Source organism: Paenibacillus sp. FSL K6-2859 (assembly GCF_038008265.1).
GTDB lineage: Bacteria > Bacillota > Bacilli > Paenibacillales > Paenibacillaceae > Paenibacillus_AQ > Paenibacillus_AQ nitricinens.
The window spans coordinates 2244574-2302244 of the sequence record NZ_JBBOYU010000001.1 but is presented as its reverse complement, the minus strand read 5'-3'; the positions used below and the strand labels follow the sequence as shown (position 1 = coordinate 2302244).

Sequence of the window (57671 nt, the reverse complement as noted above, 5' to 3'; positions counted from 1 at the left end):
TAGATTCGTATAACCGCAACCATATCCGTCATTCGGTAAAATCCAGGCTCCTGGCATATCGTTTTCCCGATATTTTTTGGCAATAAGGTTAACGACATCGGAGGTCTTTTCTGGATCTCTGTTGTAACAATCCGCATCACCAAGTCCCATACCCCAACGAGGAATCAAGGACGGTTTACCTGTAAGATCTGTATAAGCGTTCAAAATATCTTTCATTGTCTCACCGTAGAAATAATAAGCATCAAACCGATTTTCGTTATGCGTCAGCTTGACGGTCGAATCAAAATCATAAGTACCGCTTTGAAAAGTGTTACGAAGCACTCCGTATCCTGCAGTACTCAAATAGAATGGTGCAGGATTCGAAACTGTACCGCTTCCCCAATCCCCATAGTTGTTAGCGATCGTAATTTTGCGATCACGATGGTTGAAGAATCCATTCTGCATACCGCCGCCGTAGAAATATTCATCCTCACCCCGGATAAGCTGTTGTGAGACTGACTGTCCGTTATAGTTCAATCCAGCAGATTCTTCCCACACCACCGTTTGGTTGTCACTTTTGTACATGGCGAACTTTAACGGATTCTTGTAGGCTCTCAGCACGAATTTCCCTGTTTCCATCTTGTAATACATGCCTTCATCAGACCACTTTACATTAACAGGTCCGAAATTATCCTTGATGACAATTGGCTCAATCGGCTTTTCCGCACTTTTTCCTGCCAATTCTTTGAATTGCCCATTCACACCAAGCCAAATCCGGAACATATCCTCCCGCTCAAAAATTACTCTAATCTTGTCAGAGCCTGACGTGATTTCAAAAGTCTTATTATCTTTCTTTACGAAGTCAGAAATGTTGCCAACGGAAGCCCCATGGGCGCTTTCCGGGCGAATCATGAGCCCTGTAATCACAAGGATCATGATTGCAAGCCTCCACATACCAAAGCGATTATAAATGGTTCTCAAACCATTCCCTCCATTCAAATGAAGCGGCAAGACAGGATACAGCATCAACTGTAGTTTGAATTCCTTGTCTTGCCGCTTAGATTCATGTTGCTATTGGTCTTCGTTTATTACTGCAATATTTTCTTTGCGATAAATGCTAGATCACTAATGTCTACCTTACCGTCCTTGTTCACATCAGATTTCTTGAACTTGTTCCAATCCGGATCAGCTGATGTTTTTCCGTAAGCAGCCGCTGCAATGGACAAGTCACCGATAGAGAATTTACCATCTCCATTAAGATCACCGATCTCTCCAGAAGGTTTAATGACAGATTCCAAGAATGTGTTCAGTGCAGTAGTCAGATCAAGGATCGACTGATCTACTTCGGATTGTTCAGCACCGGTATTATCAGCTATGCCTTGAGCTTTACGAATCACATCTTGAAGCACTGCCTTAGAACCAACCGGATATTGCCCTTCCTCGGTACCTTCTTCTGCCGCATCGAGTTTACTTTTCGCATTGGAAATAAGACTAATAAGAGCTTCTTTATTAACTGTTGAGCCTTTCTTGATCAGTACTTGATGTGAACCGCCAGACAGCTCTTTCTCTTCACCGAGACTATTTGCAATCTGCAATTTAGCAAGTGTAATCGTCGCAGCTCCTTCTTTCTCTGCTGCACTCGCACTAAATCGAAGTCTTAACATGTCTCCCTTAGCGTCGTTACCCTTCGGGTTCGCAAGAATGATACGAACTTGACCCGAAGTTGTTAATTCATTAACGATCATCGTATTCTCACCCGCTTTTTCGGCAGATATATACTCGAGCTGGGCTGGATCATATGTGAAGGTCAAATCCTGGGCGTATGCTTCCTGTGGTGTATTGCCGAGGCTGTAGACCAAGTCAAAGGTCTTACCAGCTGTAACTTCATCAGGGCCTGTAAGATGAGAATCCGGTTCTGGTTCTGCTTCATCTTCTTTGATCAACTTGGCGTCCGCCCAGTCACCATGGTCCTCCTCGTTACCGTCACCGTTATCTAGGACAACAAGCTTTAATTCCTTGACCTTACTAACGTCTAAGCGAACTTCTTTGGCTGGTGTAGCCGCTCTCATTAATCCACTGTCATAGGCTTTTTTCCCGTCAAGAAACACCTGGAATACGATCGTGTTCTTACCAGCAGCCGTGCTGCCGATTTCTTGGTCAACCCCGACAATAGTTTCGAAGGCTGTGAAATGTTTTCCGCTCAGATCGTAAATGATTTCTGAGTTCGCATGCGTACCCATACCTTTTTCGTAAGTGTCGACTCCAGAGGATCCCATGAGGCGGATCGGCTGGCCTTCCACGCTCTTATCCTTCTGTACAGTCATCCATCCTGACGTTGCACTTTTCCAATCCATATCGCTGAGGTAGTAATCCACCACATTAAACTTAATTTCATAGGTTTCAGTAGTCTTTCCGTCGGCAGAGGTTGCAGTAACTACAGTTGTTCCGGTTAGATCTTTAGCCGGTTTGATACCAATCACAACGCTTTCGCCTGCAGCATCAGCCGTAACTACAGGCACCTTCGTTGTGCCACGAAGCACATTGTAGGTATAACTGGTCTTCTCTGGATCAAATCCCGCTAAAGCTTTCCCGTCTATTTTAATCCCCCCAACAAGATGGACTGTGGAGACCCCCTTACTCAAGCTCATGAGATCGGTTGTGTTAGACGGAATAGGTCTAAGCGTATAGCTGTAGTTATACGTCTTATTAGCTAGAAGCATATACGGAGCATGAGGTTTAGCTCCCCAGCTGTTGTCTCCTCCGAGTCCCATCTGCTTATAATTCAGTCGAAGTGTAATATCTTCTCGATATGGCACTTCATGTGGATGCTTTGGACCGTCAAGGTCCTCTGGTGTATGATGCAAAGCATTGGCTTCGATGGTAGGACTTCCAATGGCCATAAGTCCTGCTCCATCGTTATTGGTCAATGCAACCCAGCGTACATCCGTTTTATTACCTGTTTCTGAAGGCTCAATATAAGGAAAAAACTGATCTTTAACTTTACCGCTATATTGACCAACATCCGAACCTGAATTACTGTCCTGATAATTCTCTTGTGGACCGCGTCCGTACCATGTCATCTGCTCAAATTGTCCCGGAATCGTCATGAGATTACCGACTTCAGGAATTTCAGGCAGGCTTGCACCACCCGGCTTCAGTTCGCTGGCTACCTTAATATCTCCATTCCCAAAAATTGTATAAGAGGTCTTATACGTAGATACGGTTGATGTAGGGAGTGTTTCTTCAACATCGATTCGCACAGCCTTTTCTCCGATTTTGAATACCTCAACACGGGTGACAGATCTATTCTTTCCTGCATTTTTCCATGTTGCCGTTCTGCCCGGATGGCCATTCCCTTTATCATTGTCGATAGGGGCTCTCCAAAAATTCGGCACAGGTCCATTATTAATCAGTTCAGTCCCGTCGTAGCGGAATGAATCAAGCGTGCCTGTTGTTTTATTAAATACAATCTCCATATCTTCCGCAGATACGCTTACACGTTCCGTAGTCTCATCCACTTTCAAATCTGACATTGTTGAAAGATCAAGTGCCGATGAATGGTCTGAATCCACTGGAAGTTTAAACTGCTGTTTAGCAATTTCATGCCCTTTTTTCGCCCAAAGTGTGTCCTTCTTCAATTTAAAGCTAATATTCATCCAGTACTCCACACCAGGCTTAGAGGAAGGCAGCTTATACGGAAGGGTCACCTGTTTCGAGGAAAGTCCCGGTACATTCAGGGATGACGCATCGATAACTCCCTGTTCAATCACCTGATTATCCGCTCTAACTTCCCAGGTTCCTTCGTACGCATTAAGATTTGTGAACAAGAACTCATTTTTAAGCTCGATCGTTCCAGCACTCAAATCAATGGCCTTTACCAAAATATCTTGATACACCTGCTTTACTTCCCATAGCTCAGGCTGAACAACCCGGTCAGCTGTAATCAGACCATTCGCCATGAAATTACCGTCATTAGGGGAATCTCCAAAGTCTCCCCCGTAGGCAAGATACTGCTTCGATTCAAGTGTCTCTGATTTAGCATCCTCCGGATTAAAATCCATCCAGAGAACCGTGCTGCTATCCGCAGTCCGTCCATTATTATTCAGCTCTTCAAGGGTTAGTCCCCTGTTGTAGATACGAACCTTGTCAAACATCATGTTAGAAGACCTGCCCATTTCCGTATCTTTACCAATTGCAAGCGGATAGGTGCTTGCTGCGATATTGCCTGTAAATGCCCTTGTAGCAACAATTTTTCCGTCTACAAAAAGCTTCAGATCTGTTCCGTTATACGTGCCAGCCACATGATGCCAATTGTTCAGCCAATTCGTGGGCAAATCCGCAGTAGCAGCTGTCCATACACCGTTTCGGTAAACAAAAAATTCGAGCTTGTTATTCCCGTTCATTTTTAATGCAAACTGTGTATCCCCTTTTGCCACAACCGGACTATTCGCAATGTTGGCAAGCGGCTTCACCCATGCTTCCAACGTTAACGGCCCTGTAAGATTAAACTTGGAGTCATTAGGTAGTGTCACAGAAGGCGCAGCACTTTTGCCAGGTTTTAATACACCAACTACATCACTCTCATTAGAGGCGACCACGCCGGTATAATCCGCTTCGTAAGAATGAGTAGCATCAGTTAGATAGGTTCGCTCAGATGGTGTACTTACCCGAACCGCTTGATCTACCCAGTCCCAAATATATCCACCTTGCAAGTTCGGATATTTGCGTATAAGATCCCAGTATTCTTGCAGATTTCCAACGCTGTTCCCCATTGCGTGAGCATATTCACACAAAATGTATGGTCGTGGATCACTGCCTTTCGCATACGTCTCTACCGTCGTAACCGGAGAGTACATCTGGCTGACCATATCGGTAACTCTCGGATCGTTATAACCCTCATAATGAATGGGCCGAGTGGGATCCAGACTGCGAATGTATTCAGATTGTGCGATAAAGTTAGATCCCGAACCAGATTCATTACCAAGTGACCAGATCAGAACGGATGGATGATTCTTATCGCGCTCTACCAGACTCGCAGAACGATCCTTGACATTCTCTAACCATTCCGGTCTATTCGTCGGAACTGAATTCCAGACCCCATGTGTTTCAAGGTTCACTTCGTTTAAAATATAAATGCCGTAACGGTTAGCAAGATCATACCAAAACGGATGGTTCGGGTAATGGGACGTCCGCACAGCATTCACATTGAACTGTTTCATTAATTCGATGTCTTTAATCATGAGATCCAGATCGAGCGTCCGCCCCGTGTCTGGACTTGTTTCATGACGATTCACACCTTTGAGCAAGATCGGCTTACCATTCAGCTTCATCTGCTGCTTACCGCTACCGCCTTCCTCAACCTCAATTTCAAACTCTCTAAACCCAACTTTTGTTCCAGCAGCTTCGATCACACGTCCACTTGAATCTTTTAGACTGAAGACAAGAGTATATAGATTCGGAGCTTCGGCGGACCATTTCAGCGGATTCTTCACTTGTTTCGATCCACTAACCTCCATCTCAGACATTCCATTCAATTTGGCATCCATTGTGATTGGCTCTTGAAACACAGGTTGTTCGTTCGAATCGTATAGCATTGCTTCAACGGTATGACTACCCGGTACTGCATTAATTAAATTACGAACATCTACCTTTACATTCAGAGAAGCGTCTTTATACTGTGCATCCAAATCAGTCACTACCGTAAAATCTCTGATCTGAACGGATGGAGTGCTATACATGAACACATCCCGAATGATACCGCTAAGACGAAGGAAATCCTGATCTTCAAGCCAACTTCCGTCTGACCAACGATACACCTCAACCGACAGTTTATTCTCTCCTGCCTTCAAATAAGGGGTAATGTTAAAGTCCTTGGCTGTAAAGCTATCCTCGCTGTAACCGACCTTTTGGCCATTTACCCAGACATAAAATGCACTTTCCACTCCCTGAAAGGAGAGGAATACCTGTCTGTCGTCCCAATGATCAGGCACTTTAAATGTCCGCTGATATGAACCTACCGGGTTGTATTCCGTTGGAGCATATGGCGGTTGAACATTTGTGCTATTGCCATTGCCCCAGAAAGGATAGGTAACGTTCGTATAAATCGGAAAATCGTATCCCTGGAGCTGCCAATCCCCAGGAACTTTTATTTCCTCCCATGCGCTTGTGTCATAAGTTTCTTTGTAAAAATCTACCGGCCTGGAAGCTGGATTCTTCGCCATGTTAAATTTCCATTGTCCATTCAAGGATTGGTAATACGGCGAAGGGTTCTCCAGCATAGCCGATATCATATCCGCGCCTTTCAGTGCGGAGCCGGCGTCACCATATGGAATAAATGAAGCATGAGCGGGTTCACGGTTGATCTGGAAGACATCCGGATTGTTATTCCATTCCGGATCATCTGCCGAGTCAGCCGCATTCGCTTGAAGTCCGGTAAAGCTCGTGGAAATCATGAATATGAATAATAAGCACAGCATAGCCCGCTTTAGCTTCATATGATTTTTCACCGTCCACTTCATTTAATAAGAGAGATAATACAACCTTTATTCAATAACAATGTCTTTAGCTATAAGCACCAGGTCCGTCAGATCGACCTTGCCGTCACTATTGATGTCTGCCCGTTTCGCCTTATCCCAATCTGGGTCGGCTGAAGTCTTACCGTAGTTAGCGGCGACAATAGCCAGATCGCCGATGCTGACTTTGCCATCACCATTCAAATCCTTAGAAAGCTCTGGCACTGTTGATGTGGTGAACTTCACCTGAACCGAGGAAGTGGCTGCGCTTATTTCCTGTCCTTCGCTATCCCCAAGCGTTGCACGCTTTACAGCAATCTGTCCGGTTTGGGGTTCTGTCAGATCCTTAGCCTTAAAGGTAATCTTTGCTACTTCAACATTCCCTTTAATCGCACTCCCTGGACCTTGACTAGCCAGAATCAGACGCACAATGCCTTCAGTATTCATCGTCTCAAGGATACCCATGCCGTCCACCAACGCATTAGCTGATACATAATCCATTAGTGAAGCATCGAATGCAATCGTGATGTCTTGGGCATACACCGCCTCTGTAACATTGTGTAGGCCTAACGTTATATCGAAATTCTGACCATAAGGAACGGTTTGCAGAGCAGCTAAGCTTGTTGCTGCTTCATCTAAAACCTCCCTTACCACTGTAATCTTGCTCACCGCTTTATATCCGCCGGATACAGTAGTTGCTGTAATATCAGCGGTTCCTGCCTTTAACGCGGTTATGACAGCTTTCCCGCCTTGAACTTGAACAGTCGCAGTTGCTTCATCGCTGCTGCTCCAAGTCACCTGTTTATTCGTTGCATTTCCCGGTTGAAGTGTCGCGCTTAACGTTTGTGTTTCTCCGATCTTCATCGAAAGCTCAGCTTTATCCAGCTTGATACCGGTTACCGGAACTTCAGGAACGTTATTGCTGTACATAAAATTATCAAACACGGTAACTGATGGACCAAATACTCTAGCTCCCATTTTCCCTGCATCTGTTGGGATCTGCGCAATTGATGCCTCAAAATAGGTCGTTCCATTGACAATCAGCGTTACATGTTTCCCTTCAAACTTCACTTTTACGGTCGATGTCTTACCTTTTTTCAATTGTGCGTCCTGGGCATTGGTTAATAAACCATAGGAATCCTGAGCGTTCACCCAATACCAAGCCCCTTGATCAAAGCCTATAGAAGCCCAAGCGTCATTATTGAGATAGCGTAAAATAACACCCGTTCGGATAACATCACTCTGCGGTGTAATCTTAAACTCGAGCTCACCATCTCCAATGATCGGAGATTGCTGATCGATAAACAGATTATTTACACTATTCGAGGTGAACTTAACGGCATGCTCACCTGCTTGATCAGGTGCTTCCACAAGCTCCATACGTCCAACACCTTTACCGATGACATGCTCCCAACCTTCGAGCGAGTTATTCTCAAAGCTTGCTGAATATCTCACAGGCGCTGGAACTTCTACAGGATCATCTGGGTTAGGAGCGTAGACTTCAAATTCATACATGGAGTAACCGTAGGTTCCCGCTCGCTTCGTACCTAACATTCGAACATATCTCGCTTGTTCAGTTGGGAATTTGACAATCTCTACTCCGCCAACGCCTGCGTTAGTCGTATAAACGTCCCGCCAATTCTCCGCATTATCGGATACTTGAACTTTATAGCCTTTGGCATAAGCACTTTCCCACTTGAAAATAACCTTGCTAATGTCTGTACTTTGGCCTAAATCAATATAGATCCACTCGTTGTCGGTATATTTAGAGGACCAGCGTGAAGCACCCGTATCAACCTCATCCACTACAAGACTAGCCGGAAATTGAGGTACCTCGACGGAAGAAGCTACTGCTGTTTTGTGCGCAGCTAAATTGATGGTCCAAGCGGGTGATCCTGCTTCCTCCGCAATTTCTTTACCGGACAGCACCCGATTAAAAATCTTAAATTCATCCAATCGTCCATTGAATGCTTTGGATGAGCTGCCGATTATAGCCGCAGGTAGCATGCTCGTTACAGCAACAGAACCTTTTAAATCCCCGTCGATATACAGGGAGGTTCCATTTAGATCTCCTCTGAAGGCAACATGAACCCACCGCCCAACAGGAATCGCTGCGTTAAAGCTGTAATCATAGCCCTCTCGGGTGAATCCGGCATTTGGTGTCCCTTTCTGCTTCAGCTTAAGTGCACCATATTCGGATTCCATCAGAATCTTCTCATCCGCTTCTTGTTGATCATCAAGCTTAACCCATGTGGAGACCGTCCAAGGGAAGCCCTTTATTGAGAGCGGTGTTTGAATATGATCTGTGGCCCCTGCAAACCGCACGCTTTTTCCTGTCTTTCCTTCAGCCACTCGAGTAACGCCATTTCCTAATGTAGCATCATAAGAATTTCCGGACTGATCAGAGACCGTCTGCGCGCCGTCTTCAAATGGATAATGAACAACAAGATCACCGACCGTATTCACTTCATGTAATAAATTCGTTCCAGGACCCTCGCCTAGCTTCACTGACAACTGCTGGAACTCGGTGAATGTGCTATCCGTGGACTGGCCTCTCCACATTTTTTCCGCAAGGACAGGCATCGCTTTCTTCACACGGTCGTGGACATCCGCCTCACTGACTTTCTTGCCCATCATATCGTTCCAAGTCCCGAACATCGCACCGAGCAGGTTCGGATCACCCTCCTGCAGCTTCGTGCTTCCACCAAAGTTCGTAGGGTCCCAGTTATTAAACAACCATTGTGAATCCAGATAATCATGGTAATATCCAGCCTTCGGTACAATATAGAGCGTGGAATCAACCGTATTAATAATTTTGAATCCATCTCTCACCGATGCCACTGGATCTTGCCATCCGTTATTCCAGGCGTTTACAGCAATATCCTTATCAACAACCGTTGTACCTGGGAATGCACTCAAGCTGCCCCACATTCTTGATTTCTTCCCCTTACTCTTCATGTGTTCATTCATCGTGTTCAGAAACTCGCGATACTTCTCAAAAGTAGTCCGGTCATTAGGTGCGAATTCATCGCCTCCAAAATGAACCGTTTTCGAATCAAACCAATCCCCATCTAAATATTCGTCCCATACATCCTTAATGAAATCGACCGTTTCCTGACGTGTAATATCCAGATGGTCGACAGGTAAATTATCCTTAACCAGATCTGGTCTAACCTTTGTAAATGAAAGAGCATGACTGGGGGTATCAATTTCCGGTGTGATGTTAAGTCCCCGTATTTTGGCGATGTCCTGCAATTCACGCATATCCTGTTTCGTGTAGTAACCATCCTTTGCCGTTAATTCCGGGTATTTGGTACTTTCTAAACGAAAAGCCGTATATTTGTTCCAATGCTCCCGGCTGTTATCCTTAAAAATTTCGTTATCGTTCAAATGAAGCTGGAAATCATTCATTTTGTAATAGGACATAAATTTAGCGTAATCCTTCAGGAAGTCTAACGTGAAAAACTTGCGTCCTACATCAAGCATAAAACCGCGTTCTCCATACTTAGGAAAATCCTTCGCTACCCCTTTTACAATGCTGGTCTTCTCAGGATCTTGCTCCAAAATCTGTAGTGCCGTTCTTGTTGCATAGAACACACCGGTCTCGGTGTTTGCATGTATTTCCACATAATCTCCTACTTCAAAGTAGTAGCCCTCCTTGCCAATCGATTCATCAGCTGTCTTATCGAGCCTAAGCAGGAAGTCCCCTTTAGAAGCAGGCTTATTTTGAACAATTGGTAAATCGTATCCAGTTAATTCTTTAAGATCCTCTTGAAAGACCTCTGCGGTAGCTGGTAGTTCACATAAACATTCACTCGTGGGGATTACGATTCTGGAATTGTCAGTCATCTTGAAGGAACCACTACCGCCAGTCCACTCTTGTAAACTTGGTATCACTTTTGGTTTAGCGTTCTCAGCTTCAGCCGCTGCTGCAAATTGTAGTGGAATAGAGTAAAGCACTAGACAAAAAACTGTAAAGCCGTACAACCATTTTTTCATCTTCATCCTCCTACGAGTCAAATCATCCCTTTTGAAAAAAACCAGGTACATCATGTTTAGTTACTCACACATGTACCTGGCCTATGATCTTGATTACTCTACAATTTTGCGAGCTACAATAACCAAATCTTCCAATCCGACTTTGCCGTCACCGTCCATATCTGCTTTCTTCGCTTTCTCCCAATCAGGGCTTGCTGTAGTCTTGCCATACTGCGCTGCAACCATTGCCAGATCCCCGATCGTTATTTTACCGTCACCGTTGATGTCTCCTTGCGTTCCTTTCTTACCAATCTCGATATTTACGGAAGAGTTCGCTGCCGAAATTTCTTTACCCTGATCATCTGAAATAATTGCACTCTTAACAGCAATTGCCCCATTCACCGTTTGGCTAACTTCCTTCGCTTTAAAGATTAATTCGAGGACGTCTGCACTGTTACTAACTCCATGGGTCGTACCTTCACTTGCTACAATAAAGCGAAGTTTACCTGGAGTGCTGTTGACTGAATCAATAACGCTTACCCCACTAATTAACGAACGCGCCTCAACGAAATCCATAACATCCGCGGCATATTCTAGGGCGATGTCCTGCGCAAAAATCTTATCAGACAGATTCCGTAGTCCATATTGGACTTTGAACACTTCTCCCGGCTGAACTCGACTTGGCGCTGTCAAAGTGGAGGAAGATTTTAACTCGCCGTCTGTTTCAGATACGATAACCCGGCTGGTTGCAGCGAAGCCCCCATCCATTGTTGTTGCCGTAATTACGGCTTCGCCTGCTTTCAATCCCCTAACAAGTGCATGATCGTCTTGCTGTTCAACGGTTGCTACAGCTTCATCACTGCTGCTCCAGAGCACTTTTTTATTCGAAGCATTCAGAGGCTTTATCGCAGCGTTCAATTCGCCCGTGCTGCCTACTTTAATCTCCAGCCGTTCTTTATCCATAACGACGCCTGTGACTTTTACTGCCTCTGCCTCATCCTCCGTCTTGAACACATTGAGTTCTGCAGCAGATGCGAAGGTACCCACGCCTTCTATAGCCTCAAGTCTCAAATGTGTTGCTTCTACAGCTGTAAAGCGAACAATTTTTGTGGTCTGATCGAGTGACCATGATCCTTCTGCCATTTTTGTGAAATTCGTTCCGTCAACACTCGTGTACAGGCTATAGCTTGTAATCGTTCCATTGGTTCCAGATACTCTAGGTGAATAATTGAATTGATTAATGTTATATTTGCCTCCAAGGTCCAAAGTAATGGATTCCGGTAAGTGTGCCGGGGTCCATTTCGTATGCCAGATTGTAGACATATCTCCATCGAGTGCAAGACTCGCTTCACCTCCAGGCTGGAAGCTACTTGCCGTTGCAGTCATTTGTGATTGTGGAATTTGCGTGTTAGGCATATACACATTAATCGTCGAGGTTGCACTTTTTTTACTTCCATCTTTTGCGGTAGCAGTAATGACCGCCGTACCGGCTTGAAGTGCAGTAACTTTTCCGGCCTGATCCACGGATACAATTTCCGGGTGGTCAGAAGTCCAGAGCAGTGTCCGGTCATGCGCATTTGCTGGTTTAACCAGAGCGCTAACGGAACTAGACTCTCCTTTGTTCAGATCCATCTTATTTGGCGTTAATGTAATAGTCGAAACAAGTACACCTTCCTCCGGAATGATCGCACCCTCATCATCGACGCGAATGTTATCGACCACCAGCGTACCGGTTAACTCCTTCTGACTATTCAGCTTGTTTTTGATAATAGCCAGATAGGCATCTTTCACCCCTTCGGTTGTAAAAGATAGATCCAGCGTGTCGCGTCCTTCTTTCAAATTCTCACTAACCAGATCACGAACTACCCCATTCTCCTTCACTCGAACAGCCACTGTGTACATATCCGTCTCATCTGAATTGTAGTCCATCGTCAGATGGTAGCGGTTATCCTCCTTCATTCGGAGCGTGTGAGGCAATGTACGTAGCCATTCACCTGTTGCATCTTCATTCGTTTTAAGCGACCAATTACCATCCAGAACATAAGTCATGATCTGATTGTCGCCTTTTTCAACTAAATGCGTACGAACTGGACCTATTTTAGAATAAACGAAGGGACCCCAGCCCTCATCAACGTTCTCGAAATCCTCGAACAATATAGAATTACCTGCGTCAGTTTTGGTTGGATTCTCCCATACTCTCACATCGTCAAAGGTTACAGTCGAACTTCCATCTTCTACATTTAAATAGAGATTGGCGGTCTCACTTACCGCATCAAAGGTAACCTTAATCCGCTGGAAATTCGTGCTCACATATTTATGCTGCTGGGCTAAAAAGCCATGCTCCGTGTTATCCAGTGTATTGACAACCTTGTCAGCCCCTTGCTTCACAGCGATTTCCACAGTGCGTTTTCCATCTACTTTCACCCATACTGATGCAGAATACGTCTTGCCCGGTGTAAGTCCGGTCATCTCCTGCTGAATTACTGCATCACCAGGACCCTTCACTTGAAGCTGGTCATCGGCGTTACTGTTCTTCACAAATTTAATGTGATCATCACTTGCAGCTGTGGAAGATTTCTTCCAGTTTCCGAACGTTTGGCTGTCAAAGCCCGGATCTTTAACCGAACTCCCTTCGCCCCATACCATTTCCGGCTCTTCAGCAGCTGTTGTCTTATACAGGGCATAACCAATCCCCGGCTGCGCTGTAAGTGTGACCTTACCTCCAGTTACTTCTACACTGCCAACATGCTCACGTCCCAAATCTGTCAGCTTATATAACTGTGCCGTCGTTACGTTACTCCATGATTCTGGAAGACTCCAAGTCGTTTGGCCACCTGCTGGATTCCAGTGATAGATTTTATCCTCTGTCTCAGGACTCCATGGAATAAAGACCGTACTGTCACTAATGTTGCTGCTATCTGTCATGATAGCGATTTCACGTCCATCCTTACTTAAATGGATCTTACCGTCCTGCTTACGTTCAACTACAACCTTCTCTGCAAAGTCAATGCGGTTATCGGTCATCTTGATAATCGGGAAATGCTGCATATATTTTGTTGGTAGATTGTGATTGAAGAATGCCGCACTTGTTGATTGGTAGCTGTAGAATGGAGCACTGTTTTGCCAGTAACCCACGCCTACCTGCTTATTCCCTTTCAGTAAAGGGGTTGTTAAGAAGCCATCCAGCGATTGATTCCGCAGGAAACGGGTAACTTTACTATCGTCACCTTGGTTCGGGTACCCCGGATCTGTTCCCCAGTGAACCCAAGAGGCCTGCTCAAACAGAGGTCCTGCAAATTCTGTACCGAGCATCCAGCCGTTACCGTTGATATAATCTGCGAGTTTCTTCGCATTATAATCGGCACCGTCATATACATCCACATATACAAAGGAAAGGTTGTCGCCTGTGTCGCTTTTCAGCATATCCAGACGTCTTTTTAATTCACCGGATTCCACATCTTTGGTTTTGTTAACATAGAATGTTTGATCCAGCCAGCCCCAGCCTTTACTCAAAGGCTGATTCATATTTTCCATTTTGGTGCCGAAAGCATCCAGCGCGTATTCTGTTGCGTTAATGTGTACACCGCCGCGGATATTGTATTTCTTTCCTTCACTCAAAATATAATTAAAATCCTTCTCTCCACCCTGACGAATACCGATATGACCGCCGTAATCCGGGTGAGAGTCATCATGACCTTCCGCTTGATATCCTTTGAATAGAATCAGCTGTCCAAAGCCATCCGTGAGATTAGATATCTTCTTCGCATTATCAAAAGCACGCAAGAACGGTGAAGTTGTAGTAGATCCGATATTCATGCTGATATAAGAGATATTGTCCCTTATCATTTCACTGCCGGTTGGAGCATCCGTATTCTGACGATATACAATGGCCCCATCTTGCCAGTCCACAACGTTGTCTCCATTCGCATCTGGTGTCAGTACAACTTTAGCCCAAGGCAGAGGTTCCGGATCGAGCACTGCACTTCCACGATAAACCCATGATCCTCCCGATATTGTTGCTTTTTTCGTATGGAGCGCCGTATCATCGCCTACCTTAATACGCACCTTATCATAGCCGTTTACTACATTCGTAATTACACTCGCAGCTAAGACGTCGGAGTTAACGAATGCATAGGTACGGCTCCCACTAACGTCTGCTACTTGCGTCTTAATGTTGTTAAATTCGTCCTGTACAATGTTCCAGCCACCAGTTATGCGAACGGCCGTTTCCTGCGCTGTAGGCTGAGTTCCAATGACAGAAACAAGGTCATGATTCGGGAAGCCAATGGTCTTCACTTTTTCGGTACCATTCTCTTCGATGCTGGCCACTTTGAACTGAAGAATGTTATCCTGAACCTCCATTTCAACTTTGAGGTTCACTTTAATTTCTGGAATCTGAATTGTGTAGGCTGCAATCTCACCATGTGTGGCATCTGCTGCTTTTTTACTAAAATCAGAAGCGACAACGAAATAAGACTTCTCGTTGATTTTTATTTCATTAAATCCATTTAACTGTCCATACATTTCCGCGCCGCTGTCTAACCATGTGTATTGTTTAACCCGTGGGAATTCTTTATCGATTTCGACCTTCATCGTATCCGAGCTTAAAGTTTCTGTAATCGTAATCGGCCTTGGTACTGGATCCGTGGATACAATTGGAGTTACCTTCACATCGTCAATCCATAGGGTCTTGTTATTAAACCAGCTGCGAAGTCCAATCTTTCCTGCACTTGTCGATAAAGAGGGAAGACTCGTCGTAAGCACGTTGTTACCATCGATTGATAAACTTACGCTATCCTTCTCATATCGCAATTTGAGGGTATACTGTTGGTCCGCAGCAAAAGTAAAACTAGGAGCCGTAATATTTCCATACGATTCCGTCCCTCCTTTCATTGCATCCCAGCCCCAAGTACCCGCATCATATTGGATAACATTGTAGTTATTGCTATCGACGAATCGGTAGACCAGTCCAAATCGAGTGGCAGGCTGGCTAAACTTTAACTTCACCTCATATTCAGCGTTAGCTACCTGAGGTGAATCTTGGTCTGCTATAATAACAACCCCTGTTGTCACCGCCTTAACAGCACCTTGATCCGCCGAAAAAGTAGTTGTCCCCTTAGCTGGAGTCCATCCGCTGATGTTGCCATCATTATAATCTCTGAAATACACATCCGATTCTTGAGCTGCAAATACGGCTGCCGATGGCAAGCCAATCTGTACCCCTAGCAACAACGTCAATAGTAAGCTAAACGCTTTGTAACGTTTTCTCATCTCTACGACCTCTTTTCACTTAAATATAAGTAGAATGAACATTATAAATTCACATATTTCCTTTAATTGTATGTTTTTAACATCGAAAGGCCATAATGAGCCCTCCTTCCATAAGAAGGTGCGTCATTATATGTTTTTTTGTATTACTTGGAATTTAACAATCGCTTGATAACTGCGGCTGATTCCGCTCTTGTAGCAGATTCTTTTGGTGCAAATGTAGTCTGAGTCCTACCTTTCATTAATCCAGATTTCAAGGCAAACCCCACCGACGCTTTAGCCCACGGGCTTATTTTACTATCATCTTTAAATGTAGTAGTGGAATCTGAGACCATACTTTCGACCTTTACGCCGGAAGCATAAGCTTTCGCTCGCATCAGCATCGTTGTCATTTCTTCACGAGTAATGCTTTTTTCCGGAGCAAATTTCGTCTTGGACAAACCACTAATAATTCCGGCCGCATAAGCTTTCTTTACCGTATCTTCGTACCAAACCCCTGATTTCACATCCGTAAACGGATTACTTCCAGAACCTTCTGTAAGATCTAATGCTCTAGCTATAAGAGCTGCAAATTGTGCACGAGTGATGTTATTATTCGGAGCAAAGCTGTCGGCATCCATGCCTTCAACAATTCCTTTAGTGACCATTTCCATGATATCTTGCTTCGCCCAATGTGAGACAATGTCGCTGAAAATCTTGGTAAAGGTTGAGGATTGATTCGGGGTGAATTCCTGATCTTTCAAATTACGATCAAGAACTTTTAATGCGGTCCATTTTACTGCAGTTGTACCAGCCCTTTTAGCTTTAAAGGTAATCGTGGCAATGTCCAAATTACCCTTATCACCATTCACATTTCCAATTTTGGTATGGGCAATCGTAATTTCATTGTTTTTAACGATTGGAGATACAGAAAAGCCTTTGATCTTCGTTTCTGCTTTTACAATCTCAAGCACTTTCGGGTCAAAATTAAATTTAGCTTCATATGCGTATAAGTCTTGAATATCTTTACCCTTTAATGTAACGGTGAACGTAGAATTAGCAGATTCAGTAGCTGATGTCTGCATCTCGAAGTCAGAGACTTTTTCAGCATGGACTGTACTTAACCACATGGAAGAACATAACGTACAGATTAGTGCGAACGTGAATCGTTTGCGTCTCATAAGAACATCCCTTCACCCGTGAATTTTAACTCCCCCCTATCATATGGATTTTGAAACCGGATACACATGATTTATTTTGTTCAAAAATGATTATTTTTGTTATTCTTTCTCTCTGCGATAAGCTAAGGGGCTAATTCCTGTGATTTTTTTAAAAATACGACTGAAATGTTCCGGATTCACGTATCCTACTTGCTCAGAAACCTCATATATTTTCATTCCGCTCTCCAGCGCCTTTTTAGCCTTTTCGATTCGCAGATTCGTCAGAAATTGAATGAAATTAACACCTATTTCTTTGGAGAATTGTTTGCTTAAATAGCTCTCGCTTACACCGACGATCTGACTAATATTTGACAAATGGACATCTTCGTTAAAGTTTTTCTCTAATAGCTCTTTCGTTTTAGCAACAACAGGGCTGAGAAAGCATTCCTTAGGTTGGTCTTTCGGATGCAGCTTTTGATGCAGATGTTCCAAGAACAGTCGGCACCAATGCACCGTAGTCTCCCAGGTTTCCTGCTTATAAATATGATCCGTGATGGGATATGGCAGCTTATCATGAAGCTTTTCCCAAGAAACGCCTTTTTGATAAATTAATGCGCTTGCCTCCCAAGTCATATCGACTACATCTGATTTAATAAGCTCAGGTGAACAAGGGTATCGCTGAATCAACAAGTTACAGCAGTGTTCATAGACCTCCTGCCATTTCATTAAATCCGGATCACTTAATGACTTCAGCATTTCGGTTCTAGCCAAATACCATACTTCTTTCCAGTCACTTTCCTTAATAGATGGACGCCTTTCAGCTTCCGGATAATATAATCGATTGTACCCTTGGTAGAAACTCAAGCCTGCTAATCGTTCCGCTTGGCGGAATAATCGGTTCCACTGGTGAAGACCATCTACAATGTCACTGATGCCCATAGACAGCTTCAAATTAATAAATTGCTTTAATCTCATGCTCACTTCTGACAAGATGATGTCTGTCAATCTACGAACGGCAATAATGCTGCATTGCTCTGGAAAAGAGAAGAACAATACGTAATGCCTGTCATCATATCTGCATACTTTGCAGATCCCTTCACTTCTACTCCGATTCGTTACTGTTCGTATCGTCTGCATGATCATACGGTGTGAATCTTCAAATTGAACGGTATCTGATAGCCTAAGAAGTGCAACCTCCAGATTTTTTTCCCCCATATGCTTTCGAACAAGCTCCAACGAAGACGTTATATCATCGTCTGTCACTTCTAAAGAATCCGATAGGCACAGTCGATGCAGAACAGAACAGATCGAGGCTTCTACGTCCTCTAAGTTTGATGCTGACTTTGAGGAGCTTTGCCGCCGCTTCAATTCATCCACAGTCTTAGTCAGTACCGGTGCAATATAAGTTTCATCTAACTTGGCTTTAACAATGTAATCAAAGGCACCGAGCACAAAGGAATCTCTTACAAAAGAATAATCTCCGTATGCGCTAAGCATGATGGTTAACGGTTGATTCGAAAAAGTAGTGTTATTCAGTGCTTCGAGTAGTTCTACTCCATTCATATTTGGCATTTGAATATCCGCCAGAACTAGATCCACATCCTGATGGATTTTCAGCATATTTAATGCCTCCTTACCATCTCCTGCTTCCCCTGCAATCTCAAAATCGGTCGAAGCAATGGATATATACTCCCGAAGAGCTAATCTAGCTAATGGTTCATCATCAACAATGAGAGCTTTAAATTTCATCATAAATCCCTCCATAATTGATCTATAGGATTACCTCAAAGCCTCAACCGCTATCTCCCAATCATCATTCAATTTTTCTTGAATATCGGACACCTCAGCACCTGAAAAAATTTCTTGTGCAGCCTTCTTCTCATCGAACTGTATAGCATTTTTTACTTTTTCAAATTTCTCATCGATTCCCAGGTACATAAACGGCTCAAAGGGGTGCTTTTCTTGAACATTGTTGAAGAACGGCAGGAATGATTCAATATTGATCACTGTCGATGAATTTTGCGAATAGTTAATATACACTTGGTAAACGTCTCGGCTAAATACCCATTCCAAAAATGCTTTAACCTCTTCCGTATTTTTGGAATTTTTATTGATCGCCATATATTGATCTGGCATAGTGATTGCCTGCAAACGTTCTGAAGCAGTCTCTCTCCAGGGTAAGGTGAACGCATCTAAATCTTTATCATCCTTCATTTTGGACAAATGATCTCTAAGGTACCACTGGCCGAGTGCAAGCATGGCCGCTTCATTATTTTGAAACAGCTGCGTTGCCTGATCCACACCAATGTTGAGTGCATCGGGCCCAGCTAGTTCATTCTCTGCTATTTTCTTGATCATCACTGCTGCTTTCTCAAAGGGAGAACCTTTTCCGAAAGGACGTTTCGTTTGTGCAATTGAGGATAAATAATTCTCATCCTTGGATAGTAGAGGCGGCCCGAACTCAGTGAAAGGATAAAATGTCCAATTCTCTTTCCCGCCAATCGCAATCGGAATATATTTACCATCCGCTTTGATCTTCATCATCACATCCATAAATTCATCCATCGTTTGCGGTATCTCTACGCCGACCTCTTGAAAGATACTTGGATGGTAATAGACATATTCAGAGAAGGATACAAGCGGCAAACCAAGAATGGAATGATCTATTCTAGCGGGATATTTATTGTTTTTTGCTGCGGTTAATCCATCCAGTGGAAGAAGTACTGCTTTGTAAGTGATTAGGTCATCTGGCTTCAGGTAAAAAATATCCGGCAAATCATTGGCTGCTAATCGAACCTTTAAATACTGACCGCTATTATCAGGAATCGTCTCTACTTCAACTGTTACATTAGGCTTAATTTTAGAGTAGTCTCTTACCTTCTCCGTCCAAAATTTGATATCTGTTTTCGCTTCCCACATGCCAAATTTTATTTTAATCGGTTGATCCAGATTCACCTTTCCCTGTTGTTGCTCTATTGCCCCTCCTTTGGAACTGAACTTACTTAAAGAGAAGAAGCCACCTACAAAAATAAGAGAAATGATCCCTATTAAGGACAAACGGAGTATTATTTTCACTTCTATTAATCACAGCCTTCGAAAAAAAGTTTATACCATCATACCTCCTCTGAGATTACACATGAATGATGTTTTCCCTCTGGACTATGATCTTTTATGCTCCTCCGCAGCGTTCTTCATCCTCCCTCCCCTAACAACTGATCCTGCATCTCTTCCTCCGGCGTGTCGATCAACGGTAGTCTTATCGATACTATCGTTCCCTGAGGTTTATTCTTTTCGTACTTTAAGCCGAAACGCCTCCCGTAATGTAGCTGAATTCGCTTATTAACGTTACTGTTTCCCATACCACTGAAAGAATGCTGATGGCGAATACCATCGCTATCATATTCCTGAGCATCCATATCCAACATACCTACCCCATTATCAGCTATGGTTATAAGAAGATCTTCCGCTTGTTTGCTCACTATGATTTCGATGATACCAGGATAGTCAACATTCTTTAGTCCATGAATAATGCTATTTTCTAAAATAGGTTGTAGTAGCAATTTCAATATATAATAACCTGCTAAATCCTCATCGACTTCCCATCTCGTTTGAATCGGTCTACCAAAACGAATCTCCATGATATACAAATAATTCTTTAAATGATCTATTTCCTCATCAATCGTAGTCAGAATTCCACCTCGATTAAAAGAAGAAGCCAGCAGACGAGTTAGGGCATGTGTCATATTCCGTATGTTATCTGCTTTACTGATTAAAGCCATAAACTTGATTGAATTGAGCGTATTTATTAAAAAGTGTGGATTAATCTGCGACTGAAGTGCCGCAAACTCCGCCTTTCGCTTCTCCACCTCTTGCCTTTCATGATGATAGAGTAAATCCTGAATACGCTCCGTCATATGATTAAAAGAATGCCCAAGCTTAATTAGCTCCAGGCTGCCTGTTCTCATAAATTTAGCGTTTAAATCACCTTCAGTCACCAGATCCATTTGCCGGAGAAGCTCATTTAACGGCTTAGTAACATTAGATACAAAGTAAAATGAAACAAGAATAAACGCTAAGATGATCATCAATGCAAACACCCAGACGATATAATTCACACTAAGGTAATTGGCTGTTAGATCAGCATATGGAATAGACTGTACTAGCCACCATCCGGTCTGATCAATCTTGGCGTAGGTTATCAGATTTCTATCATCACCATGAACATCCACAACGTACCCTTTTTCCTCCGGCCCACGATTTGCGAACCAGTGCATTTGGAATTCCCCCCCTCTAGAGGCAAGGGTATTGGATGAGATAATTTGACCTTCCTCTGTGACGATGAAAAGGCTGGATTCCGTATTATCACGTGACTGCAAAATATGATCAAAGGCACTACTCTCAAACGTAAAAAGAATCATTTCTAGCTGGGATAAAGGATTGATTACACTTGGAGATAGGGCAGCAACCATATTGTAAGGATTGTAGTTACCATATAAAATATTGGGCATCATCCCCAGAAAATGAACGCTATCGGGATTATTCAGCACCTGCCCATACCACGTTTTTTGGCGAAAATAAGAATCATCCAAATTCAAATTCTTTAAGTACGAATAGGATTTATGGTCTTTAAATAGGAAGTTCACCGACAGTACTCGTCCTGAGATAGAGGCCGTGTACTTCTCTATTAAGACCTTTAGTTCATAGTAAGCCTGCTGTTTCTCGACTCCACGCTTACGATTAATTTCATAAAGTTTTGCCATCACATCCCTGTCCATACCGATGGAAGCAAATAGACCCGTCAACCTCCTTATTTCCTGACTAACGGAATAGGAGATCGCTTGAGCTGTTTGTAGAGATCGTGATGTATTTTGCTGAAGAATATCTCGCTTATAAATATTTAGAATAATGATGGAGAATAAGATGATCGGCAGAATGACTACAAGTATAAAAAAAATCCTTAAAGTGCTAGACATCCGCCAATTTTTTCTCATAAGTTCACTCCCCTTAAAAAGATAACTTATAAACGCTCACTTCCACCTCACCATGAATATTGAAGAAACATATTCCCTTAAATTTGTTCTACTTCCTGCATGGTGACAAAAGTACTCAGAATATTACACACATCCATTCACTTAATCTTTAAATCCGAGTTTTTTCCCAGTTTTCGACAACGTTACGAGTTGATTCAAAACGAAAAAGAGCCGACACTAATGTAGAAAGTTCTACTTTAGGATCAGCTCCTTTTGTCATTGAGTTATCTGATGTATTACTAATCGCGTATCATTCCATAATTCATTTTCCATTTTCTTATCTCCACCTGGATGTACGGGCACTATTGGATTGCCTGTTCCAACATTAAAATATCCCCCTGTGGTCTCCTGATATTTTGGATCGATCATTAAACGAATAATGATATCAGCTCCCTTACGTGGATTCCCAATATGAAGAAATTTCAATACCCGTTTAAGTATAGGTGCAAACCATAACTCACGCCCCAAACCCGTTACATTAAAACCAGGATTTAATGCGTGAACAATAACTCCGGTTCCTTTGAATTGGCGAGCAAGTTCAGCGGTAAACATGATATTAAGCAGCTTAGTTTTTCCATATATCTCTGACGAACCTCTAGCCGAAAAATCAGATGTATTTATCAAATCCTCCGGAAGCTTAAGTTCTCCATGATTGCGTGAAGCTTCAGAAGCTACATTTATAATTCTTGCACTTCCCGCTGCCTTCAAAGAAAGCTGTAAAGTATGAGTCAATATCCATGGGGCAAAATAGTTCACGGCCATCATTTCTGATATTCCTTCAGAAGTGATCCGCTGTTCAAACGCATGAAGTCCTGCGTTATTTAATAACACGTCTATCTTCGGATATGCGTCAGATATTTCTTGCCCCAAACGACTGACATCCTTCATTAAGGATAAGTCCCCATAGAAAAAATTTATTTCGGCAGCAGGTACGCTCTCTGTAATCATTTTCTGAGTAGCTTCTGCGCGACTTTCACTCCTAGCAGTCAGAACAAGATGAGAACCACGCTTTGCCATTTCAATGGCAACGAGTTGTCCCAAACCACTTGTAGCTCCAGTAATTACAATAATCGGTTTTGTCGTCATCTTCATTCTCCTTTATATAGGACTAAAACAGCTGCAAGTTCATTTTGACAGGATGTTATCGAAAACATATAATTGATATATGTCAACTATATTCAAGTGATTGATATATGTCAACTAATTAAAAGTATAAAATTTTTGAATAATAATCTACGTTAGGTGGTTCAACCAATGAATGTCGAACGCAAAGATACGTTAAGAGGACAACTCGAGCTAAAGCTCGGCGAACAAATTAATGCGCTTATTAGCGCCTCACATGCACTGAATGTCAGAACTGCCGCCGCTTTCGATTCTTCTATACAACCTGCTGCTTTCCATATCGTCCGTTGGCTGTATTCCTATGGTCCGACTAGCGCCTCTGCTTTGGCGGAAGCAACAGCTATGGATCGTAGTTCGGTTAGTCGTCTTCTCAAACAGCTTGAGAATTTAGGGTATGTTAAAAGGGAAGACTCTCCACATGATCGTCGAGCTGTACTTCTTGCGCTCACAGAGCTTGGACGACAACAAACCTTTGCTGCGCTGCAGGATAAGGAGTTCGTATTTTACGAGCGTATTGCTCAATGGGATAACCAGCAGCTTGAGACCTTTACCGAAATGCTTAAGGAATTCAATGGATTTTAGCCATACTATGCATTGTGGAGTTAATTTTCATTTGCATAAAATAATTTAATTTGATAGTATAACTGACGAACGTTCGTTAATATTGAGGTGAATTTTTTTGAAAAGTAAAGAGATTAAAGACATTGCTTTGAAATGCTTCACAACTCACGGGTATGAAGGTGCTTCTTTGTCTCAAATTGCTGAGCAAGTCGGGATGAAAAAACAATCACTTTATGCCCATTTTAAAGGGAAAGATGATCTCTTTCTACAAGTCTTACAAGATGCTAAAGAGACAGAAATTTCATCCAAACTACAATATTTGAGTAAGGTGGGGACTCAAAATCCTAAAACGGATTTATTAGGATATCTGCAGTTGGTCATTGATATGTTTCAAAAGAACGAGCAGTTAAAGTTTTGGCTGCGTATCTCTTTTTTTCCACCGCCCCATCTTGCTAAAGCGATTGATGAAGAAGTCATCGACACAGAGAAAAAGATTCAACCCGTACTTGAAAGTAAATTCCAAGCTTGGATCGATGCCAAAGTCATCATGGAAGATGCAGCCTCCATCCCAACGCTTGCCTTTTTAGGTGTAGTTGATTCGATTATGCTTGAGCTTGTGTATGGCAATAATGAGATCCGTTTAAATGAAAAACTGAATGCCTCATGGACCGTATTTTGGAGAGGTATTTCACAGCTGTGATTCTACAAAGAGAGGTATTTACTTCATGAAGAAACCATTGAAAGAACAAAAAACAGTCTTACTCATTTTGCTAAGTAATATATTCATTGTTTTTCTAGGTGTTGGACTGATTGTCCCTGTTATGCCATCCTTTATGAACATTATGCATTTGTCAGGTAAAACGATGGGGTATCTTGTAGCAGCATTTGCGTTCGCGCAATTACTCATGTCTCCTCTGGCTGGGCGATGGATTGACACTTACGGCAGAAAAAAAATGATCGTAATCGGCTTAGTACTCTTCAGCACGTCGGAATTAATCTTTGGTTTAGGCACACATGTATCCGTTCTTTATTTTGCCAGAATTCTTGGAGGGATTGCTGGTGCATTCATTATGCCTGCCGTCACTGCTTATGTTGCGGACATCACCTCAGTAGAGGAAAGACCTAAGGCAATGGGTTATGTTTCTGCCGCCATTAGTATTGGTTTTATTATTGGCCCAGGAATCGGAGGATTTATTACTGAACTAGGTATACGTGCTCCATTCTATTTTGCTGCTGGCTTCGCCTTAATCACTTGTATTTCGTCGATATTTATTCTGAAAGAGCCACTATCCAAAGAGCAGCTTTTGGAAATCAGTAATCTTAAAAAAGACACCAACTTTATCAGTGATCTGAAACGCTCGTTTCACCCAGCATATATTATTGCGTTTATTATTGTGTTTGTCCTCGCCTTTGGTTTATCGGCATATGAAACTGTGTTTAGCCTGTTTTCTGATCATAAATTTGGCTTCACTCCACGGGATATTGCAACCATCATTACAATAAGCTCAATCTTCGGGGTGGTTGTGCAGGTCTTTTTATTCGGTAAAATGGTAGATAAGCTCGGTGAAAAAAAACTCATTCAAATCTGCTTAATTGCTGGCGTAGCCTTAGCAGTAGCCTCCACCATGATCAATAACTATTTAACTGTTCTGCTAGTTACCTGCTTCATCTTTCTCGCTTTTGACCTACTCCGTCCAGCATTAACGACCTATTTATCAAAAACGGCTGAAAAAGAGCAAGGCTTTGTCGCTGGCATGAACTCAACCTATACTAGCCTTGGTAATATCATCGGACCTGCATTAGGCGGAGTATTATTTGATGTAAACATCAACTATCCGTATCTCTTTGCGGCTGTCATTATGTTTATTGGACTTCTAATCACAATGGTATGGAAAGAAAAACAAGCTACTAGTGGGTTGGTAAACTAAGCGGTGGATCACTCACAAGAACAAATAAATATGTGACAAAATATTTTTTTGTATATTTTAAATCAGCAAAAAGACACCCGATCAAACAAAACCGGGTGTCTTTTATTTTGACAAATCTCTATCGAATAATCCTCGCAACAGAATAATGCTGCCTGTAATACCTGAAAGCCACCGCCCTTAAAAGTGCCTATTGCATCGGGAGCCCTGTTTCGCGAACTCCACATGTGTGGAGTATTCAGTGGGAACAACTTTATACGATGTGCCCCCATTAAATAAAATGCCAGACTACAGAAAACTGTGGTCTGGCAACTTGTTTATACCTATTCTTAGTTTGTTAGGTTTACGTATTACGTTTAAATCATACCTTAAAGTTCCTGTATTGCGAATTCAGTTTCGATACGATTTCATAATTCCTCAACCTAGAATGGATTGATCACATGGAAAAAGACGTTAGGCGACGCCATGCGGTAATAATAACTACACCAGCCTGCACCTTTGTCGGTGAAACGGTTCGTCGTGCTATACAGCAGTCGTTCCTGCTCCAGCTCCTCAATCCGCTCGAGCTTTCCGTCCGCATATTCTAGCAGCCTCATGCTCGCTGTATCCAACCGGCTTATGACGCCGCCGTAACGAATATCGAGCACCTCCCAGCCAAACGGCTTGAACATCGATAGCCATTGCTTCCGGTGTGCGACCCTAAGCTTTTGCACAGCCTGTGAGATTTCAGGCAAAATGTCCTCAGCAATCCGCCTAAGCAATGCCTTGTCGCCACTGTCATAAGCCCTCTTCAGCTCAAGCCCGATTTCACTCTTCTGCTTCAGCACCGCACACAGCTTTTGCGGCACCTCGAACAAGTAATCCAGCTCTGCCTCAGGCTTTCTGCGGCTAGCAATTTCACTTTCTGTCCATGCATAATGTGCCGTCATATCTAACCCATCAATCTGTTTGTCGAACAGCCCCAGCAGTACATCCTGATACAACAGAAACTTAGACGGATTGCTCTGCTTCTGATTATTTGGTGCAGCTCCTGGTGTCTCGTCCAAATACTTCAGCCCCATGTAAGCATCTGCCTCGATGCCGGTGCAGAACCGAACGCGCTCGGCCAGTACCTCGTCAGACGGCGTGGAAGAAGAATAGGCATGCTCCGCATAAAACTGCAAGCCGAGCAAAGCGATGTACGGATTGCTCTCCATTCCATCGTCACCCCACATCGTCGCATAAACTTCGCGAATGCCTTCCTTCTTGCATACCGTCAGCGCTGCATCGGTCGCCGGCAAGGATAGCCCGTAATTGACACCGAACGTATTGAATACCCACACCGCACCCGCAAAAATAAGATTATTGCCGAGCGGCCGGTGTTTGGCGATCAATGTTTCGTAGTCCCTCTCCTCGACGTGGTTATAGTCCCAGTAAACCATATCTATGTCCTTCGGAATGCGGCTCGACATGTCCTCTGATATTTGCGTCTCATGGCCGTAATAATCTTCACCGTTCGCCGAAGCCAGCTTCAGGAACATATCGCTCCACATCATCGCTTTCAGCCCTAAGGGTCGAGTTACTGCGAGCACCCGTTCCAAATGGCCTGTCATAATATCAAAACGGCTCATATGTCCATTGCGATCCAAAAATTTACCCCGTCCAAGTTCTTCCGCTTCATCCATGCCGATGTGGATTTTCCGGCTGCGGAACGGTGCGCTAATGCTGACAATCATATTTTCGACCAGACGATCAGTCTTCTCCGCTCCAACTAGCAACGCGCCTTTTGTATCTTTATATTCCTTTACCGGCTCCCATTTCAGAAACTCCTCCAAATGAGCCAGTGTCTGAATGCTCGGGAACGCTTCAATGCCGAATTGATCGGCGTAATCGTCGATTTCCTTCAACTCCGCAGCAGAGTAGCGGCCGCGCATATAGCCGAAATAAGGCTCATCTTCGATCTCGTAAGTGTCTTCCAAATAGAGCATGACGCTATTCAAGCCCATCAGCGCCATTTTGCGCAGCATAAACTTGAAGCTTTCAACGGTCAGCACTCCATTGCGCGACAAATCAAACATCGGACCAATCGCATCGAATTGTTGTTGCTCTATAATTTGAAACTTCTCTCCACCACTAAACTTCTGAATCAACAATCCCAAGCCGCGGAAAAATTGATGTTTAGCGCCGTAACGAATATATGCGCTTTTACCATCATAGCCAACTTCCAGTTTTCCTGAAGACGATTCTATCCACACGGGAATTCCGTCCTCCGACGATTCTGACTTAAGTTCGGCAAGCAGCAACTGAAGCCCTGCTTGAAGCTCGCTCAATTCTCCTATAAAATGTAACTTCACTGTCAATCCCTCCACAAGAATGAAATATGTATAAAATTACACTAAAAACTCGATCAAGGGTGTTAACCTTTGACCGAGCCTGCAACCATGCCTTTCATAATTTGCTCTTGGAAGATCAAAAAGATGACGATGGTTGGTATTGCAGCAATAAACATCGCTCCCATTGTTAAGCTGTAGTCCGTTCCGAATCCGTCGGAGAAGAGCGACAAGCTGAGGGGCAGCGTCTTCAGCGCTTGAGAATTAATAAAGACGAGCGCGAAGGAGAAGTCATTCCAAAACCTTAAAAATGCAAGAATTGTAATCGTAGCCACGATTGGCAGAGACAGCGGGAAAATGATGCGTCCGAAGATTCCCCACCAGCCATTGCCGTCGATCATCGCCGCTTCCTCTACTTCTCTTGGAATAGATACGATGTAGGCCATTCCGAGGAAGATTGCAATTGGTAATTCAAATGCCGTATAAGGCAGAATGAGTGACCAGTACGTATTCAGCATCCCGAGCTTGTTCATGAAAATAAACAATGGAACGAGTGTGCTATGAATTGGAATGAGCATGCCGAGCAAGAACAATCCTTTTACAGCTCCACTCCACTTGAATGGGAATCGGGCAAGCACATAAGCAGCAAGCATGCCGAGCACAATAGTTAGCAGTAGCGCTGACATAGTAACTACTGTGGAGTTGAGCACCGCCCGGCCCATATTTCCGAGATCCCATGCCCGGGTTATGTTGTCGAGCTGCCAATGCTGCGGCCAGGAATAAGGACGATTGAAAAATTCCTGATTCGACTTGAATGCGCTTATTCCTAACCAGTATAGCGGATACAATGTAATTATGGCATAAAATAACAGAATGATTTTCGCAATTCCGGAAATCGGCTTACGTAACAGCGAGCCTCTCATCTTCTCCGACCGAGCGTTTATCATTACTTGCATAGCGATTCACTCCTTCATCGGCCGGGCTAACATTAGCCGACCGCCCATTACCCGCGTCTCTTCGTGATGATGTGATTTAGGCCAATGAGCACGGCGCTAATCAGAATAATCATTGTGGATACCGCAGAGCCGTAGCCGTAACGGTATACCGTAAAGGTGTTATTGTACATATATGTGGCGAGCAATTCTGTAGATTGTGCAGGTCCGCCACGCGTCATGACGATAACATGGTCGAATGCCTTTAAGCTCCCAGATATGCACAGTACGATGGTTACAACAACCGTTCCCCAAATCATCGGGAGCGTTACGAAAAATAGCTTCCTCCAACCAATCGCCCCATCGATCTTCGAAGCATCATTAATTTCCGAAGAAATATTTTGGAGTGCAGCGATGAAAATGATAAGATATGGCCCGATATTTGCCCAGTTAATCGGAATCGATACGGCAAACATATTGATTTTAGGGTCGTCTAGCCAAGTTCGAGTCCAAGATTCCAGTCCCAGCGTCTCCAATAATTGATTCAGTAAACCAATTTGCGGGTGATAAATATAACCCCAGATAAGACCGACGACGACTGTAGACAGCACCATCGGGAGAAATACGGCGGAGCGCATCAAGCGATTGAACATCGTGTTCTTAAGCAGGAGCAATGACAGCAGCAATGCGACCGATACTTGACCTATTACTGCCGAGACAACAAGGATCAGATTGTTTTTCAGCGCTCTCCAGAATACAGGGTCCTCTAATATCATTCGATAATTATCCAACCCGATAAGCTTGGCAGCACCGAGTCCCTTCCACTCAAAGAACCCGTAGTACGCTGACCAAAAAATCGGGACGATCGCAAAGATGATAAAAATGAGTAGTGCAGGAAGCAGCGCCATGATGACGAAGCTTCTGCTGCGCAATGATGCAGGCATGGCGGCAGCCTCCTTTACTTGCTTTTGTCTGATTACTTTTTAGTCGAACGCGCTTGCGCATCTTGCAGTTTTTTAGCAACATCCTCCGGCTTACCACCCATCATAAGCTCTTGAAGACCGTTGTTAATCACCTCGCCTGCTTCAGCAGATAAATAGGCGTCATATACCGGTGTAATTTCAGAATTCACAGCCAATTCGTAAGCTTTGAAGTAAAGCGGGCTTACTTTCGACTTATCCAGTTCTACTTTGTACATAACCATCGAGTTGCTTTCTGCAATCGCCTTTTGGCCGTCCGGTCCGCTTACTGCGTAGATCAGATCAAGTGCTGCCTGCTTTTGTGCACCTTTTGTATTTTTGTTAAGCGCGAAGCCAGCGCCAGCGCCGCCCGAAAGTGTATTCGCTTTGCCTGCTCCACCTTCGATGCCAGGCATAGTTGTGACTTCGATAGGTGCTAATTGCTCAGGTGTTGAGGATGCTGCAAGATTCGTAAGTGACCATGCACCGTTAATCATCATGGCTGCCTTGCCTTGAATGAAGTATTGCTCTGCCTGTGTGTTGTCGATGCTGTTTGCGCCATCTTGAAACGCTTTATTGTCAACGAGTTCTTTGTACTTACCCAATGCATCAATGAACACAGAATCTGTAAAAGACGCTCCATCTTGAGCTGCAGCTTTCAAAAACCATTCCGTGCCTGTCACGCGGTCAGCCAACGAACCGATAATCGTCGATTGTGCAACCCATGGCGCTTTATTGCCGAGGGCAATCGGCGTAATGCCGTTGTCGTTGAACGTTTTGATCGCAGTCATCATCTCTTCCCAAGTCGTCGGCACTTTTACACTATGCTTCTCGAAAAGATCTTTGTTGTAATACATGAACGAAGTTGCTGACATCCCGAGCGGCGCTGTGAAAATTTGTCCTTTTTCAAACTCATAGCGGTCGAATGCCCCTGCCAAGAAATTATTCTTCCATTCAGGGTATTTATCCATCAACTCTGTAATCGGTTGAAGCTTCCCGGCATCATAGAACTCTTGGGATTGGCTGCCCGCATAGACGAAAAATACGTCTGGCATTTCATTTGCTGCAGCCACTGTGCTTAGGCGTTGACGATAACCGTCAACCGGGATCGCTTGCGCGTCTACCTCAACATCTGGATGTTCCGCTTTATACTTGTCGATCAGGTCTCTAACCGCTTTGGCACGAAGGTCATCACCCGCGAAGTTATGCCATATTGAAATTTTCGTCTTTTCTACAGAGCCTTTGTTGCCTTCATTGCCCTGCTCCGTTTTTCCGCCATTGTTGCAAGCGGTTGCCAAAAGGGCAATCATCAAGATAATTGTCGTTACAAACGCAAATCTCTTCTTCATTCGAATATTCCCCCTTTAGTGATAACCCTAGTATAGATAAGACAGACGATAAGTCGTAGGGGGGATAATTAAGCGCTTACGGGGGATATTTTCACCTTCGGCCATTCATCTTGATCGATATTGCGAAGGTGTTTCACCACTGTACCGCTTAAAAAGCTGGTTAAAATGCTTCATATCCTCGTAACCTACCCGCCTAGCGATCTCGCTTACCTTCGCCGGCGTTTCCTTCAACAAACGGCTAGCCCATTCCATTCTCGCTTCCGTTACATACTCAATATAGTTTTTACCTGTTTCCTGTTTAAACAGCTTGCTAAAATAGTTTGGATTCATATGTACGCTTGCCGCTACCTGTGCCAAAGACAAGCTGTCAGCAAGATGCTCGCGTATATAAGCCACAGTTCGGTTTATGGCTTCATTTCTGCTCCCATTTAATCGTTCATACTGCGCATGGATTGCAAGCAGCATCTGCTGCAGTATTTCTTCTGGATTCGTTGAAAGCAGCTTCATATCCAGCTGTTCAAGCTGCGGAAGCTTCGGCATCGATTGACCCACGGATGCCGCTGCACGCTCTAACCAGCGGTATCCCCCAACGATCAACGAATGCAAATACGCTTGAACCGAACTAGGCGTCGCTTCCGTATCCTGCCTAATGCTCGCCAGTTCACCTTTAATCCACTGCTGTACGACTTCTCGGCTTCCGCTTCTCAGAACGGCGGTTAACTTACTCTCCACTTCTTCCGTACAAACGGTCCGCATTCCTTTCCGGTCTTTAATATCCTCATAAACCAGCAGCCTTGCTTCCTCTGCTAACCATCGGAAAGAGGTGGTATGTTCGGCGGTACGAAGGGACTCCCTCAATTCTGCCACATTGCTGGCCCATACACCGCATGCTGCAAAAAAAGGCTGGCGATAAACGCGCTCCGCCCGCTCCATCGACGCCTTAACCAATCGCTTCGCGCCCGGCTGCCCCCTGCGGAAAATAAGCAGCCATCCATATTCCCAATCCAGAATGACACAGCCAAGTGAATCCCTAATCATCGCAGCCGCCTCATTCATTTCACTTTCCGTCTCCTCCTTCATGGTCAGTGGAGACGCTGATGTCACTAGCCATAGCTCTAGCTTCTCCATATCCGATCCGAGCCTCAGCTCAGGATAATAGATCAACAGTTCCTCACTTTCACGCTCCGTCAGGAGATTGTCCCCGCGAAGAAACCGATCTAGCTGCTTCCAACGGAATGCCGTTTGATGGATGGCGCCTTGATGATCAGCCTCCCTTCTGCTGACGATACGCTGCTTCACGCGCATAACCGCAGTCATGATATCGCCAGGACGGCTATTTTTAAGCAAATAATCACTTATGCCTTCCCGCATCGCTTGCTGTGCATATGCGAAATCATCGAATCCAGACAATATAACAATTTCAATGTAAGGAAAATTCCGCTTAACCTCACGAGATAATTCCAATCCCGTCATTCCCGTCATCCGAATATCGGTTAGAATGATGTCAGGACACTCAACCGGAATGCGCATCAAAGCTTCCTCTGCGGAAGCAGCCGGCACAAGCAGCTCAATGCCATTCTCTTCCCATTTAATAACCGTGCTAATGCCGGTCCTAATAATGACTTCGTCATCTACAATTAAAAGCTTCATATGCAGACTCTCCTTCTTCCCCACAAAGGTTGCAATCTATTTGATTTCTGATTGGAGCGGAATAATCGTAAAGCTAACTTTAGTGCCGCTACCTTCTGCACTTTCAATCCGCAAGCCAGCTTCGTGCCCATAATGAAGCTGTAGCCGATTATGCACATTACGCAATCCGTAGCTGCTGCCTGCCGAGTCATTATTCTTCAGCGGATCAATGCCCAAATTTGCGCTTATCTTCTCCCTTAGCAGCTCCACTCTTTCCTTACTCATGCCGACACCATCATCCTGAACAATAAATGTTATACGCTCTCCCGCAGACAACGCTTTAACAATAATGCTTCCTTTACCCTCTCTTTTCAAAATGCCATGAAGCATCGCATTTTCAATTAGCGGCTGGAGCAGCAGCTTCAGCATTCTCAGATCCAGCAGCTCCGCCGGAATATCCGCCTCGTAATCGAATTTATCTGGATATCGAATGGACTGAATCTTCACATAATGATCTACATGCAGAATTTCTTGGCTGATTGCACAATATTCCTGTCCCTTATTTAAACTGAACCGAAGAAAATCACTCAATGAGCCAACCATATCCGCGATTCTTTCTTCTCCCTTCATTAGCGCCATCCAGTGGACTGACGACAACGTATTATATAGAAAATGCGGATTGATCTGCGCTTGAAGCGCCGACATATCTGCTTCCTTCTTCAACGCTTCGCTCAGCTTCACCTCATCGGTTAAATTAATAATTCGCGAGCTCATCCGATTATAGCTAATAATCAGTTGTCCAACCTCATCGATCGATGTGACGGGCAGTGTCGGCAACGGCTCGTCCGGGCTGGAATTCCTAAGAAACTTCGTTAATGCAGACAATGGTTTCGTTACCTTTTGAATAAGTACAAGTACGAACGCGATGACAAAGAGCATCGAAATGCTGACTGCAATTGCAGTTAACGTTAAAAAATACTGGTTCTGCGCTCTGTAAGCTTTTGCCGGAATGATCCCTACGAGCCTCCAGTTAACATTCGGCATCTGATAGTACAGTACTGTACTCCGTTCCTCCGCTTCCCGGTAATCGAACGAACCCGATTTCCCCTTGAAATCAACTATTCCGGGGAAATACTCGTTTAAGTTCTTGTTAGTCGAATATCCTTCTGGCCCAGCCAATATCTGATTTTGTCCGTCCAACAGCAGGGCGACGCCTTCCCCCTCTAGTCCAGCTTGCTTTAAATGGTTAGAGATAACCGATTGCGTCAAGCTAATTTTAAGCATGCCGATACTGTAATATTTGGATGTGCTGCGAATCGGCCGCGACATCGTAATGACATCCTCCTTACCGTCCGACGTAACGAAATGATGCACCGGAGACCACCACTTGGGATATTCCTCATAATAACCGGGATATTCGCTCTGAATATCGGCCCATTCTGATTCAAGGACGGATCTGAAGGAAACCGACGGCTTATTATCTTCATTCGATTCGATCATGACATTGGCGATATATGGTTTGGAAATCGATAATGTTGTAAGTAAATTAACGATCGAGGTTTGCTTTAACAAATCATGTTCCGGTGTTTTCAAATAGCTTTGGACATCCGGGTGGCCGATGAGGAATAGTGATAGATTCTCAACATCGCTCACCATATTTTCCAAATAGGCCCCAATTTGCCGAAGCGTGTTCATGCCTGAACTTTTCGCTTTCTCCTCCGTTAAACTTTCAGCAATATAATAGGAGAACAGTCCCAGAGACAACACCGGTACCAATACCGAAATAATAATCAACAAACTCAGCTTCTGCTTTAACGATTTACCCAACCAGTTTTCCATCGTATCCTCCGTTCATTACCTTTATGCTCTGTAGCCAAATTGTAGCTTTCATAACTTCTCAGAAAATATGTTTGCGCTTTCATAATACCCTAAGTCACACGTCCCGACTAGAGTCTATTGTTGGCTTGATGAAGCAATGCCTGGTCTTGAGGTCGTCGATGTACCGGGAGAGAGCACTGGATCTTACCTCAGCGCAAAAAAATAGACCGCCCTCTCACAAAGGAATACGGTCTATTTCCTGACTGATCATGCGAAAGCCGCTTCCCTTAAAAGCGGCTTTTGCACCGGGAGCTATGTTTCCGCACGGCTCTCCTTGCAATGAACGTTTTTTCTACCCAAAGTATAAAAAGCCACTCCGTCCCTAAACAACAAAAAAACGGCATTTCTGCCGTTTCTTTTAGGATGGACTCTCAGGGGCTCGAACCCTGGACAAATAGATTAAGAGTCTACTGCTCTACCAACTGAGCTAAGAGTCCATATGAAGTTTGGTGGAGCCAAGGGGGATCGAACCCCTGACCTCATCGCTGCCAGCGATGCGCTCTCCCAGCTGAGCTATGGCCCCGCGAATTACTCCGTTATGTCAACGGTCAGTCAACGTACAATCCGCTCGTATCAACGGTTTTTAGCGTTCAGTCAATCCGCTCGTATTCTTTCCGCCTAAATAATATATCACACGGGAGCGCATCGCTGCAACTATTTTTTACGCATATCTGTCGAATTGTGCGCGGAGTAATTTCACGCCTTCCTATACGCCCTCCCCCGCGCCTTAATCTCCGCTAAGACATCCGCTATCGGCCGCCCATATTTCCGCGCGTGTTCCTTCGTGATCGCGCCATTATCCACCGTCGGATAACGTTTGCCTACGAGAGGCAACGCGTCTGCTACGAATGGCGCTTCGTACTCTCCCTCACGTAGCCAACACGCGATAAACTGGTACTGCCGCGTAGCCTCGAACGCTTGCTGCGGATCGTCGAACGTTTTCGATAAATACGGCATCAAGCGCTTATACGTATCGACGTGAGTATTGCGAAATAAATGCCAGTTGACCGACGCGGCGAGTAACGTGTCTACGAATCCCGGATACGAGTGGAACGCGCTGAAATCGTGAAACGCGATGATCGGCGCTAGTTTATACTTCGGACCCTCGCGCAGCATCCGCTTAGTAAAGTGAACGAGTCCGCGCGACATAAATTGATGCGGCTCATTAAGTACGAGAAACGTTCCGGCACCGCGTCCATCTTGCGCTAGTTTAATAAGAAACGTTAGCATAACGATCCAGTATCCGAGTATCTCCTTTATGCGCTCGGGCATCGGTATTCCATCCGGCATCCTGCAGCGTATGATTACGACTTTACCCTCCGCGATCCAGCGGTATAAATCCATTGCGGGATTGTGCGCCTGGCAGAACATCGGCTTTAAAAACTCGCTGCTCGTTACCTGCGAAATCCTGCGCATGACCGGTCCGAATATCTGCCCCTGCTTGCCTTCGCTCATCTTATCGAAATCGCGCCACGTATCCATATCGAAAACGTCGTCCAACTCCGCTATCTTCTTCTTACGGAATGCCGCGCCAGTAAACATCGCCTTCATATCCGTTAGATCCCCGTTACACACTTTCGCCGCATCACGCGTAAACTCTGCCGTCTGAAACTTATCTTCGTCACCATCCGCGAGTAAAAAGTCCGTTAGATACTCCGCAATCACATCCGCCGCTATCCGTTTATCGCTTACGTTATTAAGTATCGTCTGCAGTCCGAGATATGGCGCGTATGCTGTATCCGCTAAGTTAATGTCGATCACGTCCTCCGGCGCTAAATGGTCACGTATCGCATCCGCCATGCCGCGCCGAGCTCCGCCCTTATCGCGATTACGTTCGTCTATGAAGTCCGGTATAACCGCGCCTATTCCGTGCTTACGTTTCGCCTCGACTACGAGATTGATCACGTGTTGATCCTTGCCCATGCGCGGCGATCCGTTGACCACGCGCGGCATAAACAGCTTATCCGGTCGATTCGTCGGAATGTAAACGGAATGCTCAACGCCGCGGTCCGTAGCTGTTCCCGCCAGTATCCCGCGTTCATCCAGGAAAGCGCGCGGCAACTCGATCTCAACGCGCCGATTAGACGCAAGCACATCCGCAAACTCCGCCTGTATATCCGCGGTTGGTAGCTGCGTTAATTTGCCGAGCTCATCTACGCTCATTATATTCGGAGCAATTTCGCGGACTTTCCACTCGCGTAGCTCCTCCGTAGCCTGGCGCGCTCTTACGTTAACCTTTACGCATTCCAAGCGATTATCACCGGAAAGACCCCCGTAGGCACCTGCGACTGACCGCGCCAGCATCTCGCGCTTAACGGGATCGGACGAAGTGACTGCGCACCTTATCGACGTCTTAAACACGGGCAGATTGCGCTTATTCTTTGTCTGCGTAGATAAGTCGCCATTAACGAGTAGCTCCGCGCGATCGGGATTAGGCAGCGCAGCTTTTACGGATTTCGGTGCGCGATTAGCTCCGTGAAATAGCGATTTCTCAACGCCGCTCATTACGTCTTCAAGCAACGTTTTAACTTCGAAAAAGATATGCGCTGCGCCCATCGCTAGTGATCGGAGTAACCGCATCGGATCGAATCCAGGTCGATATAAAAGACCGCCGCCCTCCCACGTTTCCCACGCATAGTCCGCGAGTTTCTTCCATTTAGCACGCGCTACGGTTTCAGTTCGGATAAACACGCTGACCGATTCGCCGGCGCTTAATTCGTTTGTAACGCCGAGTAATTCGCGGATAGGCGTTGTCTGCTCGTTATACCGGAAGTCCAGCGAGAACATGTCGTGTCGGCGGTATTTAAGCGCATATAAATCCGTATTGTCCTCCGCAGGTAATTCGAAGTCATCCGCTATCTCCAGCGTAGACTTGCGCCATTGCTCGTGGTTGCGAAACTTAACGCGGAACGCTTCGGCAAACTCGGCGGGCACCGCGCAATAGAACGAAATGGAATCTGCGCTCATTTGCGTAATCCACCAAAAGTCCGGAGCCGGCTTCGTAACAATACGATAGCCCTCGCGTCGTGCCGGAGTTCGCGCGGAGAATAATTCGTAGAGTGACCGCTGTAGATTACGTGAGGCAGAGTTCAGCGTTGTTACATGCGGAATAATTCGGAATACCGTGTACATCGCGCTCGCCTCCCCTACGTTAATACGCGCCATATCACGCCCACCCAAAACGTCAGAAACATGCGCCCCATCCATTTACCGTTGTTGCCGACGATCGGCCCGACCATCATTCCTAGCGCACATATGACGATGCCGAACGTTATGATTTCCGGAGAGTATGCGTTCATCGCCGCTATAATTCCGTGCGCTGTATCGCCGAGTACGCGCGACACAATTCCCGTCACTGTTTCCGTTATGTTATCGACTACGCCTCCGCCAATGTCCGGCAACGCTACGCCATTTAATCGGAGTATCATAGCACGCGCAACCAATTCCGAATATCTACCGCGTGGCGCACGATAATATATCCGATGCTGCCGCCCATTAGAAATTCGATCGCCTTCGTACGGTTGCCGAACATCCACGTAATGCCGGCGTATACAATAATACCGACGCAGAGCCAATCGGATATTCCGAGTACAGTCGTAAACACGGTCGCCCAAGTTGCGGAGCCTGCCGCTACTGATGACGCGAAAACGGTCTTAGGGATTAACGCGAGGTGAACGGTGGCGGCCGTTTTAGTTAACGCAGTCGGTACGTGAGGTCCACGAACTTTCGGCGATATAATACCGGATTGGAATGCGCCCCAATCGAGCGCAACGGTTTTAGTCATACGTATCATTCCTTTCGGTTTGGGTATACTAGGCGTAAATTTAACGCAGAGGAGTTGTTAATCATGGCGTTTGTTATCGGATTAATCGTCGGCGGTACTGTCGGAGCGATCACGCTTCTGTTCTAACTCTGCGGTCATTGCCGCGTACAGTAGCGCCTTTACGAATCCGCTAAAGTTCTTCGGACTCTTCTTCTTAGCCCATGCGAAGACTTTACGCTGGTGCTCGTTCTCAACGTTGAAATTAACGCCCTTGCGTACGTACTTACTCACGGTGGCTACCGTTTCCTATTGGGCGCATAGTTACCGGTTGAGTATTCGTTTGACTCGGCAGATCGTCGGCGGGCTTAGATTCCGCTACTACTGCGGCAGTCTTCTTACGCTTCGACCGATCAACTTTAGGCGCTCCATTACGGCTCTTAATCTCCGCCGTCAACGTTTCAATCGCGCTAACTACTTCAAGCACGCCGTCATCAACGTCTTCGGCTTCCGTGATTCCTTGCGCATAATCTGCGATCATCTCAGCGAGTATACCAACGGATACTTCTCCGGCCATACGTTTCAATAACGCTTTGTTTACCACCGCTATCGCCTCCTACGTTTTACGTATGTTTGATGTTATGCGGCAAAGCTCGGTCATTATGTCGTCAAATTTTACGACATTTTAGCGTGTGGACATGAAAAAGGAGCGCAGGTATCCACCGTCGCTCCCAAAGCGCGGATCGCGTAGGCGACCGCTTTACCCCTAGCGTATGACGGCGGGCTTGTACGTTATGCCGGACAGACTCGCGTAATTAACGCAAAAAAGGCGCAGCCCCTACGGATATTACTCCGTAAAGACTGCGCCTAATATTATGTGTTTACTTCGTTATTAATTCGCCGCTCGATGTCCGCACAATTAGCGTTTTACACTTCGGACATTTCGCGCTTCCGCCCGGTAACAGAGTCGTACGTCCGCACGTAGGGCAATCGACTTTCTCCGCAGTTGCGGTCTGTTTAATTGCGATAACTACCGCGATGATTATGCCGACTACAACTCCGAATACGATTACGCCTAAGAACATATTCGCCCAACCTCCGTTTATTTACTTTATATCTTATTATCGGAGAGTTTCCGCATTTTGTAAATATGCGTAACCTATTCCGTCTTATCTTTATTCGCTGCGTCGGAAATGCCTTCCGCCAACATATACGCAACACACGCGCCGACCGCACCAATTACGCCTGTTACGTGCAGCACCGTATTATCGCCTGCACCACCTGCCGTAAGTACCGACGTAGCTAGCGCGGCCAATAGCGCCCAAAACTTCCGCGAGGATAATTTACGTAAGATATCGTTTTTGCTCATCGTATTATTTCGCCTCCTTCGTAATAGTTGCGGTCTTTGTTACGTTATCCCACGCAATTACAGCGCCAAACTGATCGGACATCTCGCGCAATGGAACGTACACTGCTCCGTCAATCAATACGCCGTCCTTTGCCTTACATCCGTTAACTACCACATTAGCTTTATACACGATCATATCGTTGACCTCCTGTTTAATCGGATTTAACTTCGCCTCTACTAGCGCTTTAAACGCCGCCCATCCGGTCCATTTGCCGTTGTCGTACATTAAGCGCGGACATATTTTACCGGACCAATCGTAATGTCGGCGCAATCTATCTACGCCCCATCCGCGTTCCTTTAGCATCGAGGCTACAAGACTCGCCGCGTTATCAAGCGTCTTTACGTAGTTACCACTTTCGCATATCTCTACGCCGATCGACGTACGGTTGCCGGATTTCGCTGCGCTACCGTCTCCGCTATGCCATGCGTTCTCGGTCAGCGGTAGACATTCGATAGCCTCACGTTCGTCGATTACGATATGGAATGACGCTTGGCGATCGTTAGTGGGATTCGTTAGCCATGCGCGCTCATTTGCCGCAGTCGACGACGGATTGCCTGTATTGTGAATCGTAATAGTAGTCGCAGACATAACGTATCCCGGCCGCCGATTACACGCGGTCCCTTTCGGAATATAGTCCTTGCGGTAGTTAAACTCGCCCATATCTAAGCCGCATCCTTTCCGTTAATACTCGATTTAATTTCGTGTACATCTTGCGCCAGCCCTTCGTATTGACCCGCGAGCGCTTCGAACCGCGCCGTTAAACCTTCCGCTAAGCGCATCAACCGGTCTTCGCGCGCTAATGCTTCGCTGTGCATCCGTTCGCGCTCCGTCTTGGCTTCGCTACTAATCCGCTGCTCCCGTTCTTTTGCTTCGTCGGATATGCGGTTCATCTGCTTCCATAGCGCGTAGGCAATGACCGCAGCGGCTAGCGCAAATATTCCGTTCTTGGCGACCTCCGCCCATAGCGTTTCCACTAAGCGACCGCCTCCGTTTCAGGCGCGAGATAATCCGCTAATGCGCAGCCGATTTCGTCGTCTAGCGTACGAAGTACGGATAGGCGTGCTTCTGCGTTTGGCAGAACGGCTAAGACTGCGCTAATAGTTGCGGCGAGTTCAGCGGCGGGATTTGCGGTGTCTATCGTACATTCGAGTAGTGCGCGTGCTTTCATATAACGTCTCCTCTACGTAAAAAGAGCCCCGCCGGGAATGGCGAGACTCTTCGTTATTTATTCGTTTGTTATTCGGCAAGCTTAGCGTCAAGTTCGGCCAGTTGTGTTTTTAATCCGAGTAATTCCGTTCTCTGCTTAAGAACGACGCTTCGATACTCATCAGCGGTCTTCTTTGCCGTTTCTGCAAGTGCTCCGTTGGTGCTCATCTCTTTCGCTTGCGCTTCAAACATAGGGATCACGTTAGTTTCTAAATCTACTATGTTAGTTTCTAGTTTTGTTATTTCAGCGGCAACTTTAGCGCGGTCAGCCTGCATTTCCGCCGCAGTTTTTGTAGTAGGGGTTGATACTTCCTCCATAATTATTTTCTTCCCTTCCACCGTCAATTTAGCGCCCGATGCCTTCGCAACTGAACGAACGGGCGCATATGCTGTGCCGTTGATAATTATGGCGTCGTCTACCTTCGTACCGCTCTTTTCTATCGTAAATAACCCTTGGACTTTTTGACCAATTAGGCTAGCTGAATCAGCAAAGACAGACACGCCCGAAAATAGTAACGCGCCACCTATGACACCAGAAATAAATTTCTTCATCTAATAACCTCCGTAATAGTATTTACCTAATAGTACCATTACGCAGCAGATGTCGTAAACGTTCCACCGCCACTAGTTGCGTTAGCAGGGTTTCCGTGATTATGATTCGGTACGTTAACTGTATGTGTATGCCCGCGATCAGCTTTTGCGTCAATAGCTTGATAGAGTGAATTAATTACTTCTTGCAGAGTCGTACCTGATCCGTTCATTAGCGTCCCCCACGATCCGATCCGTACATATCCGCTAGAAGGGTTTAGGTAGACGTTAGACCCTGATATTGTCGCATTACCGTAGCCTTGCATAATAAAACCAGATGTTGGCGAGTTAAATAACACTGATTGATTACCGTTAGCATTAAAGATAATCTTACTTACTCCGCCATCAAACGCAGGTATTTGAATCCCGTTATTCGAGTCCGCATAAACGCCGAACGCGACGCTAGTAGGGTCGATCACTACGCGTGGATAAACGGAGTCCGACGTCTGTATCTTAGCGCCCGTTATCGTGCCGCCGCTAATTGTAGACGCGCTAATGTGTCCGCTAAAGTTACCGGAAACTGCGCTCATGATTCCGCCGCTCGTTACGGTAAACATCCCGTTGCCGACGTTAATTGACGAACCGACAATCGCGCCGTCCGTAAAGTTGGACGATAGGATATTCGCTCTATTCGCGGTCAGACTGTTCGCGATTAAGTTGCCCGCCATATCCAAACGGAAGGGCGCGCTGTTGAAATCGTTATGACCGGCGCTAATTCCGTTCGTATTGATCTTAACTACGTTATTATCCGCGCCAATCACCATTGATACGAAGCTTCCGAGTTGCCCTACGATTGTTTCCGCCACTACCCGTCCGGCCACGATTGCTGCGCGTGCTGTAGCGCCACCGTCCGTAGTTATAATGATCCCGTTTGACGTGAGTATGACTTGATCGCGCGCCTCCGTTTTACTCTGCAGTACGATTCCGCGCTCATCGTATTTAATCTCCGTTTTACTCGCGTTGATCTCATTAACTGCCAACCGCGCGAACTCCTCGAACACTTCCGCACGAATGCGCCCGCCGCTGAACACGTTATCGATTGTACGGCGCGACGATTCCAAGTCCGCAAGTATCTGCGTAAAGTCACGTTTCATAACGTTGGCGACCTTGAGGGACGTGTGCTTATCGGCGGCATACGGATATTCCGTCATTTCCGTGATGCGCGCGGTTATTCCGTCGAGTCCGAGTTCCGGATCAACTAGCGTAACGGTATCGCCGAGCTCCGGTCGCGCTTCGTTTTTGTCGAGCTTGAATAAGTCCGCAGCGCTAACGGATACTTCAAGCGCCGGCACTTCACGCTCAGCCAACCGTAGACGCGCCGCCGCCAGCAGTTTCAGCGGATCGGTAACGTCTTGCTCCGTAATCACATCGTCATAATACGGAACGCTGTCGGATGTCCAAAGCGCCGCGTATTGGCTGACGAGATAGTTAACGCGGAGAATGCCGTCTGTAATTGCGCCAGGTATTGCGGAGAGTCGCGCGCGCTCATCCGCAGTTAAGATGTCCGCAGATTGACCGACCCACGTCCGCGAGTCTTTCATTTCGCTGTACAGGCGCGTACACAGCGAATTTACATCATCCGCTAATGAGGCGCTGATCAAATTGCGGGTAAGCTGTACGCGATAATCCGCGTTTGCGTCGCCGATCTTCTTACGCAGATGTAGCGTAAAGTTATCTGGCACAACTTCCGCGCCGTACAGCGTAAGGACTGCGTTGAGCGCTTCAAGACAGTTACCGCCGCCGAAGTCTTTTACGTCAACGAGATCGAACGTATCGTCGACCGCAATAGAAAAGCGACCGTTCGTGGCGGCCGCTATTAGCGTAGTGAGTTGCGATATTTGAATACCGTAGGCCTCGCGGATGTACGAAGTGTACGGAACTTTATAATCCGCGAGCTTAAACATAACGTGCGAACACGTAACCTGCGCGGTTAGTTTGCGGTCTTCGCGCGATCGTTTCCGCGAGTTGATTACGTAATATTGACCGCGCTCATCCTTAACGTGACCTTTCAGCGGCAGCTTATCGCGGAAGTCATCCGACGTCATAGGAACCGCGAAGGTCATCGTATAGTCTGCGTTGATCCGCCGCGTTCGCGTAATATCGTATGCGCTGTTTAATATGCCGATCCGCTGGAAATGGCGGTCATACGATTGCAAGTAGCGTGACATATGCGCGCTCCTTTCGTGTTAATAGAGATAACGGTCGCGATGCGTAATCCGCGTAAGGACTGACCGTGTGGCTTCGTTATCTGCGTAGGTAACTTCGTTAAGTCCGAGGCCAAGCTCGAAGAAGTCGCCGTCGAGCATGTGAATCGCGTTGACTCCGTTCAGCGTTATCGTCTGTTTCTTCGTATCGATTACGAGTTTATCGCCAGGCGCGAAGTTTCCGGTAAAGCCGAGTTTATCAACGTGCATATAGCGGACTTTCGCGTTAAATTGCGTTGCCGACCGAATGCTCGCGGAGTTTAGGCGTTCGCGAATCATTTGCGTCAACATTTCCGTAGCCGAGGTGAAGGTTGCGGCGGACGGGATATCGCGCGTTGGTGCTCCGTCGAACTTTGTCGCGGTGTCAAATACGATACCGACCGCGAAGTCAGCGTTAAGGCGTGCGCGTGGTTCCGTTGCGGATTCTATAGTTACGTTGAAGTACGTTCGGATTACGTAAGGGCGATTAAAAGGTGCGCGGTTGAACGACATAGGCAGCGTCTCCTTTCGTGTGGGATATGTAAAAAAGCCCCGCGCGTGGATGCGAAGGGCTTGCGTTTAGTGCGTAGTATGGTCCGAATGTGTATTAAGAAATCTTTTTTCCGGTTTCCAAGTCAAACGTACATTTTTAACAGTCAGTTTTCTACCTATTGCTATGGAAGGTTTTTCAATGTATCTGTGCGTAATCCATGCTACGGGCAATGATACAACAGGAGTCAAAAAAATTGCATACCCAATTCCAATCGAGTTTCCTAGAAGTATAGCAAGTAACATTAAAACTAAAATATGTGTCAAATAAAGACTGTAAGATATCTTCCCTAACCATTTAAATGGGTATAGCATTAATAACTTCTGAGCTAAACTACTAGATAACACAACGGAAAACAATAACACAATTCCCACCCCTACAGTTAATTCATGTATATATCTAGGAAAGACGGGGATTACCTCACGTATTGCACGTGAATTTATAATAAATAGAGATAGAATAAATACAGCGCCTCTAAATACCGAAGACTTGTTAGATAAATAACTAACTATAATTACCTTGTATTTCGATAAGATAGCACCAAAAACAAAAAACATTGTGTAAAATGATGTAAGGGAGAAATCATATGTTAAATTGGACATAAACCCCTTTGTATAATTCGAAATAATAAAAAACACCACAAACGAAGATCCGATTAAAAATCCGATTATTACAAATGACTTTAACGCATTCCATTTGACAATGACCCATAATAAAAATGGGAAAAATAGAGAAATTCTTAATTCGTGGTAAAGCGTCCAAACAACTCCGTTCACATTTGGGGTATCGTAATTTATCATGAAGATATATGCTAACATCGCTTTCCACGAAACAGAATGATCCCAACGATTATCAAATGTGGCGCTCATTTCCTCAATGTTTTTTACACCCATTAGCGCTGAAGCGAGTAAGGTTGAAACAATCATAATTAAAATATAAGGTATATAGATACGAGAGAAACGTTTTAGTAAATAGGGATAATAATTAAATTCGTTGCCTTCATAAAAAGATATAGACAAAACAAAACCACTAAGCACAAAAAACAACAAAACAGGCTCCGTCCCTGCCCATAACAATTTTAAGGGGCTTTCAGTAATAAACTTAATGATGTCACTCTCATATACATTAGAATAATTGGCAGAGTGGAAGATTTTAAAAGAAATCATGCAGTGAAATATAACTACAGACATTGCAGATATACCACGCAATGAATCCAAATACTCTATTCTATTTTTGTTCAAATTTGAACCTCCTAATCCACAAATTGGTATCGATGCTTCACATATAATACCACGGAATTGAAATTAGGAGGCTGTAATCAAGATAAATTATTCAAGGCTTAGCCTATAGATTTTCTTTTTTTTTGATTACATCCCTTCAGGTATGGAGATTCGAGCTAGCAGATTATAGCTGTCCCACCCATTAGTAAAATAAAGTGCTCCGATGAGTAGTCGGGTTCTATCATCATTAGTCGGTATATTTAAGGACATATCCGCATTCAACACTTAATCATATGTGTTCTCTTCAGTAGGATACTAACAGTGTGGCTTATTTACTTCCACTTCCGGCCCATAGAGATGAAATTAATATATCGACTTTTTCAGTAAATGAAAATTCCAAGATGTGTTAGGTACTTCTTGTTCCGTGGCACTTACATTTTTAAATCGAATCGTTATCATATCATTTTTAACGACATAGAGAGTATAAATAATAGCAGGGGATAATAAAGTTGTAGGAGATCCAACAATAGTATCAGTAACAGCAGCGCCAACGAACGGGACGTCTATGTCCGTATGACCGTTTGCTAATACCACAAAGGAACTTACATTCCGAGAACCGGAACTCTTCACGGAATTCAGAGCCCAAGAGCTCCACTGATTGGTCGATAACCAAGAGCGTGTGTATTCATTATGCGAATCATAGACTCGATACTTCTGTGTTATGAAACTACCCAAAGTAGATTCAATGTAATCAGTAATTAATATACCCGCCTTGCTTTCCGGGAATATATTAGCGGTAGCATGTGGCGCCAATATTTTCGTATACGTTATACAATCCTTTTTAAACGCGCTTGGTCCATCAATTGGTGTATAAGCGTTTGTCGGAGTGTTAATGATTCGAGAGGAACTTAATGCAAAATCCCCCCAATCATCCGAATCTGCCCTGACCGAACGAGTATAGAAATCATTACTTCCGTGTACGAAAAAGTGTTGTCTCTGCCTACCCCTTTCTGGTATTGAGTTGTCTGTTATAAGTGTCCCAACCTGCGCAGGAAATCCATTGCCTTGAAATATTTTTGTGATCGTAATTTGATTTTTTGGGAAACGATTAATCTTGTCGGAAGCAAAGTAAAAATTCGACGGGCTTGTAAAGGTCTTGACCTCCGTCTTACTACCTCTTAGTCCTAATGTTAATGGAGAGTATCCAGTAGTAAGCCCGACCTTATACTCGTTATTTTGGCTTATCGAACCGTAGTAGACGTACCACATATCTCCTACTTTTACACATGACGCTTTATACACTTGGCCGCTATCATGAAGGCCTTGGCCGAAAGTGGGCTCAATAATCTTGATAGCGCGAGAGTAATTTACATTGTCAAGTGAACTGCTGTAAAATACTGCGGTGTTCCCTCCAACTTTGGTGTAACAGTGCAGTGTAAGTTCATACTTTCCGTTTGTTACGATGGCGTCAACATGCCAAAAGTAGTAAGACGAATCAAGTGGGATATTAATCTGCCGTCTTCCCGTCCAATTCTTACCGTCGATGCTTTCGGCGTATATTATTTTATAGTCTGAACCGCTATTTGTGTCATACCACATTCGGTACTTGCCATCAAAGTACCGAATTGCGGGACTTCTAACAAGGTCAAAAGTTTGGTTTGTAAAGAGGAGCTCTCTAGCTGTCCAGTTCACCCCGTCGGTCGTTGTCCTGCGAAAAATATGCACGTTTGATTCGGACGTGGCGGCGCGATACCATAATTCCATAGTGTTCCCCCGCATGAAAATATGACCATCCGAGTTAAAAGTGCCTTCTCCAATGGTTATTAATGCACCAATTGGATTCGGCGCAGGCTCAGTCCAGGTAACATTATCGTTTGAAGCTACAATGCTGGGATTTTCTAGTTGGTTATCTCCAAAAGCATAAGGAGTGTGGCACATCCAAAACTTATACCCGTTCCATCCCTCAGGGAAATACAGGACACTTGGGTGAGTCGTCTGTCCGCTGCCTTCATACGTAGGTATATTGAGCGGTAATACCGCATTTGGTATTTTATTATATGCATTGTCCTCTGCGATGACCTGAAAGGGAGTTGTTGCGCCTGACGCAGCTTCCACCAACTGCGCATTAACCATCACCAGTTCTGCGCTATGCCCCGTCACATTCTCCCGCAGTGCATCCACATCGTACGCCGTAAAGTACCGCGCAACTCCTACGCCGATCGCCCACGCCTTCGCCGCTGTCCCGTTAAATCCGCGCGTTACTCCCGTCAGCGTATTTCCGCTTTTCCCTTCGTACCGCACCGTCTCTGCGCTCTCATCTACGCCGATTGTCGCAATATTCGGAGCGTCCGGTAGCTTCGACGCATCGAGCAACGTAATTGTCGTTTGAATATCCGTAATTGCTGCCGATAGTTCCGTCGCCGGACTGTTCGCGACCGCCGGAAACATTTCTTGTAGCGCCATCTATTTGTTCCCCTCTCCGTTATTATTGCGTGAATTTAACCGACGTACTTGATACCGCGAATCTCGGACGGTCGCCGACGAGTAATGTACGCGGATTATCCAGCGGTTTCGTCCACAGTAAAGACCCGCCAGTCGCCGCCGTACGTAATCCGATATGTGTTACGAGTCCCCAATCCGCAGTAGCAACGGGGAATACTACTTCCGCGGTATTCGCTACGGATTGTTGTCCGCTAACGAGCGCCGGCGCTCCGAATGTTACCACCTGGCGCGCGTATGAACCGCCGCTTACTTCCGTTCCGGTATCCGCCGCGGTTGGGTCCGACGTGTATAGCGCGATATAAATCGTTGATGGCCCGGTATAGGGAACATTACGTAGAGCCGCGTTAAGAAAAGCCGCTGATAGTGCGTTCGAAATTTGCATCGCCATTTATTCGATCTCCTCCGTTAGATCAACGCAAAAAGACGCCGGTTTCCCGACGCCTCTCGCGTTGTCTTTTTATTCGAGCGTATATTCGTTCGTTATCGTAAATCCGCGGACTATATTTCCGCCCGTATTCGTCAGCGTAATAACTGGCTGCGCATTAACGTCCGCATTCGATTCGATATCTACCGCTGTCGTCGACGTTGTTATCGTGTACTCCGTTACGGACTCGTTACCGGTCGGCCACGGATCATTCATGCGCAACTCTACGTCAATCAGCCGCGAACCGGTCGCACCAAGCGCCAGTGTTCCGGAATAAACTGCGCGATAGTACTTGTCCGGCATGTCCGCAAACTGTAGCGTAATCTCGCCGCGCTTCGCATTGAATGTTCGCGCCAAGTACGCCAGCGTCCGGTGAAACTCCGCAGCCGATGACGTTATCTCAAACGTTAAGCCGATCGTTCGCGCACCGTATGAGCCGCCGAAATCGACTACGCCATCTGTTCCCGCGAGCTTAACGGTGTTATCGTCCATTTCCGGCAGAACCGGCAAGCGCCGCTCAAATAACGAAGCGCCCACCGTTGATAGCCATACGCCATTTACCGCTACATCGTACGTAATCATCCGCCCTTCACTCCCATCGTTTGCAGGCGTTCTATGGCGCGTGCTCTTTCGTCGTAAACCGTTCGCATGTCCGCTTTATCCGCGATCTCTACGTCATTGACGCTCATGTCGATATGATTCGTAATATTCGTAGGAGCCGCTGGTGCAGATGGCGCTATATTAGGACGCTCGATCATTCCGAATAGCGTCGCCTGTTGCTGCGCGTTAAGCACGATCTCTCCCGCATGTGCTACGATCGGAACCGCTGAGCCCGCCGCGCCTTGAACAATGCCGCCCGTTGCGAAAGCCTGTAATGCGCCAGTATCCGCCGATACTCCGTAGAGTTTACGTAGCTCTTCGTTACGTGCGTTTAGTCGCGCCATTTCCGCCGTGTTGCCGCTCGTTTTAGCCGCTGTCCACGCGGTTTTATTCGCGTTGTACTCCGCAAGATCGGACGCCTTCTTCGATTCCGCATTTATTTGCGTAACTTGCGCCATCTTTGCGTTATACTGCGCAACGAACGAATCGAGCTCCGTAAGAATCGCGCTATTCGCGGAACCACTTACGCTAACACGATACGCCGCGATTCCGTCCTCTATCGACTTGATGTCGCCTGAGTACGCATCAAATGCCGCCGTGAGTACGTCATATTGCGCTTCGGCTGCGGTCTTCTCCGCTTCATACGCTTTCGTCTGCGCATCCTTTTCGTCCTTGAGCGCGTCTTGTTGATCTGCGAGCGTACGGTCGGTTAATTCGCGGTCGTGTTCGAGTTGCATGCGCGCGATCTCTTTAAGAAGCGCGTCACGTTCCGCAATTCCTTCCGGACCGACTGCGCTTGCCAATTCCGCCAATCGCGCTTGCTTCTCCGCTAATTGAGTCGCGTAATCGGCGTCAACATTGAGCTCTTTATTGGCGTCACGTAAGCGCTGAATCGCGTCAATCCGCGCGTCATAATCGTCGAGGGCAGCCTGCTTGCGCGCTTCGATCGCTTTGAGTTCCGCATCCTTCGCGTCCTTAATCGCGGCTTTCTGTTTTTTTACGAGATCGTCCGCTAGATCCTTCGTCAGCTTCGTTAGTGACTTGCGGAGATTGTAAAGTTGCTCGTCAGCCTGCGCATAATACTCCGAGTCCTTGGCGTATCGATCCCGTACGCGAGTCCACGCGTCGATCTTCATTTGCGCGATCTCCGTTTCCGATTTGCCTGCGTCAGACATGCGGCGTTCCTCTGCGCTAACCCACTTGGACGATGCGCTATACTGAGCACGTGCTTCCGCTTCGGTTGCGGTGGCTACGTTCTTACGCGATTGGCGGACTTGATCGTCGGCGGCGATATACTCTGCGCTATCCTTCGCGTAACGATTACGTAGCCGTGTCCAGCTTGCTAGCTTCATTTCCGCAATCTTTAGCTCCGACTTGCCGCTGTCCTCCATCCGTTTAGACTCCGCATCAATCCACGTAGTCGAAAAGTCATAGCGTGATTGGGCGCTGTCCTCCGATAACCGCTTAAGCTGCAACTGCAACGTACGCGCGTCGTCGATGGATTCCGCTAGAAACTTTGCGTGTTTCGCCTTAAGCGCGTCATACTTTTTAATCTGCGCGTCGGCGGTCATATCGTAAAAGTCAGCTTGAAACTGGACGGTCTTAAGATCGGCATCGTACGCAGCCTTACGCGCTTCGGCGGCAAGTTCCGCGGCTGTCTTACCCTTCGCTTTCTTTTCCTTCTTAGCTTTCGGACCATCCTGCGGAATAATATCCTTCGTAAACGTCTGAGCTCCGGCTTCCACTTCCGCCGCTAACTTCTCCATCTCGCGTGCTGCGTCCGAATATTTCTGCTGTTGTGCGAGCGCTAGATCCCGTCCCTGCTTCGCTTCCTCCGTAACTTTATTCGTTAGGTAATCGTTGTTTACGATATCCATAACGTTAGGCGTCTTACCGTTCATGCGCGCCTCGCCTTGCGCTACGGACTCCGCAAATGTTGCCGCTTTTGCTCCGGATACTTTCGCCATAGCTTCGATCAACAGCGTATAGTTCTTAATCTGTGTCTTGACCGATTCCTCTTGCGCCTTATTTTCCTTCGCGAAGTTACGAATCCGTGCCGCAGCTTGATCGGCTGCTAAGTCCGTAAATTTCTTATCCGCGGCGATCTGCGCGATAATCACGTCGATATTGTCCGCACGAATACGGCCATCCTCGCCTTGGCGCGCGTTCAGCTCCGGGTACTGTTCGATCAACTTCTCCGTTACGTCAACGAGGCGTCCTTTTTGCGAGGCGTCCAGCGTTTGGGAACCGGATAACTCCTTAAACTGCGTCGCTAATGCGCTCATTTGTACGAGCGTTGCCTTCTTCGTTGCGAGTGCGGTTGCTTCCGCTTTGTCTTGCGCGGATATTGAGTCTACCGAATACTTGAGCGCTTTGTTCATATCTTCGAGCTTTGACGTTGCGGCTTCAACACCGTCGAATCCCATATTGCGCAGCTTGTCGTCCATCTCACCGAGTGCTTCGTTAATGTCCAGTGCTTCCGACATCATCGCGGGATTCCCTAAACCTTTTTCACCAGCCGCTTGGATTTCGTTGAGGCGCCTTTCCATCGTTGCACGTTCGTTGAGTGCGTCCGTAAGTTCCTTCGTCTTAGCCGTGAGCGTTTCGATGTCTGCGGCTGATTGATCGACGGGCGCTTTATCGAGCAGCGTATTAAGTTCCTTCTGCGCCTTAAGCATGTCCTGCGTTGCTCTCACGTCTTCTCCCTTTTTCGCAACCAACGCGCCGATTCCGCCCGCCAATGCTCCGATAGCAACGATTGCTAATCCGATCGGCCCTGCGGAAGCTCCTAGCGCGACGATTCCCGCTTTAATAAGCGCCAAGGCAGGAGGTACAGTAGCTAGCACGGTAACAAACGCAAGCATTCCGGCTGTTCCCGTTGCAAGTCCGGCTACAAGCGCTTTATGTTCCGTTACAAAGTCCGCGAGTGCGATTATCGTTGGAGTCAGCGACTCAAGCGTTTTTTGCACAACGGGAGTAAACGACTCCCCGAGTGCGACACGTGCCTCGTTCGTAGCTTGCGCGAAACGGTTCTGTGTACCGGTGAATCCTTGCATCGCCTCATCCGCGTTCCCAGTAAAGATCGCGCCCTCACGCATAAATCCGTAGTACGCCGCTTGAATCTTTTCAGCGTCCGTTAATCTGCCCGCTGTTGTTCCAATAGACGCAGCGTATTCCGCTTGCATAACGGATAGATTCTTTGTTACGCCGACTGCGTCAGATAGTACGGAGTTACCGTTCTTGATACCATCGAGTGACGCTTGGATAGCGCCGCCCATCGTATAAAAGGACTGGCGGTTATATGCGGCCGAGTCCGCGAGCGAGTTGATAAGCTTCGTAGACTCTTCGAGATCAAGTCCGGAAGACATCGCGGTCTTGAACGCCAGCACCGATTCTGTGAGCGTTAAAAAACCGCGCTTGGCTAACTCCTGCGCGGCTTGTTGTGCGTCTCCCGTTTGGATGCCGAAGCCTTTCGCAACGGCGTTAAGTCCCTGGAACGCGTTATATAATTTCGTACTCTCCGCGACGACCGATTGCATCTCGCGTACAAGTTTCGTCAAAGCTGCGCCCGCACCGAGTCCAGCAAGCGCGGAGCCTAAGTTCCGCATGCCGTCTGCGCCGCGTCTACTTTGATCTTCAAGATCCTGTATCCTGCGCCGAGCCTCGTCGATATTCCGCCTAAACTCCGCAATGTCTAGTATAATCCGCGCCTGTATTTCACCTACGTTAGTACCGCCCGTACTCATCTCAACGCCCTCCTTACTGCATCCGCGATAAATTGTTTATATATCCGCTCATTCGTTCGGAGTGGTCGCGATAAGAACTTCGGACGAGTTCCCGGCGTCGTCGGATTCTTATACTCGCCCATTTCGTGTACGCGTAACGCATAGTTAAAGCGCGCTCCACTTGCGCCCGTTTCTGTTGCGGAGTAAAATACCTCACCGTATATCCGTCCGTCCCTATTCACGACTTCCTTACCGGCGGTCATCCGCAAAGTACCGGTATCTAACGGAGCCTCATTACGCGAAGCCGCGAGTAAGTGGTCGGTAGCATCGTGTAATCCGATAGTCGCCCCGTCGAGAACGCGCGTTTTCTGACGCTCTAAAAACTGACGTAGAGCCGCCGTTTCCATCCGAAAATCCACCGTCCGTCACACCCTCCCCGCGGTCATTTGATCGCGTAATAGATTAAATCCGGCCTCGTCAAACTTCGGCGTACTCTGCGTCGTGAAGCCCGCCTCACGTTGCAGACCCGTTGTAAACTTGTGGTAATCCTCTACGTTAGTCGTATGCGACATGACGTTAACGTTTAGCGCGTCCAATGTTTCGCCAGCCTTGCGCCGCTTGTCCGCATCCAGTACGTCGAGCAAGTCCATAACGTAATAGCCGCGCTCGAACTCAACTTGCGTTTTGCCGAGGCGTACGGCTGCGTCTATGAAAAATTCGTCTATCGTTACTCGGCGCTCGCTTCCGCTGTCCCCGTCTGCAGGTTCGTTAGTTGCAGAGCGCCTTGCACGTTTTTTAAGAGTCCACCGAAATTGTTAACGCGCGCAACGGCGGTAAAATACGCCATCAATTCGTCCGGCGCTACGTTAGCTTCTATCCACTCCGGTTCGAACTCTGTTAGGATACTGACTACGCGTACGATGTCGGTGAGTGCGTGATCTATAAACGCAAATAAGTAAGCTACGCGGTTGTCAGCCGGCGCCGCCATTACGCCCATAATTAATTCCGGCAGCATATTAACCGCGGCAAATAGTTCGCGCCATTGTCCGACCGCTACCTTTCGTACGATTACCGTTCTATCTCCGAGCTTAATTACGTTAGGGTCAATAACGATTTCTGGCGCGGGTAGTTCCGCTTTATCTGAACGCTTGAAAATCGGCATTATATTCGCTCCTTATAAAGAAATAGAGGCGCAATTAAGCGCCCCTTTGGTGTCGTGTGTATCTTACGGAGTTGCAGTAATCGTGTCGTCGCCCATGATAAGGATGACGCCATCTTCGTCCGGAGTTGAACGGAGTGTTACGTTCGTGATGCGTTCATTTTCGTTATTAAAAGAATAAGATACATCAGTCTCGCTGTACGCCAGAGGTAAGGTTAGCCAGAATTTTGGGTTTGTTCGGTGCGCAAGCGGTTTAATTACTGCGACCTTTGCAGTAGAGAGAAGACTTAAGCCTACGCCAGTTTTTACGACAACCTTCGAACCACCAGTACCCGTAACAATCTCTGCGCCGGTCATAATCTTCGGAATCGTGTCCAGGTCGTATTCACCGAACGGGACGGTTACGCTGACGTTACGGCCAGTAATGCGCTTATCGACGATAGTCTCTCCGGTCTGATCTGTCTTCTGTTCGCGGTATGTCGTTTCGGTAGTTAGTACGACACCGCCAATGGTCGTTTCAAACGTGACCATACCAATGCCCGTACCGTACTCAACGATTGCAGGGCCTATTTCGATCTTTTTGAAATCTTGAGCCATTCGTTATTTCCCCCTTTATTTTTCACAACAAAAAGAGCCGCCCAATTACGGACAGCCCTGCGTTTATGTCGATGTGGTAAGCGTAAAATTAACGGAGTATAGCGTACGGTTATTCGCATCGGGACCGAGATACCAAGGCGCACTCTGATCCGCCAGGCACTTAACTACGCGCGTTGTTCCGATCGTAAATTCCGTCTTACCATGTAGCGCCGCGAAGATATCGTTAGCCTTCGTTTCGGCCGTCGGCATAGACTTCGCGCGTATTACGACTTGTATTGACGGATAGGCAACGGATGACCACTCGCTAGGCGGCGGGCCGCCCGTTATCCGCGTATAAGCGCAATCGTCCGGATTCGCCGCTACAAAATCGTTGCCGACTACGGTGAATCCCGGAATGATTAAGCGGATAGCTGCGTTAACATCCGCGACAGTTAAGAGCGCCATTATACGTCCACCTCCGTTATTAGCGGCTTACCGTTGAGCGCCCGTTTTACGCTGATTGCGATTGGCGTGTACGTTGTTTCCGCTAATAGTTCGTTGGTGTACGTGAATGTGTCGCTGAGCGATATGTCCGGTAGCTTATCGAATATAAACGTGCCGACGCTAGCGACTTCGGCTCCGTGCTGATTACGTACAAGTTTAACGCCCTCGGAAAAGCGGCATTTCACCGCGTATGGGACGCCGGGAATCGGTTCGTTATAATCCGGATCGAAGCCGCCGACTGGCGTTATAATCACGGTCTGACGCAGCGGTATGATCGCCATTACATCGTCACCCACTTCGCGGTCTTGCGTCCGAGTTTAACTCCGCCGTTTTCGGCGCTAATGAGGTCGAGCGCAATATCCGGTATCCATGCGTCGAGGCCCGATTTCGCCCAATCCTTAAACGTAAAGTTTGCGACGCCCGTTAATCCGAAGCTCGCTACGCCTTGTTGCTGTAGCGCGTTCGTATCGTTAAATGCCGTTGCCAATTCGTTCGCATATTCGCACACAGCCGCGTCCGGTATCGTATATTGAGCGTATTTGTTCGTCAGCGTCCGTCCTGCCACGTTAACTATCCGTAGTTTTTTGGCGTCGTCTGCGTCCGTCCAATCGTCAATATTGATACAATTTACGCTAATGTACGTTGTTGCGTCTTCTACCGTAAGAGCCACGTAAACACCTCCGTTTATTTTGCGGAGGTAGCTTTACGAGTACGAGGCGCAGGTTTAGCGTCAGTTTCCGCCACCTTTTCGTCCTCTTTCGTTACCTCCGGTTCTTGCGTATCAATGCGCTTAATCCACGTTGGTACTAACGAGTCTAGTTGCACGATCTCGTCTACGTCTTCCGTCTCATAAACTCCGCTCACGCCGAAATCAATCTCTCCGACAATGGAGTAATGCGGACTTGCGGTATATTTCGCCAAGCTTCAATCACCTCCGTAAAGTAAAAAGGGGCCGAAGCCCCATGTAGATTAGCTAACCTTCGTGCTGATGTTCTCAAGGATGGCGATTTTCTCTCCCGCATTCTTGACGGTTACGCCGTACTCACCGCGAATCTGACGTGCTACAAAGTCAGCGCCGGGAACGGTTGCGTCAGTATCAAACAGACCGCGTCCATTCAGTGGGTCGATAGAAAGAATATCGCGGTCAAACAGTGCGATCTTATTCTTCGGGAAGTTCGGATCGACGATAACAGTAGCGACGGAACCGCCTACGATATCGGATACGAACGTTTGGATCTTGTGACCAGTCGCGGTATCAGTACGCTCAGTGCGAATAGTATCCGATGCAAACTTCGTAATCTGACGCGCGCCTGCGGTATTAGTCAGGATCGTGTTAGCGGAGCCTCCACGCAGATACATTTTTTCCGCAAGGTCATTCAGCAACTTCGGAGTGATTTCGCCGCCAGCCGCGTTCTCTTTAGCTGCGCCTTTCTTATCCGCAAAGTAAAGCAGACCGCCAGTTGTACGCGGAGTTCCTGCGCCAGCATCAATACGGCGTCCGTAGATCAACCAGTCGTTTTGCTCGCGCGCAATCTCTTTCAAACGGAGTTGGACTTGGTAGTCAAGCTCATTGGTAACGTTATAAGTGCGGACGTTTTGTTGCGTACCGGAAACAGCCGCATAGCGTTCGATAATCTGCGCGTAGTTGTAATCAACCAAGCGGTCGTGTCCTTCATCAACGCCAGGTAGCGCGCCTTCAAGTTGTGGACGGGAGACGATGCGGATTTCAGCGCCGAGTGCTACGGCTGAGGCAGTTGTACCGTCATATCCACGCACTACAGTAATAACGTCGCCCGCTACAGCTGTAACGCGTAGGTACTCTTCGCCAATTACGACGATCGCGTTAACACGGAATTTCAAACCGTCGCCTGCTGCGACCGTAATCGTATTAGCTCCAATCAGGGCAGCTTCTGCGGCTACAGCGCGGTTAGAGTTGAGGTTGTCCGACATCCACTCGTACTTCGTTTGATATAGCGGAGTAGTGCCGAGTCCGATAAGACCAAGCAACGTTGGAGAGTCTTCGATAATTAGAGAAATACCTGCTTCGAGCTGGCGTACTTGGTCTTGAAAGTCATAAGATTTTAACATTAATGAGTTCCCCCTTGAGTTTTGTTAAATTAAAAAAGGCCCGGAATTATCCGTAGCCTTGGCTTACTTCTTGTTTAATTTGTTTGAGATTTCAATAACCTTAGAAAAGTTCCTCGCCTTTTGTGCCTCTAGGAGTTGCGCCTCAAGCGTCTTTCTCTCGTCCTCGTCCGGATTACCTCCGCCACCGCCGCCAATAGGCTTCGGCTTTGTCTCCGCTACTAAGTATGGTTCCGCCACAATAAGCGCCTCGACCGCTTCTTTCACGCCGACCGGATTACCCTCGTCATCGACGGATGTGGCGCCTAAGTCCGCCAGTTTTAACGCAGCCGCCAAACGATCGGCTGGCACGTTCTTCTCGCGCGCTAACGCCCTAAACTCCGCGTTAATCAATCGTCTATTAGCGGCGGTTATTGCGGCAGTACCGCGATTCTCCGCTTCCTGCGCTTTAATGCGTGCAGCTTCGAGATCGGCAGTTAAGCGCTCCGCCTCTGTCAAGTCCGCTTTTGCGCGTTCAGCCTCCGCCAGTTCTAGCGCAGTCAACTTCGTTTTCAATTCGTCGTAATCTGCGAATTTCTCCGCTTTCTTACGTTCACGCGCGAGCCTGTCC

The 57671-nt window shown here is 46.3% G+C and carries 46 protein-coding genes and 2 tRNA genes (2 of these 48 only partly in view); 3 read left to right on the top strand and 45 right to left on the bottom strand.

The window, feature by feature from the left end:
* The 9 genes from MHB64_RS10065 to MHB64_RS10025 form a co-directional block, all read right to left on the bottom strand.
* On the bottom strand, positions 1 to 960 hold the start of the coding sequence (locus MHB64_RS10065) for a discoidin domain-containing protein (protein WP_341134328.1). Its footprint begins 3921 nt before the window's first position; the window shows 960 of its 4881 coding nt (coding positions 1-960); the start codon lies at positions 958 to 960; its stop codon lies beyond the left edge, outside the window.
* A gap of 107 nt (positions 961 to 1067) precedes the next feature.
* Positions 1068 to 6431: a glycoside hydrolase family 2 TIM barrel-domain containing protein gene (locus MHB64_RS10060; protein WP_341134327.1), complete on the bottom strand. Its 5364-nt coding sequence runs from the start codon at positions 6429 to 6431 to the stop codon at positions 1068 to 1070.
* Between the two features lie 90 nt (positions 6432 to 6521).
* On the bottom strand, positions 6522 to 10490 hold the full coding sequence (locus MHB64_RS10055; RefSeq protein WP_341134326.1) for a family 20 glycosylhydrolase: 3969 nt from the start codon (positions 10488 to 10490) through the stop codon (positions 6522 to 6524).
* 93 nt (positions 10491 to 10583) lie between these two features.
* A complete protein-coding gene (locus MHB64_RS10050) occupies positions 10584 to 15740 on the bottom strand; it encodes an endo-alpha-N-acetylgalactosaminidase family protein (RefSeq protein ID WP_341134325.1) in 5157 nt (1718 codons plus the stop codon).
* Positions 15741 to 15883: 143 nt separating this feature from the next.
* Positions 15884 to 16897: an S-layer homology domain-containing protein gene (locus MHB64_RS10045; protein ID WP_094877003.1), complete on the bottom strand. Its 1014-nt coding sequence runs from the start codon at positions 16895 to 16897 to the stop codon at positions 15884 to 15886.
* Positions 16898 to 16996: 99 nt separating this feature from the next.
* Complete coding sequence (locus tag MHB64_RS10040; RefSeq protein ID WP_341134324.1) at positions 16997 to 18625, bottom strand: response regulator transcription factor; 1629 nt, start codon at positions 18623 to 18625, stop codon at positions 16997 to 16999.
* 30 nt (positions 18626 to 18655) lie between these two features.
* Complete coding sequence (locus MHB64_RS10035; protein WP_341134323.1) at positions 18656 to 19951, bottom strand: ABC transporter substrate-binding protein; 1296 nt, start codon at positions 19949 to 19951, stop codon at positions 18656 to 18658.
* 116 nt (positions 19952 to 20067) lie between these two features.
* On the bottom strand, positions 20068 to 21867 hold the full coding sequence (locus MHB64_RS10030; RefSeq protein ID WP_341134322.1) for a cache domain-containing sensor histidine kinase: 1800 nt from the start codon (positions 21865 to 21867) through the stop codon (positions 20068 to 20070).
* A 255-nt stretch (positions 21868 to 22122) separates the two neighbouring features.
* Positions 22123 to 22992: an SDR family NAD(P)-dependent oxidoreductase gene (locus MHB64_RS10025; RefSeq protein WP_094871490.1), complete on the bottom strand. Its 870-nt coding sequence runs from the start codon at positions 22990 to 22992 to the stop codon at positions 22123 to 22125.
* Positions 22993 to 23160: 168 nt separating this feature from the next.
* On the opposite strand from MHB64_RS10025, the gene MHB64_RS10020 reads away from it, so the two are divergent.
* The 3 genes from MHB64_RS10020 (at position 23161) to MHB64_RS10010 (ending at position 25517) form a co-directional block, all read left to right on the top strand.
* A complete protein-coding gene (locus MHB64_RS10020) occupies positions 23161 to 23610 on the top strand; it encodes a MarR family winged helix-turn-helix transcriptional regulator (protein WP_094871491.1) in 450 nt (149 codons plus the stop codon).
* A 97-nt stretch (positions 23611 to 23707) separates the two neighbouring features.
* Entirely contained in the window at positions 23708 to 24289 is a 582-nt protein-coding gene (locus tag MHB64_RS10015) for a TetR/AcrR family transcriptional regulator (protein ID WP_094871492.1), read from the top strand.
* 25 nt (positions 24290 to 24314) lie between these two features.
* Positions 24315 to 25517 carry an MFS transporter gene (locus tag MHB64_RS10010; RefSeq protein ID WP_341134321.1) on the top strand — a complete coding sequence of 401 codons (1203 nt, stop codon included), beginning with the start codon at positions 24315 to 24317 and terminating at the stop codon, positions 25515 to 25517.
* Between the two features lie 419 nt (positions 25518 to 25936).
* On the opposite strand, the gene MHB64_RS10005 is transcribed toward MHB64_RS10010, so the two are convergent.
* From MHB64_RS10005 to MHB64_RS09830, 36 genes are all read right to left on the bottom strand, one after another.
* Complete coding sequence (locus MHB64_RS10005; RefSeq protein WP_341134320.1) at positions 25937 to 27847, bottom strand: beta-N-acetylhexosaminidase; 1911 nt, start codon at positions 27845 to 27847, stop codon at positions 25937 to 25939.
* Positions 27848 to 27909: 62 nt separating this feature from the next.
* Positions 27910 to 28770 carry a carbohydrate ABC transporter permease gene (locus tag MHB64_RS10000; protein ID WP_445671635.1) on the bottom strand — a complete coding sequence of 287 codons (861 nt, stop codon included), beginning with the start codon at positions 28768 to 28770 and terminating at the stop codon, positions 27910 to 27912.
* A gap of 56 nt (positions 28771 to 28826) precedes the next feature.
* The gene (locus tag MHB64_RS09995; RefSeq protein WP_094871496.1) at positions 28827 to 29699 is read right to left on the bottom strand and encodes a carbohydrate ABC transporter permease; all 873 of its coding nucleotides are present in this window, start codon (positions 29697 to 29699) and stop codon (positions 28827 to 28829) included.
* 32 nt (positions 29700 to 29731) lie between these two features.
* Entirely contained in the window at positions 29732 to 31069 is a 1338-nt protein-coding gene (locus MHB64_RS09990) for an extracellular solute-binding protein (RefSeq protein WP_445671634.1), read from the bottom strand.
* Between the two features lie 99 nt (positions 31070 to 31168).
* A complete protein-coding gene (locus tag MHB64_RS09985; RefSeq protein WP_280786976.1) occupies positions 31169 to 32713 on the bottom strand; it encodes a helix-turn-helix domain-containing protein in 1545 nt (514 codons plus the stop codon).
* A 36-nt stretch (positions 32714 to 32749) separates the two neighbouring features.
* Positions 32750 to 34531 carry a sensor histidine kinase gene (locus MHB64_RS09980; RefSeq protein ID WP_280786977.1) on the bottom strand — a complete coding sequence of 594 codons (1782 nt, stop codon included), beginning with the start codon at positions 34529 to 34531 and terminating at the stop codon, positions 32750 to 32752.
* A gap of 403 nt (positions 34532 to 34934) precedes the next feature.
* Positions 34935 to 35007: transfer RNA gene (locus MHB64_RS09975), tRNA-Lys, on the bottom strand.
* Between the two features lie 10 nt (positions 35008 to 35017).
* Positions 35018 to 35093 (bottom strand) — tRNA-Ala (locus MHB64_RS09970).
* Between the two features lie 173 nt (positions 35094 to 35266).
* Positions 35267 to 37735, bottom strand: a complete 2469-nt coding sequence (locus tag MHB64_RS09965; protein WP_341134317.1) for a hypothetical protein — start codon at positions 37733 to 37735, stop codon at positions 35267 to 35269.
* Positions 37717 to 37998, bottom strand: a complete 282-nt coding sequence (locus MHB64_RS09960) for a hypothetical protein (RefSeq protein ID WP_341134316.1) — start codon at positions 37996 to 37998, stop codon at positions 37717 to 37719. Before MHB64_RS09960 ends, MHB64_RS09965 begins: the two co-directional genes overlap by 19 nt.
* Positions 37995 to 38354, bottom strand: a complete 360-nt coding sequence (locus tag MHB64_RS09955; RefSeq protein WP_341134315.1) for a hypothetical protein — start codon at positions 38352 to 38354, stop codon at positions 37995 to 37997. Before MHB64_RS09955 ends, MHB64_RS09960 begins: the two co-directional genes overlap by 4 nt.
* A gap of 81 nt (positions 38355 to 38435) precedes the next feature.
* A complete protein-coding gene (locus MHB64_RS09950; protein WP_341134314.1) occupies positions 38436 to 38624 on the bottom strand; it encodes a hypothetical protein in 189 nt (62 codons plus the stop codon).
* Positions 38617 to 38934 (bottom strand): hypothetical protein, encoded by a 318-nt coding sequence (locus tag MHB64_RS09945; protein WP_341134313.1) that lies wholly within the window; start codon positions 38932 to 38934, stop codon positions 38617 to 38619. The genes MHB64_RS09950 and MHB64_RS09945 overlap by 8 nt, the downstream gene beginning before the upstream one ends.
* Before the next feature lie 277 nt (positions 38935 to 39211).
* Positions 39212 to 39415 carry a hypothetical protein gene (locus MHB64_RS09940; RefSeq protein ID WP_076179078.1) on the bottom strand — a complete coding sequence of 68 codons (204 nt, stop codon included), beginning with the start codon at positions 39413 to 39415 and terminating at the stop codon, positions 39212 to 39214.
* Positions 39416 to 39489: 74 nt separating this feature from the next.
* Positions 39490 to 39699 carry a hypothetical protein gene (locus tag MHB64_RS09935; RefSeq protein ID WP_341134312.1) on the bottom strand — a complete coding sequence of 70 codons (210 nt, stop codon included), beginning with the start codon at positions 39697 to 39699 and terminating at the stop codon, positions 39490 to 39492.
* A 4-nt stretch (positions 39700 to 39703) separates the two neighbouring features.
* The gene (locus MHB64_RS09930; RefSeq protein WP_341134311.1) at positions 39704 to 40399 is read right to left on the bottom strand and encodes an N-acetylmuramoyl-L-alanine amidase; all 696 of its coding nucleotides are present in this window, start codon (positions 40397 to 40399) and stop codon (positions 39704 to 39706) included.
* Between the two features lie 2 nt (positions 40400 to 40401).
* Entirely contained in the window at positions 40402 to 40713 is a 312-nt protein-coding gene (locus MHB64_RS09925; protein ID WP_341134310.1) for a hypothetical protein, read from the bottom strand.
* Positions 40713 to 40907 carry a hypothetical protein gene (locus MHB64_RS09920; RefSeq protein ID WP_341134309.1) on the bottom strand — a complete coding sequence of 65 codons (195 nt, stop codon included), beginning with the start codon at positions 40905 to 40907 and terminating at the stop codon, positions 40713 to 40715. The genes MHB64_RS09925 and MHB64_RS09920 overlap by 1 nt, the downstream gene beginning before the upstream one ends.
* Positions 40908 to 40975: 68 nt before the next feature.
* The gene (locus MHB64_RS09915) at positions 40976 to 41497 is read right to left on the bottom strand and encodes a hypothetical protein (protein ID WP_341134308.1); all 522 of its coding nucleotides are present in this window, start codon (positions 41495 to 41497) and stop codon (positions 40976 to 40978) included.
* A gap of 38 nt (positions 41498 to 41535) precedes the next feature.
* Positions 41536 to 43701 (bottom strand): phage tail protein, encoded by a 2166-nt coding sequence (locus MHB64_RS09910; protein WP_341134307.1) that lies wholly within the window; start codon positions 43699 to 43701, stop codon positions 41536 to 41538.
* Between the two features lie 18 nt (positions 43702 to 43719).
* Entirely contained in the window at positions 43720 to 44229 is a 510-nt protein-coding gene (locus tag MHB64_RS09905; RefSeq protein WP_341134306.1) for a phage distal tail protein, read from the bottom strand.
* Between the two features lie 66 nt (positions 44230 to 44295).
* Positions 44296 to 45507 (bottom strand): acyltransferase family protein, encoded by a 1212-nt coding sequence (locus tag MHB64_RS09900; RefSeq protein WP_341134305.1) that lies wholly within the window; start codon positions 45505 to 45507, stop codon positions 44296 to 44298.
* A 342-nt stretch (positions 45508 to 45849) separates the two neighbouring features.
* Entirely contained in the window at positions 45850 to 47949 is a 2100-nt protein-coding gene (locus MHB64_RS09895; RefSeq protein ID WP_341134304.1) for a hypothetical protein, read from the bottom strand.
* A 22-nt stretch (positions 47950 to 47971) separates the two neighbouring features.
* Complete coding sequence (locus MHB64_RS09890; RefSeq protein WP_341134303.1) at positions 47972 to 48376, bottom strand: phage tail fiber protein; 405 nt, start codon at positions 48374 to 48376, stop codon at positions 47972 to 47974.
* A gap of 69 nt (positions 48377 to 48445) precedes the next feature.
* Positions 48446 to 48994 (bottom strand): phage tail domain-containing protein, encoded by a 549-nt coding sequence (locus MHB64_RS09885; RefSeq protein WP_341134302.1) that lies wholly within the window; start codon positions 48992 to 48994, stop codon positions 48446 to 48448.
* Positions 48991 to 52758, bottom strand: coding sequence for a hypothetical protein (locus tag MHB64_RS09880; RefSeq protein ID WP_341134301.1), 3768 nt, complete (start codon positions 52756 to 52758; stop codon positions 48991 to 48993). The genes MHB64_RS09885 and MHB64_RS09880 overlap by 4 nt, the downstream gene beginning before the upstream one ends.
* Positions 52755 to 53156 (bottom strand): hypothetical protein, encoded by a 402-nt coding sequence (locus tag MHB64_RS09875; protein WP_341134300.1) that lies wholly within the window; start codon positions 53154 to 53156, stop codon positions 52755 to 52757. Before MHB64_RS09875 ends, MHB64_RS09880 begins: the two co-directional genes overlap by 4 nt.
* Positions 53157 to 53162: 6 nt before the next feature.
* On the bottom strand, positions 53163 to 53333 hold the full coding sequence (locus MHB64_RS09870; protein WP_341134299.1) for a hypothetical protein: 171 nt from the start codon (positions 53331 to 53333) through the stop codon (positions 53163 to 53165).
* Positions 53334 to 53464: 131 nt separating this feature from the next.
* Positions 53465 to 53899, bottom strand: a complete 435-nt coding sequence (locus MHB64_RS09865) for a hypothetical protein (RefSeq protein ID WP_341134298.1) — start codon at positions 53897 to 53899, stop codon at positions 53465 to 53467.
* A gap of 63 nt (positions 53900 to 53962) precedes the next feature.
* A complete protein-coding gene (locus MHB64_RS09860; protein WP_341134297.1) occupies positions 53963 to 54493 on the bottom strand; it encodes a hypothetical protein in 531 nt (176 codons plus the stop codon).
* Between the two features lie 63 nt (positions 54494 to 54556).
* On the bottom strand, positions 54557 to 54937 hold the full coding sequence (locus tag MHB64_RS09855; protein WP_341134296.1) for a minor capsid protein: 381 nt from the start codon (positions 54935 to 54937) through the stop codon (positions 54557 to 54559).
* Positions 54937 to 55257 carry a hypothetical protein gene (locus tag MHB64_RS09850; protein WP_341134295.1) on the bottom strand — a complete coding sequence of 107 codons (321 nt, stop codon included), beginning with the start codon at positions 55255 to 55257 and terminating at the stop codon, positions 54937 to 54939. The genes MHB64_RS09855 and MHB64_RS09850 overlap by 1 nt, the downstream gene beginning before the upstream one ends.
* Entirely contained in the window at positions 55257 to 55646 is a 390-nt protein-coding gene (locus MHB64_RS09845; RefSeq protein WP_341134294.1) for a hypothetical protein, read from the bottom strand. The genes MHB64_RS09850 and MHB64_RS09845 overlap by 1 nt, the downstream gene beginning before the upstream one ends.
* Before the next feature lie 14 nt (positions 55647 to 55660).
* Positions 55661 to 55897, bottom strand: a complete 237-nt coding sequence (locus tag MHB64_RS09840) for a hypothetical protein (protein WP_341134293.1) — start codon at positions 55895 to 55897, stop codon at positions 55661 to 55663.
* A gap of 48 nt (positions 55898 to 55945) precedes the next feature.
* Positions 55946 to 57064: an SU10 major capsid protein gene (locus tag MHB64_RS09835; protein WP_341134292.1), complete on the bottom strand. Its 1119-nt coding sequence runs from the start codon at positions 57062 to 57064 to the stop codon at positions 55946 to 55948.
* 63 nt (positions 57065 to 57127) lie between these two features.
* Positions 57128 to 57671: the 3' portion of a phage scaffolding protein gene (locus tag MHB64_RS09830; protein ID WP_341134291.1), read on the bottom strand. 134 nt of this gene lie beyond the right edge of the window; the window shows 544 of its 678 coding nt (coding positions 135-678); the start codon falls outside the window, past its right edge; the stop codon is at positions 57128 to 57130.

What these genes read in the sequence shown, in the direction of transcription:
- MHB64_RS10030 (WP_341134322.1), bottom strand. Translation starts at nt 21,867, where the DNA reads ATGAGAAAAAATTGGCGGATGTCTAGCACTTTAAGGATTTTTTTTATA.
- MHB64_RS10040 (WP_341134324.1), bottom strand. Translation starts at nt 18,625, where the DNA reads ATGAAATTTAAAGCTCTCATTGTTGATGATGAACCATTAGCTAGATTA.
- MHB64_RS09880 (WP_341134301.1), bottom strand. Translation starts at nt 52,758, where the DNA reads ATGAGTACGGGCGGTACTAACGTAGGTGAAATACAGGCGCGGATTATA.
- MHB64_RS09890 (WP_341134303.1), bottom strand. Translation starts at nt 48,376, where the DNA reads ATGGCGATGCAAATTTCGAACGCACTATCAGCGGCTTTTCTTAACGCG.
- MHB64_RS09965 (WP_341134317.1), bottom strand. Translation starts at nt 37,735, where the DNA reads ATGGCGCGTATTAACGTAGGGGAGGCGAGCGCGATGTACACGGTATTC.
- MHB64_RS09995 (WP_094871496.1), bottom strand. Translation starts at nt 29,699, where the DNA reads ATGCCTGCATCATTGCGCAGCAGAAGCTTCGTCATCATGGCGCTGCTT.
- MHB64_RS10020 (WP_094871491.1), top strand. Translation starts at nt 23,161, where the DNA reads ATGAATGTCGAACGCAAAGATACGTTAAGAGGACAACTCGAGCTAAAG.
- MHB64_RS09850 (WP_341134295.1), bottom strand. Translation starts at nt 55,257, where the DNA reads ATGGCGATCATACCGCTGCGTCAGACCGTGATTATAACGCCAGTCGGC.
- MHB64_RS10055 (WP_341134326.1), bottom strand. Translation starts at nt 10,490, where the DNA reads ATGAAAAAATGGTTGTACGGCTTTACAGTTTTTTGTCTAGTGCTTTAC.
- MHB64_RS09865 (WP_341134298.1), bottom strand. Translation starts at nt 53,899, where the DNA reads ATGCCGATTTTCAAGCGTTCAGATAAAGCGGAACTACCCGCGCCAGAA.
- MHB64_RS09940 (WP_076179078.1), bottom strand. Translation starts at nt 39,415, where the DNA reads ATGTTCTTAGGCGTAATCGTATTCGGAGTTGTAGTCGGCATAATCATC.
- MHB64_RS09960 (WP_341134316.1), bottom strand. Translation starts at nt 37,998, where the DNA reads ATGATACTCCGATTAAATGGCGTAGCGTTGCCGGACATTGGCGGAGGC.
- MHB64_RS09910 (WP_341134307.1), bottom strand. Translation starts at nt 43,701, where the DNA reads ATGTCACGCTACTTGCAATCGTATGACCGCCATTTCCAGCGGATCGGC.
- MHB64_RS10045 (WP_094877003.1), bottom strand. Translation starts at nt 16,897, where the DNA reads ATGAGACGCAAACGATTCACGTTCGCACTAATCTGTACGTTATGTTCT.
- MHB64_RS10060 (WP_341134327.1), bottom strand. Translation starts at nt 6,431, where the DNA reads ATGATTTCCACGAGCTTTACCGGACTTCAAGCGAATGCGGCTGACTCG.
- MHB64_RS09860 (WP_341134297.1), bottom strand. Translation starts at nt 54,493, where the DNA reads ATGGCTCAAGATTTCAAAAAGATCGAAATAGGCCCTGCAATCGTTGAG.
- MHB64_RS09985 (WP_280786976.1), bottom strand. Translation starts at nt 32,713, where the DNA reads ATGAAGCTTTTAATTGTAGATGACGAAGTCATTATTAGGACCGGCATT.
- MHB64_RS09895 (WP_341134304.1), bottom strand. Translation starts at nt 47,949, where the DNA reads ATGGCGCTACAAGAAATGTTTCCGGCGGTCGCGAACAGTCCGGCGACG.
- MHB64_RS10050 (WP_341134325.1), bottom strand. Translation starts at nt 15,740, where the DNA reads ATGAGAAAACGTTACAAAGCGTTTAGCTTACTATTGACGTTGTTGCTA.
- MHB64_RS09905 (WP_341134306.1), bottom strand. Translation starts at nt 44,229, where the DNA reads ATGTCGTTCAACCGCGCACCTTTTAATCGCCCTTACGTAATCCGAACG.
- MHB64_RS09915 (WP_341134308.1), bottom strand. Translation starts at nt 41,497, where the DNA reads ATGAAGAAATTTATTTCTGGTGTCATAGGTGGCGCGTTACTATTTTCG.
- MHB64_RS09980 (WP_280786977.1), bottom strand. Translation starts at nt 34,531, where the DNA reads ATGGAAAACTGGTTGGGTAAATCGTTAAAGCAGAAGCTGAGTTTGTTG.
- MHB64_RS10000 (WP_445671635.1), bottom strand. Translation starts at nt 28,770, where the DNA reads ATGATAAACGCTCGGTCGGAGAAGATGAGAGGCTCGCTGTTACGTAAG.
- MHB64_RS10025 (WP_094871490.1), bottom strand. Translation starts at nt 22,992, where the DNA reads ATGACGACAAAACCGATTATTGTAATTACTGGAGCTACAAGTGGTTTG.
- MHB64_RS09930 (WP_341134311.1), bottom strand. Translation starts at nt 40,399, where the DNA reads ATGGGCGAGTTTAACTACCGCAAGGACTATATTCCGAAAGGGACCGCG.
- MHB64_RS09920 (WP_341134309.1), bottom strand. Translation starts at nt 40,907, where the DNA reads ATGAAAGCACGCGCACTACTCGAATGTACGATAGACACCGCAAATCCC.
- MHB64_RS09835 (WP_341134292.1), bottom strand. Translation starts at nt 57,064, where the DNA reads ATGTTAAAATCTTATGACTTTCAAGACCAAGTACGCCAGCTCGAAGCA.
- MHB64_RS09955 (WP_341134315.1), bottom strand. Translation starts at nt 38,354, where the DNA reads ATGACTAAAACCGTTGCGCTCGATTGGGGCGCATTCCAATCCGGTATT.
- MHB64_RS09935 (WP_341134312.1), bottom strand. Translation starts at nt 39,699, where the DNA reads ATGAGCAAAAACGATATCTTACGTAAATTATCCTCGCGGAAGTTTTGG.
- MHB64_RS09885 (WP_341134302.1), bottom strand. Translation starts at nt 48,994, where the DNA reads ATGATTACGTACGATGTAGCGGTAAATGGCGTATGGCTATCAACGGTG.
- MHB64_RS10010 (WP_341134321.1), top strand. Translation starts at nt 24,315, where the DNA reads ATGAAGAAACCATTGAAAGAACAAAAAACAGTCTTACTCATTTTGCTA.
- MHB64_RS09855 (WP_341134296.1), bottom strand. Translation starts at nt 54,937, where the DNA reads ATGGCGCTCTTAACTGTCGCGGATGTTAACGCAGCTATCCGCTTAATC.